Genomic DNA, 52,894 nt, shown 5'->3' on the forward strand with positions numbered 1-52,894 from the left:
CCTGAAATCCTAACACTACCAACTGGAAAAAGGAGTGAGCCTATGGAAACAGGCATCCATAATACCTCCGAGATCGGGCGGCTGCGGAAGGTTCTGCTGCACCGGCCCGGTCAGGAGCTGGAAAACCTCATGCCGGAATATCTGGAACGGCTGTTATTTGACGATATTCCCTATCTGAAGGAGGCCCAAGCCGAGCATGACGCCTTCGCCCAATGCCTCCGGGACGCCGGGGTGGAGGTGGTCTACCTGATCGATCTGGTGGTCAACTCTCTGACTTCACCGGAGGTACGGCAGGAACTGGTAACACAATTCTTAAAGGAGGCCGATCTGCCGGATGAGGCCGCAGGGAAGGCCGTAGCAGAATATCTCTCCGAACTGGATGACCGTGCCATGGTGTCTGCCATGATGGCGGGCATCCGCCGCAGTGACCTGCGAAAGCAGGGGGGCCGTCTCAGCGACCACCTGTCCGGTCTTGAGGAGGGCTATCCCTTTGCCGTAGATCCCATGCCCAACCTCTACTTCACCCGCGACCCCTTCGCCACCATCGGCACCGGCGTATCCATTCACAAAATGCACACCGTTACCCGAAACCGGGAGACCCTGTTCGGCCGGTTCATCTTTGAGCATAACCCCTGGTACCAGAACGCACCTCGCTGGTATGACCGCAGTGCATCTTCCTCTTTGGAGGGCGGCGATATTCTGGTGCTGTCCCCTCAGGTGTTGGCGGTTGGCATCTCCCAGCGGACGGAGGGGGATTCTATCGACCAACTGGCCCAGACGGTGCTCTCACAAAGCAAGACTTTCCAAAAAGTTCTGGCCTTCAACATTCCCAAGAGCCGCTCCTTCATGCATCTGGATACCGTGTTCACCATGGTGGACCGGGACAAGTTCACCGTCCATCCCAACATTCTCAGCGACATCACCGTGTTCGTCATGGAGCTGGGTGAAAACCAGCAGATGCAGATCCGTCAGGAGACCGGGCGGCTGGAGGATATTCTCAAGGAGCACCTGGGGCTTAGTCAGGTGACGCTGATTCCCTGCGGGCAGGGCAGCGTCATCGACGCAGCCCGGGAGCAGTGGAGCGACGGCAGCAACACCCTCGCCATTGCCCCCGGCGAGGTGGTGGTCTACACCCGGAACCACGTCACCAACCGCTCCTTGGAAGAAGCAGGCATCCGCATCCACGCCATTCCCAGCGCCGAGCTGAGCCGGGGCCGGGGCGGCCCCCGGTGCATGAGTATGCCGCTGATCCGGGATGACCCTTAGCGGGTTCTTGCTCCCGCAGGGGGGGCGGTTCCCACCGCAGAATGCACTACTTTTCTTTTGAGATATCAAACGCACCAGATTGGTGCGAAGATGTGCGGCGATGCCGCACCGGATTGAATCCCCATTTTCTTTTCGTCTTGCCGAAAAGATTACCGGGGTTCCCGGCGGAACTGTACCGTTTCGGTACGGAGAAGCCAGGGGGATATTCTCTTTTGAAAAGAGAATATCCCCCCGGCCCCCTAAAGAGAAACGCGGGGGGATTTCGATTTCCCCCCGCGCCCCCTTGAAACGACACAAAGGGGCGGGCTGCGGCCCTAACACCGTCATGGCTATACGATTCCCGGCCCTGATGGGCCGCCAATCGTGCCATTTCCTCGAAAGCACCTCGCTTTATCCGCCCCCGGCGGCGCTTTGGTGCTTTCCCCTTTGGAAACCCCTCTGAGGATGAGGGGGAGCGGCAGCGGGGAGAGGAGCAGAGGGTGTCCTCTTTGCGACCCAACGAATGCCATGCCCGCAAATGCGGGGACGCACTCAGGTCATTTGGGTACTTTCAGCGCAGCCGGCAGAAGACTTCTGATTTTTGTCGGCAGTTCGTACCGGCCGCTCCTTCGTATGGGTGAGTTGACACAAATGTGTCAACTCATCCCTGACATTTTTTCTTTTCCACCGTGCACGGCGCATTTTCTTTTTGATGTCTCAAAAAGAAAATGGGGGGTGCGTCCCTGCGGCGGTTCGCCGCGTCCCTTTGCGGAGCAAAGAGAATGTAAGAAACATTCCAATGGGCAAAGCCCATTTGGGTCTTCAATTCCGCATGGTATCACCATGCTCCCCTGCGCCGCAAAGCGGCGCCGTGCCCTCACAATTTCTAAATCAGTTTATAGTAAATCAAAAGGAGCGATCATCATGGCAGTCAATTTAAAGGGCCGCAGCTTTCTCTCGCTGGCCGATTTTACCCCGGAGGAGCTTCGCTACCTGCTGGATCTGGGCCACGACCTGAAGGCCAAGCGGCGGGCAGGCGTCTGCGCCCCCACCATGCAGGGCAAGCACATTGTCCTGCTGTTTGAAAAGACCTCCACTCGCACCCGCTGTTCCTTTGAGGTAGCGGCCACCCAGGAGGGCGCCCATGTCACCTATCTGGACGCCGGTTCTTCCCAGATGGGCAAAAAGGAATCTCTGGAGGACAGCGCCAAGGTGCTGGGCCGGTTCTTTGACGGCATCGAGTACCGGGGCTACGAGCAGTCCGTGGTGGAGGATCTTGCCAAGTGGTCCGGTGTGCCGGTGTGGAACGGCCTGACGGACGCCGACCATCCCACCCAGATCTTAGCGGATCTGATGACCATTGAGGAGCACTGCAAAAAGCCTTTAAACAAGATCAAGGTGGTGTTCCCCGGCGATGTGCGGAACAACATGTGCTATGCGTGGATGATGGGCGCAGCCAAGTTGGGAATGCACTTTGTAGCCATGGGGCCGGAGGAGCTGGCCAAGCAGATGGATCAGGAGGTGGTGCAGTCCACCTTTGCCGAGGCCCGGAAAAACGGCGGCCTCATCGAGATCACTGACCACGCAGAAGACTTAAAGGGCGCTGACGTGATCTATGGTGATGTGTGGGCTTCCATGGGTGAGGAAGCCCAGATCCCGGAGCGGGTAGGGCTGCTGTCCCCCTTCCGGGTGACGATGGACACCCTGAAGGCCACGGAGAATCCCGACGTGCTGTATCTCCACTGTCTCCCCTCCTTCCACGATTTTGAAACGAAAATGGCGAAGGAATGGCAGGCCAAGGGCGTGGACATCCGGGAGGTCACCGACGAGGTGTTCCGCTCCCGTCACAGCGTGGTTTTCGACGAGGCGGAGAACCGGATGCACTCCATCAAGGCCGTGATGGTGGCTACCATCGGCGCATAAGTCAGTCCGCAAGGAGGAAGTGTTCCCATGGAGCAACGCAAATTCCAGATGCCCACCGCGTATACGATCCTGTTCTGCCTGATTCTTCTGGTGGCACTGTCCACATGGTTCATCCCGGCGGGCAGTTATGACTACGCCGATGGTATCCCCATCTCCGGCAGCTATCACGCCGTCGCCCCCGCGCCGCAGGGCATCGGTGCGGCACTGAAGGCCGCCTTCCGAGGCTTTTATGACGCAGTGGATGTCTGCGTGTTCATCCTGATGGTGGGCGGTTTTCTGGGCGTTGTGATGAAGACCGGGGCCATCGACGCCGGAGTCAGCAACGTGATTTCCCGGCTGCAAGGCCGGGAAAACCTGCTCATTACTATTTTAATGCTGTTTTTCGGTCTGGGCGGCACCACCTACGGCATGTGGGAGGAGACCATGGCCTTCTTCCCTCTGCTGCTGCCTATTTTTCTGGCGGCGGGCTATGACGCGGTGGTGGGCGTGGCGGTGATCCTGCTGGGGGCCGGGGCCGGCGTCATCGCCTCCACGGTGAATCCCTTCGCCACCGGCATCGCCGCAGGCTTCGCCGGGGTCTCTCTGGGAGAGGGCCTTCTCTGGCGGCTCATTCAGTTCGTGATCTTTGAGGGTGCCGCCATCTGGTATGTCTCCGCCTACGCCGCCCGGATAAAGCGGGACCCAAGCCGCTCCGTGGTGGGCATCGGCGCAGGCAGGCTTCACGCAGACGTGGGCCGCGTCCAGCCTCTCACCCGGCGTCACGCCGCCATCCTCCTTATTTTTGCCGCCACCTTCCTCACCATGATCTACGGCGTTATTCCCTTTGATGAAATGGGCCTGCCCCTGCCGGTCTTGGGCTGGTGGTTCCCGGAGCTGTCCGCTCTGTTTTTAGTGGCGGGCATCGTGGTGGGGCTGATGGACCGGCTCAGCGAGGTGGAGTTGGCGGAGACCTTCGTCTCCGGCTGTACGGATCTTTTGGGCGTAGCCTTCATCATCGGCATCAGCCGGGGCATCACCGTACTGATGAATGACGGCCATATCACCGACACCATTCTTCACTGGGGAGAGACGGCCCTCTCCGGCCTTGGCTCCACCTCCTTCGTGTTGCTGGTCTTTTTGATCTACCTGCCGTTGTCCGTGCTGATTCCGTCCTCCTCCGGTCTGGCCACACTGTCCGTGCCGGTGGTGGCTCCGCTGGGACAGTTCGCCGGGGTGGGCGGTGACGTGGTGGTGACGGCCTTCCAGTCCGCCTGCGGTCTTGTGAATCTGGTGACGCCTACCGCCGCCGTGGTGATGGGCGCGCTGGCGCTGGGCCGCATCCCCTACGAAAAATGGCTGAAATTCGTGTGGAAGCTGATACTGCTTTTCCTGCTGCTGACCGGCCTATTGCTGGTGCTTGCAGCCGCGCTGTCCTGATCGGACCGCCGTGCCCTCCGGGGCGCGGCGGTTTTTTCGCATAGCGCCGTACGCCGCCGCATAGATATGGAAATGGACAAACACAGGAGGCGTCGCTATGAAGAAATGTTTTTTTGCCTTGGTCCTGCCGCTGGCCTTGCTGCTCACCGCCTGCGGCAGAGAACCGAGACCCGCCGCTCTCCTTTTAGGACAGGCTGCGGACTTAAACGAATCGGAGACCCTGTTGGTGATCGACGGGCAGAACATCCCCGCGTGGGAATACCTCTATTGGCTGGCACTGGACTGCCGCCAGATGGAGGAACGCTGCGAAGCTGCCGGGGAATCAGTGGACTGGACCGCTCCTCTCTCTGACGGCGGCACACTGGGGGATCTGGTAAAAGCCGATGCGTTGGCGGACACAGCCCTGTACACCGCCGTGGAGACCTGGGCGGCGGCATACGGCTGCACGCTGACGGACGTTGAGCGGAACGCACTTCCGGAACGGCACTACGCCTATCTGACGCCGGAGCAGGAGCGGCATCTGACGGAGGCCGGTGTGCAATATGCCAAATTATACGCCCTCTACGAGACCCCCGGCAGTGCCTTGGCCCCCACGGAAAGCGAGCTGACCCTTTTTGAACAGCAAACTGCTCCGCTGACGGCAGAACGGCTCCTGATCCCTTTCGGCTCTGACCGGGAAGCCGCCCGGCAAAAGGCAGCGGAGCTGTTCGCGCATCTGAACGCCGCCGCGGATCCGGCAGCCGCCTATGATACGCTGCTGGCAGAGACCGGAGGCGCATTATTGGAAGAAACGGATTGGACGCCCTCCCTTCAGGATGCGGCGGCCGCTCTGGAACCGGGACAGTTTTCCGGCATTATCGAGACCGAAAACGGTTTCGTCATCCTCCGGCGTCTGCCTGCGGACCGGGACGCTCTGCGGGAAGCCTACTTCGACAGCCTGCTGCAAAGTGCCGCTGATGCCAGCGAGATTCAGGTCTCTTCCGCCTATGAAACCCTGCGTCCCGCCGCCTTCTGGACCGCACTGAAGCAGGCCTCCGGCTGAGGTCATTTTTTACATTGTTAAATTTTCGTCAATTTAGACGAAAGTCACAACAGTTTTGTCAAAGATTTAACAAAAATTCGTGAAATACAAGATTATCGTTGACGGGGGCCTCAAAAGCGCCTATAATTTCATTTGCAGAGGTGGAAAACGAGTGCGTTTGCCAAAAAATTAACAAGCATCTCTGCCCCTGTTACTATAATCCTGACGGACTTTTCCGTCTAAAAAAACACAAAACGGAGGATCAACATGAAAGAACTTTATGTCGTAAATTGCTGCCGTACCGCTATCGGCTCCTTTGGTGGCTCTCTGAAGAACACCCCCGCCGTGGACATGGGCGCTATCGTTGTCAAGGAAGCCCTGAAGCGCGCTAACGTCGCTCCCGAGAACGTGGACGAGCTGATGTTCGGCTGCATCCTCACTGCCGGCCAGGGCCAGAACCCCGCCCGTCAGGTCTCTGTGAAGGCTGGCATCCCCTATTCCGTTCCCGCTTACACCGTGGGCATGGTCTGCGGCTCCGGCATGAAGTCTGTCATCGAGGGCGCCCGTTCCATCCTGGCCGGTGACTCCGACATCGTGGTCTGCGGCGGCACCGAGAACATGAGCGCTGCTCCTTACACCCTGCCCGACGAGCGCTGGGGCGCCCGTATGAGCGACAAGAAGGTTGTCGACGAGATGATCAAGGACGGCCTGTGGGACGCTTTCAACAACTATCACATGGGCACCACCGCTGAGAACATCAATGATATCTGGGGCATCACCCGCCGCGAGCAGGATGAGTTCGCCGCAGCTTCTCAGCAGAAGGCCTGCGCTGCCCGCGACTCCGGCCGTTTCGATGACGAGATCGTTCCCGTCCCCGTGAAGGTCAAGAAGGAGATCGTGGAGTTCAAGCGTGACGAGTATCCCAAGGAGGGTGTCACCGCTGACAGCATCGCCAAGCTGCGCGGCGCTTTCCCCGTGGGCCCCGAGTCCCCCAATCCTCAGGTTGTGAACACCTTTGAGCCCACCGGCATTCAGGACGCCGAGGATAAGGGCACGCCCCGCGTGACCGCCGCCAACGCCTCCGGTATCAATGACGGTGCTGCCGCCATCGTGCTGGCCTCCGGCGAGGCTGTTGAGAAGTACGGCCTGAAGCCCATGGTCAAGCTGATCGGCTGGGGCCAGGGCGGTGTTGATCCCAAGATCATGGGTGTCGGCCCCGTTGTGGCTTCCCGCGCTGCTATGGCTAAGGCTGGCGTGTCCATCGAGGACATCGATCTGGTCGAGGCTAACGAGGCTTTCGCTGCTCAGTCCATCGCTGTGGCCCGCGAGCTGCACTTTGACATGAGCAAGGTCAACGTCAACGGCGGCGCCATCGCTCTGGGCCATCCCGTTGGTGCTTCCGGCGCTCGTATCATCGTCACCCTGATCCACGAGATGATGAAGCGTGAGGACGCTAAGAAGGGTCTGGCTACCCTCTGCATCGGCGGCGGCATGGGTACTGCTGTCGTGGTGGAGAAGGTCTAAGCTACATTCTGTATCCCAAACCGGGGCCGCGCAAAGCGGCCTCGGTTTTTTTGCGCTGCTCCGCCTCCTTTCTCTTGCATGATCTCCATTCCTTTGTTATAATTAGGAATCATTACTACAAGGAAGAGGTGAGTGAGCTTGAAGCAGCAGCGCAACACCCGTCAGCGGCAGTTGGTGCTGGACGTGGTCCGGGGCCGCCGGGATCATCCCACTGCGGAGCAGATCTACCAGAGCGTCCGGGAGCAGGATGCCCATGTCAGCCGCGGAACCGTCTATCGAAATCTGAACCTGCTGTGCGACAACCGGGAGATCTATCGGGTAGTCATGTCCAACAGCGACCGCTTTGACCTCCGGACCGATCCTCACTATCATATGCACTGTCTGGTCTGTGACAGCGTGGTGGATGTTCCCTACACCTATGACCGCGCCTATGACGAAACGCTGGAACAGGAAACCGGCTACCGTGTCCTGTGTCACCACATGGTGGTAGAGGGCGTTTGCCCTGACTGCCAGCGTTCCGAAACGGGCTCTGTGCAATAATTTCTCTACTCGCTAAAATCCACCGGGTCACGGAGTACTTTCCGTGACCCGCTTTTTCGTTGGACGCCGCTATTCGGGATACAGGCCAGTTCGCTGGCAGTGCATAAAAAAGAGCCGCCCCAAGGGGCGGCCCAAACGGGTGGGATATTGGAAAGCTTCCTCGATTATGGTAGCACGAACTGACTCTATTGTAAATGGGAGCTTTTGTCGAATGCTGCCCCCTTTCGTCGCTTTAAAATTTTTTGTGAATTTTATACATTTGCATCTGGTAAAACGCAGAGGAATGTGATATGATTTGACCATAGAGAGGGCCCCATCCCTCTTCCACGAAAGGAGCGAGCATTATGAAGTATACTTACGCATGCAAGAAAGTTCCCCTGAATGACTCCATTAAGGATTACGCCGAAAAGCGCGTGGAAAAGCTGGAAAAGTATTTCCACCGGGAAGATGCGTCCGCCTTCGTGACATTTACTGTGGAAAAAGACAAGCTGTGCACCGTGGAGATCACCATCCGGGATGGTTCCACTCTCCTCCGGGCGCAGACCACAGAACCGGATGGGGATATGCGCGGTGCCATTGACGCCGCCGTCAGCTATATTGAGCGGCAGATTCTGAAAAACAAGACCCGGCTGGCCAAGCGCCTGCGGTCCGATGCCTTCCCCGCCGTTCCCATGGATGACTTCTCCGTGGCGGAGGAATCGGAGTTCCACATCGTCCGGACCAAGCGCTTCTCCGTGAAGCCCATGAGTCCGGAAGAGGCTATTTTGCAGATGAACCTGCTGGATCACGATTTCTATGTGTTCCGCAACAGCGATGATGACAGTATCTCCATTGTCTACCACCGCAAGAACGGCGGCTACGGTCTGATCGTCACCGACGAGGAAGAATAAAATACAAACAGGGCGCCTCTGGCGCCCTGTTTCAGCGTGCCGAAAAAGTCTTTTCGCCCCGCTGAACAAGTTTTCAGAACTTTTATAAAGTTCTGAAAACTTAGGATTTCAAATGCGCAGAACACTCTTCTTGGGTTTCCTGCACACACTCTTCCTCACCGTTGCGGAATGTTTACCATCCTGCCAACAGCCTCAAACAGGGCGCCAAAAGGCGCCCTGTTTTTCATGTTTACAAGATGCCTGTGAGCCGTTTTGAAACACAGCGGACACGGAATTCAGTCCCGCTTCATAGAATAACCTTACTGGTGCTCCACCTCATACATATGGGCCATGAGGTCCAGCAGCTTGCTGGTGTAGCCCCATTCGTTGTCATACCATGCGATGAGCTTCACAAAATCGTCATCCAGCATGATACCGGCAGTCTCGTCAAAGATGCAGGTCTCGGAAAAGCCCGTCAGGTCGGATGAGACCACCTGATCCGTGGTGCAGGTGATGATGCCCTTCATGCTGTTCTTGGCCGCGTTCCGCATGGCCACGCACACATCGTGGTAGCTGGCGGGATGGATGAGCCGGGCGGTGAGGTCCACCACAGACACATCGTTGGTGGGCACACGGAAGCTCATGCCGGTCATTTTGCCCTTCAGTTCCGGGATCACCTGACCAACAGCCTTGGCAGCACCGGTGCTGGAGGGGATAATGTTGCCCAGCACGCTGCGGCCCGTCCGCCAGTCCCGGCCTGCACGGGAGTCCACGGCCTTCTGCTTGGCGGTGGCGGAGTGGATGGTGGACATAAGGGCCTGCCGGATACCGAAGGTATCGTTGATGACCTTGGTCATGGGGGCCAGACAGTTGGTGGTGCAGGAGGCGTTGGACACCACGTTCATATCCGGGGTGTACTTCAGATGGTTGACGCCCATGACGAAGGTGGGCATGATGTCATCCTTGGAAGGGGCTGAGATGATGACCTTTTTCGCGCCGTTTTGCAGATGGGCGCTGGCCTTTTCCACGGTGTTGAACACGCCGGTGGATTCGATGATATACTCCGCACCGCAGTCATCCCAGGGGATCTGGGAAGCATCGCTCTCGCTGTAGACCCGGATCTTCTTGCCGTTGATGATCAGGTGCCGGTCATCGTGCTCCACCGTATCCCGGAAAGTACGGAACACGGAGTCGTATTTCACCTGATAGACCATGTAATCCAGATCCGCATTCCGCAGGTTGATGCCGCAGATCTGATAACTGCTGCTGCCACGCTCCACCATGATCCGCAGAGCTACGCGGCCAATGCGGCCGAAGCCGTTAATGCCTACCTTGATCGCCATAACAGATCCCTCCTGCCCTTTGGGCGTTGATTTGTTGCTTTCATTATAGGCACATTTTCTAAAAGGCGAAATGGACGATCTGTAAAATTAAATCTGCCTTTTCCAACGGCTCTTAGCCCCTTTGCATAGCACATCGTTTACCACATCGTTTACTTGTGAAAAGTTAAATTATTTCAAATTTCCGACAAAATTCTTGTTTTCTTCCTGAATTTTTGATATGCTGATTGATACCATCCCGCATTGGGAAATGTTTTCCTGGTGTAATTTTCACTCTGCGGCTTATGATAGTTTTGATGCAAAACAGAAAGTGAGGCACTGTTATGGAGCAGCACGAGACCGAGGCAGCTCTGCTGCCGAACATTGCCAACCAGATGCGCAGCCTGCTCAGCAATCTGTACCTGGCGGCTTCTCAGGTCATTCCTCCGGAGCAGCGGGAGCAGGACCCAGCCTTGGACGCCAAGGCCGCCATTTTGGAGCAAAGTTTTTTCCGGCTGCTGCGGCTGGTCAACAGTATGTCCGCCGCAGAGTATCTGTCAGACAGCCAAACGCTGTCTCTGCGGGACGCCGATCTGGTAAAGCTGGTCTCTGAGGTCTGCGAGTCCTCTGCGGATCTGGCAGAACAGTTGGGGATTCAGTTGAAATTTGTCTGCGCCATGGATCGGCGGGTCTGCGCCATTCATCCTGCCGCCGTGGAGCAGATGCTTTATCACCTGCTTTCCAACGCGCTGAAATTTACACCTGCCGGCGGCACCGTCACGGTGGAACTGAAAAAAAGCGGTGAAACTTTGCGGCTGACCGTCAGTGACACCGGCTGCGGCATCCCGCCGGAGCGGATGGCCCATCTGTTCGACGGCTGTTTCCAGCCGGGCCATCCCACTCCTGCGCCCTATGGCTTGGGTCTGGGCCTTCCTCTGTGCCGGGCCATCGCGGAAAAGCACGGTGGGAGCATCACCGTGGAGTCCGCCCCCGGCAAGGGCAGCCGCTTTATGGTCACTCTGCCGGACCGGCAGTTGGGCAGCCAGCTTTCCGACATCCCCTCCGTCTACAATGGCGGCTTCAGCCGTCCGCTGCTGGGACTGGCGGATGCGCTTCCCTCCGATGCGTTTGCCGTGCGGAATCTGGAATAGTAGGCGAACGAAAATCTTACCGTTTTATCGTAACCTCAGAAAAGCGGCGCAAAGCCGCTTCAGCGTGCCGAAAAATTCTTTTCGCCCCGCTGACCTTATTTTCAGAACTTTTGTAAAGTTCTGAAAATGTTTGATTTCAATGGCGCAGGACACCCCTCTTGGGTTTCCCGCGCACACTCTTCCTTACCGTAACGAAAATCTTACCGTTTTATCGTAACCTCAGAAAAGCGGCGCAAAGCCGCTTTTCTTTTTCTACACGATAGCTCTTTTAATACCATTTGGCATATCTATTCGACATAATACGATCTGGAATGTGCATTGACGCATAGGAGGCTTCTATGGCACAGGTATTTTTGGGAATGAGCGGCGGGGTGGACAGCTCTGCCGCCGCGGTCTTGCTGCAAGCGCAGGGATACGCCGTCAGCGGCCTGCATCTGTCCCTGTTAAGCGGTCTGCCTTTACCGGCAGACCGCCTTCCGGATGACGGCTCCGACGCCCGGGCCGTGGCATCCCTGCTGGGGCTTCCCTTCTACGATATGGACCTCTCCCCGGAATTCCGGGCAACGGTCATCGACTATTTCATCCGGGAATACGAGGCGGGCCGCACGCCGAATCCCTGCGTATTCTGCAACCGGCGGATCAAGTTCGGCGCCATGTGGGACGCCGCCCGAAAACTGGGGGCGGACTATCTGGCCACCGGCCACTACGCCAAAATTCGACAGGATCCTGCTACCGGCCGTCACCTGCTCTGCCGGGGGGCGGACCGCTCCAAGGATCAGAGCTACTTTCTCTGCCGTTTGACGCAGGAGCAGCTTTCCCGGACGCTGTTCCCCTTGGGCGATCTGGAAAAACCGGCGGTGCGGGCCTTGGCGGAGGCTCACGGCCTGATCAACGCCCAAAAACGGGACAGTCAGGACATCTGCTTCGTGCCGGACGGGGACTATGTGAGCTTCATTACCCGCTGCGTGGGACACGAGTCCCCCACCGGACCGTTTGTAGACCGGGAGGGCCGCGTCTTAGGCCAGCACAAGGGGTTCATCCGCTACACCAAGGGGCAGCACAAGGGACTGGGTCTTGCCATCGAGCCGCCGCTGTACGTCCTGCGGAAGGACCCGGCGGACCATGCCGTCTATCTGGGTCACAATGAGGACCTGTTCACATCAGAGCTGATTGCCGGGGACTGGAACTGGATCTCCATTCCCGCTTTGACCGCCCCTATGACCGTCACCGTCAAGACCCGCTATTCCCAGCGGGAAGCGGAGGCCGTGGCGGAGCCGCTGTCCGGCGGGCAGGTACGCCTGCGGTTCCGGGAGCCCCAGCGGGCGGTGACGCCGGGACAGTTCGTTGTCCTCTATGACGGAGACGCCGTGGTGGGCGACGGCGTGATTCTGGAATGAGTTTCCATCATGCTTTCCGTTTCTCCGGGCATACTACCCTCAGACCGAAAAAGGAGTGACGGAGTATGAAAGGTTGTGCCGGATTTTGGGTCGGCATGAGCGCCGGTCTGCTGGCTGGCGCCGCAATGGGTATGATGTCGCCCTACGGACGGGACCCCATGAAAACACAGGTGGGGAAAAGCATCCGCAAGCTGGGTATCGCGGTGGACAACGCCGTGGACAACATTGTATCCGATCTGCGCTGAACAAAAGGAACAGGGAGGGCTGTGCCCTCCCTGTTGCTCAGCGTGTCGAAAAATCCTTTTCGCCCCGCTGAGCAGGTTTTCAGAACCTTATAAAAGTTCTGAAAACTAATGATTTTAATGACGCAGGACACCCTTCTTGGGTTTCCCGCGCACACCCTTCCTTACCGTTGCCGAAAATTTTCCGCTTTATCGACAGTCACCGCCCCGCCGCGTTTTTATGCGGCGGGGCTGCGGTATCATTTCTTATCCTTTTCTGTATACAGGCAGCGCATGGCGTTGAGAATGGCCAAAAATGCCACACCTACGTCGGCAAACACGGCCAGCCACATGGGGGCCTTGCCCAGCGCACCCATCACCAGGACGATGGCTTTCACCATCAGGGCAAAGACGATGTTCTCCCGCACGATCCGCACCGTTTTGCGAGCAATGCGGATGGCTGCGGCGATCTTGGTGGGCTGATCGTCCATGAGCACGATGTCGGCAGCTTCGATAGCCGCGTCGCTGCCCAGACCGCCCATGGCAATGCCGATGTCCGCGCGGGTCAGCACCGGCGCATCGTTGATGCCATCACCTACAAAGGCCAGCTTGCCGGTCTCCTGCTTCAGCAGCTCCTCTACCCGCGTCACCTTGTCGGCAGGCAGCAGCTCCGCGTGGTACTCGTCCAATCCCAGAGCGTCCGCCACCGTATGGGCCACTTCCTTGGTGTCGCCGGTGAGCATGACTGTCTTTTTCACACCCATAGCCTTCAGTTGGACGATGGCCTCCTTGGCGTCGGGCTTGGGCTGATCCGCGATCACGATATGTCCGGCGTAGAAGCCGTCGATGGTCACATGGACGATGGTACCGGGCAGCTCGCAGGGCAGCCAGTTGACGCTCTGGCGCTCCATCAGGCGGCTGTTGCCCACGCCGACGCGCTTGCCGTCCACCTCCGCCATGATACCGTGTCCGGCGATCTCCTCCACGTTAGCGACCCGGCTGCGGTCCATTCCGCTTTTGCAGGCCTCCCGCAGAGAGACGGCGATGGGGTGCGTGGAATACTGCTCCGCCAGAGCCGCGTATTCCAGCACCTGATCCGCTTCAAAGCCCGCCTCCGGATGGACGGCGGATACGGCAAAGGTGCCCTTCGTCAGAGTGCCGGTTTTGTCGAACACCACGGTGTCCGCCTTGGCCAGCGCTTCCAGATAGTTGCCGCCCTTGACCAGAATACCGCACTTGGAGGCGCCGCCGATACCGCCGAAAAAGCTCAGAGGTACGGAGATCACCAGTGCGCAGGGGCAGGAGATGACCAGAAAGGTCAACGCCCGGTGGAGCCAATCCGTCCAGACGGTGCCCGCCAGAAATCCGGGGAGAGTGGGCAGCACCGCCAGCAGGACCGTAGGGATCAGGAACAGAGCCAGCGCCGCATACACCACACAGGGGGTATAGTATTTGGCAAACCGGGTGATAAACTGCTCGCTGACGGCTTTCTTTTCGCTGGAATTCTCCACCAGCTCCAGAATTTTGGAAACCGTGGATTCCTCACAGGGCTTTGTCACCGTCACCCGCAGCAACCCCGTCAGGTTCACGCAGCCGCTGATGATGTCATCGCCCACACGGATGCTTCGGGGCAGGGATTCGCCGGTGAGGGCGGCGGTATCCAGTGTGGAACTGCCCTCTAACACCGTACCGTCCAGCGGTACCCGCTCGCCGGGCTTCACCACGATGACGGAGCCGACGGCCACATCCTCCGGATCCACCGTTTCCAAGCCGTTTTCCGTTTCCAGATTGGCGGTGTCCGGACGAATGTCCATCAGGGCGGCAATGGAGGTCCGGGACTTGCCCACGGCATAATCCTGAAACAGCTCACCGGTCTGGTAGAACAGCATGACGAACACAGCCTCGTCAAACTCCCCGGTGGCGTAAGCGCCCACGGTGGCAAGGGCCATCAGGAAGTTTTCGTCAAAGACCTGCCCATTGACAATGCCCAGTGCCGCCTTCCGCAGCACATCATAGCCGATGATGAAATACGGCGCCAGACAGCACAGCCCCCGGACCCAGCCGGTAAGGGGCAGCAGCTTGACAAGAACCAGCAGAGCCGCCGCGATCAGGATGCGGTTCCGCATTTTTCTTTGCTTTTTGGAAAGGGTCATCATCGTATCCTCCTTTTCGGGACCAGGCGAAGCGCCGCCTTACGGCAGTTGCGCTCCGAAACGCGCCAGCGGCGGCGGTTCTTACAGGTGCAGTTCGCAGTCCGGCTCGATCTTCTTTGCGGTAGCCACGACTTTTTGCAGGATCTCGTCAAAACAGGCGTCATCGGCGTCCAACGTCAGCTTCTGGGTCATGAAGCTCACCGTGGCGTTGTTGACGCCGTCGATCTTCTTAATGGCATCCTCCACCTTGGCGGCACAGTTGGCGCAGTCGATTTCGAACTTGTAATGCTTCTTCATAATAGCTTCCTCCTGATTTTATATTTATGAGAACTGAATTGGAAATCAAAAATTACTCCAGAATATGCTCTAATCCCTGATCGATGATGGTTTTCACATGATCATCCGCCAGAGAGTAAAACACCGTTTTGCCATCCCGCCGTGACTTTACCAGCCGGGCATTTTTCAGTGCCTTGAGCTGATGGGATATAGCGGATTGGGTCATTCCCAGCAGCGCCGCGATGTCGCACACGCACATCTCTGCCTCAAAGAGCACATACAGGATGCGGATACGGGTGGAATCACCGAAGATCCGGAACAGTTCTGTCAGATCATACAGGGTATCTTCCCCTGGCATCTCCTTTTGTACTCTCTCTACGATCTCATCGTGGGCATGCATGAATTCACAGCACTCCACGTTGTAGCGATCCTCCATAAGCGGCTCCTTTCATTTGAATGTCTGTTCATGTGTTCATGATAGCACGCATTTCTCGTTTGTCAACCCCGAATTCAAAAAAAGAGTAGAAATCAGAGAAAATATGTGATACACTCAAAAAGTAGTACAATAGAAAGGTATACGAAAACAAAATGGACGAAATTACAATTGAAATGTTTAAGGACAAAGAGCGCAAAAATCTCTTTGCCACTTACAACCATATTGAAATGGTCATGGTAGAGGAAGACCACGCCGTATTCCGGCTGAATATCCAGCCGGAGAGCAAAAACTCCTATGGCATGGTCCACGGCGGCGCTATCTACGCCATGGCAGACAACGCCACCGGCTTTGCCGCCCACACCGATGGCCGCAATTACGTCACGCAGACCAGCGCCCTCCACTTCCTGCGCAACCAGTCTGAGGGTGAGATCCAGGCTGACGCCCGGGTGCGTCACCGGGGCCACTCCACTTGCCTGGTGGCGGTGGACATTCTGGGTGAGGATGAGAAGCTGCTGGCCACCGGCGAGTTCACCTTCTTCTGCGTAGACCCGGAGATCATGGCCCGTAAGGTGAAAAAGGCGTAAAAGACAGTAAATAGCAAAAAGCGGAACGGAGAGCTTCTCCGTTCCTCTTTTTCATTCTTTTTACGCTTGTTTTCTCAATGGTATGGTGAAGGTAAAGCGGGTGGACGCCGCATCGCTCTCCGCCTTCAGTGCGCCCTTATGTTCCCGGGCGATGGTGTCCGCAATAGCCAGTCCCAATCCAAACCCGGATTTTTCCCCCCGGGAGGCGTCCGCCCGGTAAAATCGCTCAAACAGATGGGCCAGATGCTCCGGTGGAATGGGGTCACCGGGATTGGTAACGGTGAGCCGGGCCTGCCGGTCCATCTTTTCCAGCGTCAAGGTGATATGGCCGCCCTCCGCGCCGTATTTCACGGCATTGTCCAGCAGAATGGAGATCAGCCGCCGCAGGCGGTCAGCGTCCCCCACCACGGTAATGTCCGCCGTGATCCGCTCCTCCAAAGGTTTTCCCGCCTCAAAGGCCACCGGCTCAAAGGCCAGCACGCAGTCCGTGGCCACATCGGAGAGGTTCAGCGGCTCCATGGCGGCAGGCCGGACGCCGTTGTCCGCCCGGGCCAAGGTCAGCATCTGCTCCACCAGAGTGCGCATCTGCTCCGCCTCGGTATGGATGTTGCCGCTCCACCGGGCAGGCTTTTCCGCAAGACCTGCCCCCTCCAACAGTTCCGCGTTGGAGAGGATTACCGTCAGCGGCGTCTTCAGCTCGTGGGAGGCATCCGACAAAAACTGCCGCTGCTGCTTCCATGCCTTCTCCACCGGCCGTGTGACCCAGCGGGATGCCGCTGCCGCAATGCCCAGCAGCACCAGCATGGCCCCCAGTGCAATCAGCAGGTAGGAACGGACCAGCCGCCGCAGCACCGCCTGCTCCATGGACATATCCACAAAGGCCAGTTTCCGGTAAAGGCCGTTGTCCATGGAGAGGTAGCGGAGATGGTACTCGTTGACCGTCCCCTCCGCCGCTTCCTGCTCCAGGCATTGGCTGAGAATGTCCCGCAGGGTATCGGTATTCTCCAAATCGGCATAGGTACCGCCGGTGATATAGGCGGTATCCCCCCAGATATTCACTGTGAAATAAGGCAGCAGCACCCGGTCCCCGCCGATCTCAATGGTGGGGTTGGGCACAGCGCCCCGGCCGCTGTCCTCCCGCAAGACCTGATACAGCATTTGGCGGCTGAGGTCCTCAATATTCTGCCGGACGGCGTGATAGGCGGCGCCGAACACCGCCGAGAGCACCAGGGCCACCAGCCCCATGCACACCGCCACGAATTTCCAGCGCAGTTTCCGGATCATGACAAGTGCCTCCCCTTGTCGAAAAGTCTGTGGAAAATGTTGAAAAAGCTGTGGAAAAGTCGAATAGTCAGGTTTCCTGCTCCAACCGGTAGCCCACCATGCGGATGGTACGGATCTTTACCTTCGAGTGGAGGTAGTCCAGCTTTTTCCTCAAAAAGGAAATGTAGACCTCCACATTGTTGTCCTCGGCATCGGATTCATACCCCCACAGCTTGAGGATCAGATTCTCCTTGGTGAGGACCATTTCCCGGCTCCGCATTAGCAGCTCCAGCATATCAAATTCCTTCCGGCTGAGCCGGACAGACCGCTCTCCGCAGCTAAGCTGAAAGGTATCCGTTTCCAGCCGCAGATCGCCGTATTCCAGATTCTGAGAGGCCCGCTGCTCCGGCTGACGCCGGGTCAGCATCCGGACGCAAGCCAGCAGTTCCTTGGGTTCAAAGGGCTTGGTGAGGTAATAGTCCGCACCGCAGTCCAGCCCCTCCACCCGGTCCGCAAGCTCCGAACGGGCCGAGAGCATCAGCACCGGGACGGTTTTCCTCGCCTGCCGCAGCGCCCGCAGGACGGAAAATCCGTCCTTCTTCGGCAGCATCACATCTAAAATCACCAGATCATAGATGTCGGACAAAGCGTTATCCAAACCGCTTTCCCCGTCATGACAGATGTCCGCGGTATAGCGCTCCAGCTCCAGCAGGTCCCGGAGGGTCTCTGCCAGACGGACCTCATCCTCCACTATGAGAACACGCATCGTTCTTCCCTCCCGTCAGGACGCTTCCTCCATTCCCTGATAGGCCAACCGCATCATGGGGTCCAGCAGCTCCAGCTCCATGAGGTAGATGGCCGGCTCGTCCCCGAAGCGGACGTAGCGGCCGGTGCCGCCCATATTCTGCGTTCCGACGTTCATTTCAAAAATGCCCTCAATGCCGGTGGCGGTCTGATAATGCACCGTCAGCGTCACAGGGTCCTGAAAACCGCAGAAGGTCACCGCGTCATCAGAGGGACGGAAGTCCACACATTCCGCCACTTTCAGAGCCGCCAGATCCTCCAGCAGCGCCCGCAGGGACGGGGCATCGGTAATATTGGCCCCGCCGGAACGCCAGGAAACGGCAGTGCTGTCATCCTCCGCATGGGTGGCAGTGAGCACTGTGGAATTCCGGACCTGAGTACTGTTCCCTTCCAGATCCACCTGCTCCACCAGCGGCCCCTGCAGCTGGATGGACGTGATGGTGCTCTCCGTCAATTCCGGCAGCACCGGCAGGCGGCACATCTGGTAGATGGGCGTCTGCATGGCCTGACGCAGCGTTCCCGCCAGAATAAAAACGTGGTCCGGGTCGCTGTTGATAGTCGCGTAATAGCTGGTTCCATCGGTGGTGGCATTCCCCAAGGTAACGGTCAGCACCGCGTCATCCGGAGCTGTGGCCGTCAGGCTCACATCCGGGGCATCCAATCCGTACACCGACAGGTCCTCCGGCATATCCAGCGTCTGCTGGGGCTTGAGGGTCTCCAAAATCGTCAGAATGGACTTGACGTTGGTATCGTCCAGCGGGAAGTCCGGCTCACTGTCCCAGGTCCAGACGCCGTTCTCATTCAGGGAGAAGGACAGCGTTGTGGAACCGTTGCTGTAAGACAGGGCCACATATTCACTCTGGGCTGCCTCCGCGATGTCCGACGGGGAAACGGTGTTCTGATCCTTGGCAGCCTGGGCCGCCCGGTAGCGGATGCTCAACACGACGAGCACCGCAGCGCACAGCACCGCCAGAATGATGCTCAGAATCGTAATCAATCGTTTTTCTTTCCAGCTCATGAAAGCCTCCTTATTGTTGTATCACGCCGGTTTTCGGCGAAATTCCACATTGTGACAGAATATTATACCACGCATCCGCCTGTGGGACAAGCGGAACCTGTGTCATCAGAAACATGGTTTTCCGCAAAAATTTCAAAAATTCAAATCTGCCCTCTTGACAATTCCCCATTTTGTGTTATTGTATTAGTTGCTTAACACAATAACACGAGGAGGTGGCTCATGAACTGGCAGTTTTCCAATGATGCCCCGATCTACGCCCAGCTCATCGGGCAGATCCGGGCCGGCATCGTCTCCGGTGCGTTCTCGCCGGGAGAGCGGCTGCCCTCCGTGCGGGATCTGGCTATGGAGGCGGGCGTCAACCCCAACACCATGCAGCGGGCCTTGACGGAACTGGAGCGGGACGGACTGGTGTACAGCCAGCGGACCTCCGGCCGCTATGTAACGGAGGATCAGACGGCCATTACGGAGGCCCGCCATACACTGGCGGCGGACCGGGTGCGGTCCTTTCTGACCGATATGGAGCGTCTGGGATTTGAAAAGGAAGACTTGCTGTCGCTGCTGCGGCAGGAGTCGGAAAAGGAGTGAACATATGCCGATTTTAGAATGTAACCAGCTCTCCAAGAGCTACGGCAAGGTTCCGGCGCTGGATGGCGTCAGCTTTGCCATTGAGCCGGGCCGGATCGTGGGCCTTTTAGGTCCCAACGGCAGCGGCAAGACCACCCTCATCAAGCTGGCCAATGGCCTGCTGACCCCCAGCAGCGGGGAAATTTTGATCGACGGCAGGACCCCCGGCCGGGAGACCCACGCCATGGTCAGCTATCTGCCGGAGCGCACCGCCATCCCCACCTGGATGAGCGCCGGTCAGCTCATGGATTTTTACGAGGATTTCTACCCGGACTTCCGCCGTCAGGCTGCGGAGGAGATGCTTCACCATCTGAACATCCAGCCCAAGCAGCGGATCAAGCAGATGAGCAAGGGCACCCGGGAAAAGGTTCAGCTCATTATGGTCATGAGCCGGGCCGCCCGGCTGTATCTGCTGGACGAGCCCATCGGCGGCGTGGACCCCGCCACACGGGATTATATTCTCTCCACCATTATTTCCAACTATAACCCCGATGCCGCCGTGGTCATTTCCACCCACCTCATTGCCGACGTGGAAAAGGTACTGGATGAGGTGGTGTTCATCGACCGGGGGCATCTGGTGCTACAGTCCTCCGTGGATCAGATTCGGGAGGAAAAGGGCATGAGCGTGGACGCGCTGTTCCGGGAGGTGTTCAAATGCTGAGAAAGTTGTTGAAGCATGAGTTCCGGGCCACCGGCCGGATCATGCTGCCCCTGTTCGGCATCCTGCTGCTGGTGTCTGTGGGTGCCAATTTCTCCAGCCGGGGTATGCTGAATTCTGACAGCTCCCTCCTGCGCACGCTGGGTACCATCTTCATCATGCTGTTCATCGTGGGGATCTTCGCCGTGGGAATCATCTCTTTTGTGTTGATGATCAACCGGTTTTACAAAAATCTCCTGCAGGACGAGGGCTACGTAATGATGACCCTTCCGGTGTGCGTCCACCAACAGATCTGGAGCAAGCTCATCGTCTCTACCGTCTGGTTCGCCGCCACTGTTGTGGTGATCGGTCTCTCCTGCTGCATCATGGCCTTTGACATCCGTTTTGTGGGTGATCTGTGGCACGGCTTCCTGAATCTGCTGGACTACGCAGTCCGGATAAACCACCTGGATCTGGTGGCCAACGGCGCGGCCTTCGCCGTGGAACTGCTGCTTTTGTGCGTACTGGGCTCCTTCGGCCTGTGTCTGCGCTTTTATTCGGCCATGTCCATCGGCTTCAGTTTTCCCAATCACAAGGGGCTTCTGAGCGTGGCATTCTATATCGCAACGGGCATTGCTCTCCAGATTCTGGGCGGCCTCGGCATGGCACTGGTGAACGATTCCTGGTTCCACCGGCTTCTGCTGGGCTGGGAGCCCAACGTTTCCGTTGTGGCCGGTATGCACCTGGGTATGTGGTTTTTGATCATTCTGGAACTTATTTACTGTGCCGTTTTCTATTTCTTAACAGTTTACTTCTTGCAAAAACACCTGAATCTGGAGTAAACTATGATAGCCGATGCCCCGGCGGTCACACGCCGGGGCAATTTTTATGCAAGGGGGACCTCATGGCCTTTTGGGAAACCGTTCTGAGAAAGTACATTATGACCATGGCCATCGCCGCCGTTCCGGTGGTGGAGCTGCGGGGAGCCATCCCCGCCGGGATCGCCGCCGGGCTGGACCCGTGGCTGGCCTGCGGCGCTGCCATCTTCGGCAACCTGCTGCCAGTGCCCTTTATCATCCTGCTGGTGCGTCAGGTCTTTGACCGGCTGCGGAAGCACGCCTTCTTCGCTCCGAAGATCGATGCCTTGGAGCGCCGTGCCCACCTGAAGGGGCGTCTGGTGCGGAAATACCGTCTGCTGGGGCTGATGCTGTTCGTGGCCATCCCCCTGCCGGGGACCGGAGCCTGGACCGGGGCTCTGATTGCGGCCTTTCTGAACATCCGCCTGCGCCACGCTCTGCCTGCCATCACGCTGGGACTGCTCATTGCCGGAAGTCTCGTGACCCTGATGACGCTGGGGCTGATCCACCTGCTCTGACACGGCTTGCCCCGTTTTCAACTGCAGGATCGCTTTTGATCTGATTCCGCCAAGCAACAGGCCAGGCATTCATTTTGGATGCCTGGCCTGTTGTTTCAGCGTGTTGAAAAAGCCTTTTCTCCCCGCTGAGTAAGTTTTCAGAACTTTTGTAAAGTTCTGAAAACTTGGGAGATTTCAATGGCGCAGGACACCCTTCTTGGGTTTCCCGCGCACACCCTTCCTTACCATTGCGGAGAATTTACCACTTAATCGACAGTCTCCAACAACAGGCCGGGCATCCGAATGGATGCCCGGCCTGTTGTTTCGTTTTAAGATTACTCGTCGGAGAGGACATCCTGCCGGCACGTCCAGTCACGGCGGCTCTCCCGTCGGTGCATGGCCTCTGCCGCTTCGTTCAGCCATGTGCGCATCTGCTGCGGAGTGATACTGCCAACGCAGTAGCCGCCGATCAGAGCCAGCTCCACCGCCTTGTCCAGCGCGGGCAGCTTTTCCAGGCAGCCGTCCTCGCAGGCCAGATACACCTTGCACTCCGGCAGCCTGCGCCGCACCTCGATGGCGATGTCGCAGCGGGCGGAAACGTCCTTGGTATCCTCCGCCGCCGGGGAAAAATCGGTTTCCAGCAGCAAAAGATCCACGTTCTCCGCCTCACACTGCCAGATCACATCCTCGCCGTGGTCGGAGAGGATGCCCAGGGGTCTGCATCCCCCCAGCCGCGCAAGCCAGTCTGCCGCCCGACGGGTCATAGCAGATGTGGTAAAGCATACCGCCGCTCTGGGCGGCGTCGGCTCCGTTCCGCCGCAGGTGGACAGCTCCCGCTTTTGGAAAGTGCTCATCCAGACGCCCCCTTTGCTCCCGTCTCTTTAGACAGCCACGTCCCACATTCGGGACAGTACACCGCAACGTCCGTGACCACCACACCGCAGCCGGGACAGCAGCGATGGCGGGCGCGGTAGAAGTCATAGAGGGTCTCCTTTGGCAGCGCCGTGCCGCAGGAGATACAGTCTGTCCGGTAAGCGCCGTTGCCCCTGCCGCAGGCCGGGCAGATCTTGCGTCCCCGCAGAGTCTCCGGCCCGAAGCCATATTCCAGAAGGGACACCCGGCGCAAGGCCTTTTTGGTTTCCAGGTCATACTCCGTCATTCGGTTCTTCCCTCCTCTTCCTCTGTGCCGCCCACCAGCAGCCGTGCCCCGCAGGCGGGGCAGAAGAAGGCGTCCGGGTCTTTCAGCCTGATGCCGCAGTGGTGGCAGAACACAGGGTATTCGTTCTCCCAGGGGGCGCAGTCCAGACACCGCTCCGCGTTGATGTTGAACATGGCGGAGGATACATACCGGCCGCATTGGGGGCATCGGTCAAAGGCCCACCGCCCCTCCGTCTCCCACGCGATCTCCAGTGCCTCGTCCTCCGCATCCGCCCGAATGGACTTGGTCACGCAGCACAGCTCACCGGAAATGTCGCAGTAGAACCGAAAGACCCGCTTACCGCCGGGACCGGCGATGACCCGGTAGGCGGCCGTTTTCTTCGCCTGAACCATCCGTATTTCCCCCTTCTTTCCCGCTTTTCGCCTTGTAAAAACGCCGTGGGGTGTGCTACAATAAAGTGTATGAACTTGAAGCTGGGCAGCGGCTGCCGCCCCGCTTTGACAAATTTACCTCACTTTTTGTATAGCATGGATCTCTTATTTTGTTAACCCTAATTTCTCCGAATTAGGGGCCTGAAGGCTAAATTTTACCGAAAAGCTTCAAAAATACCGCTGATTTATGAACAGCTTCTCGATTTTGGAGGGTTTCCCATGAAAAAGCGTCTGTTTTCCCTGCTGCTGGTATCCGCCCTTGTGTTTACCCTCTCCGGCTGCGGAGAGAAGTCCCTGCTCCGGGAGAGCGACCCGGTGACGCTGAACTTCTGGCACGTTTACGGCGAGCAGTCCGGCTCGCCTATGGATCTGCTGGTGCAGGAATTCAACCGTACCGTGGGGCAGAAGAAGGCGTCCGGGTACAGGTGACCAATCTCAGCAGTGCCTCCAAGATCGGCGGCTTCCTCAAGGAAGCCCAGAAGGGCGGCAGAGACGCACCGGAAATGCCCGATCTGTTCACCTGCCACATCAGCGACGCCACGGCGCTGGGCTCGGACAATCTGGTAGATTGGAACGCTTGGTTTACGGCGGAGGAGCTCTCTAACTTTGTCCCCGGCTTTCTGGCCGACGGCATGACGGAGGACGGAACCCTGCTTCTCTTCCCTATTTCCAAATCCACCCAGCTTCTGATGTGCAACGGCAGCGGCTTCGCCCGCTTTTCTCAGGCCACCGGCGTCAGTTACGCAGACCTTTCCACATGGGAGAGCTTTTACGATGCTGCCGGAAAGTTCTATGACTGGTCCGGCGGCGAGGCCTTCTGCGCACTGGACTATCCCATCCGTTCTGTAGAATTGAACGCATTGGAGCACGGCAGCGGTGATTTTTACACAAAAAACGGCTGGTATGATACCAATAATGCCGTATTCAAGGAGAGCTGGATGCAGTTCGCCCGCTCTCTGGCTCAGGGCCACGTGGTGGTCTCCGATCTCTATTCCAACACGCAGGTCATGACAGGCGATGTGCTCTCCGGCCTCGGCTCCTTCGCGGCGATTCTCTACTACAACGATACCGTCACCTATCAGGACGGGACACAGGAGCCTATGGATCTCCATGTGCTGCCCATGCCGAAAACGGCCGGGGTGGATGCCCTCATGACGCAGGCGGGCGTGGGGCTGTGTGCCTACAAGACCACCGCTCAGAAGGCAGAGGCCGCCGCGCTGTTTGTCCGCTGGCTGACGGAAAACGAACGAAATCTGGACTTCGTGGCTCAGACCGGCTATATGCCGGTGCGGAACGGCGCCTTTGACGCCATCGAAAATTATGACAAGTTCCCGGAACCGATTGAAAGCTACCGTCAGCTTTACGCAGCCCTGAAAATCATGTAGGAAAGCTACACTCCCTTATCCGAGCCTCGCTTTGAGGGCTACTACGGAAAGGTCAGCCAACTTTATGATGGTCTGCGGAAAATGCAGCAGGAGCTTCCCGGCCGTGCTGCTGCCGGTGAAAGCATTGACGCACTGGCAGGGGAAACCTGGGCGCTGCTGTGTGCTATCCATTGAGAACACTGTCATGCTGAAAGAGGGGGACAGCCCATGTCCGGGTTTTCTTTTTCCAAGCTGAAACAGGCCAAGCCCTCCATGCGACGGCGGCTGTTTCTCTATATGGGCGCACTGGCGGCGCTGCTGCTGGTAACGCTGTTCGCCGTCCTCCTTCTGTTGGGACAGTTGAAAAGCCCACGGGAGGAACTGGTAAAGACACTGACCTTCCGGATGGAGGCCTTTCAGTCGGACATGGAATCCCTGTGGCGGAATGTCTCCGTAATGGGGCTTCATCTCTCCGAGGACATGACCGCCATTCTGGAAAAACAGACAACGGATCTTTCCGACCTAAACGGAGACGCGGATGCTGTGGAGCGGCTGGAGGATGCCATGTTGGAGCCGCTGTGCCAGTATGTCCGTCAGACGGACTGCTCCGGCGCGTTTGTGATGCTGAACACCTCTCCCTTGTCAGCAATACTGAATCCTTCAGCGGCCTGTATGTCCAGCGGAGCAACGCCGCCCACACCACAAGTGGGCTGCTGCTCTACCGCGGCATGGCGGACATCGGACGGCGGCATGATGTGATGCCCCACCGGAAATGGGCGCAGGAGTTTGACCTGTCGGAGTTCCCCGGCTTTGCCGAACATCTGAAAACGGCATCCGTTCCCATTGAGCGTGACTGCCGGACAACCTCACTGCTGACCCTGCCCGACACCTCTGAACGCGCGATCCTTCTGACAGTTCCCATGCTGGGTGTGGATGGTACTGTATACGGTTTGTGCGGCTTTGCAGTAAACCAGACCTACTTCTCCTCTCACCATGTTCAGCCCTCCGGCATCAACCGTCTGGCCTGTATCCTGTCGGACAGTGCGGCGGGGCTGGATATTTCAAAGGGCCTTCTGGCCTATCCCGCAAATGGCTTCTGCTTTGTCCCGGACGAGTTGCTGACGGAAAAACCGCTCCAGGAAGGGCTAACCTCCTACACCGGAGCGGAGCTGTCCTTCGTGGGCCTGTCCCGGCCCTTCATGGCCGCCGACGGGGACGTGGAACCGCATATTCTCACGGTGCTGATCCCCAAAAGCGATTACGCTAACCTCCTGCTGAAGAGCCGGTTGGAGATCGGCGGGCTGCTGATGCTGCTGGTATTTTTCGGTGGAGCCTGCTGTCTGTTTTACACGCGGCGTTATTTCAGGCCCATTCTGGAAGACATTGATCATGTCACCGAGATCGGCGGTGATGAGGGACAGCCCTTTTTTGAAGAACTTCTGCCCCTTTCCACCAAACTCCGTGACCACGAACAGACCATTACCGATCTGGAAACAGAAAAACAGGATCTACAGGGGCAGATGGAGCAGGTGGAGGCCAACGCCAAGCGCTTGGCGCAAAAACGAAAGGACGAAATTGACCCGGAAGAGTATCATGTGTTCCTTTCTTCCTATCAAAAGCTGGGGGCCGAATCTCGGGCTGTGATCGATGCAATGGTTGACGGAGTCAGTGCTCAGGTGCTTGCGGAACAGCTCGGAAAAAAGATGAGCACAGTCTACTCCTACCGTCGGGATATTTACGAAAAGGTGGGTATTCAGGGGGAGAACAAGCTCCAGCAGCTCCGTGTCCGCGTCTCGCTCATGCGGCGGGAGCAAACAGAATACGGCGGTTCCCCCGCCCCCTCTAACGGCGAAAACGCCGGGCAAGCGGTAAATCCCAACTGTTCACGGGCTGAAAGTGTAAACACTTTCAGCCCGTGTTTTTATATATCCTAATTCCCTTTTGTCTTTCTATGCCCTCTGAAACCATCGAAGATACAAGGCTCTGGATCCTTTTAGAATACAAAGTCAAACTGGAACCTTGTTATAAAGGAACCCCGACAGACATCGCAAAGCGATGATCTGTCGGGGTTTTCCCGGATTCAGTTGTGATCTCGATCAAAGACGGACTGCGCCGGGATTTGATCCGTAGACGGAGTCTTAGGCCTGAGGAGCAGCCTCTTCCGCAGCCTTCTTGGCAGCGGCGGCCTTCTCAGCCTGAGCCTTCTTGATGGCCTTATACTTTTCCTTCTCCTCAGCGGTGGCCTTGGGGAGGATGGCGTCACGGGGGCAGACCTTGGTGCAGAGCTTGCAGCCCACGCACTTGTCATAGTCGATGACGGCCACGCCGTTGACCACATGGATGGCGTCCTTCTTGCACTCCTTCTCGCACAGGCCGCAGCCGATGCAGGAGTTGCCGCAGACGCTCATAGCAGCCTTACCCTTATCCAGGTTGGCGCAGGCCACATGGACCTTCTTGCTGGCGGGCACGGAGGTAATCAGGCCGCGGGGGCAGGCCTTCATGCAGGCGCCGCAGTTGGTGCACTTCTCAGGGTCCACAACGGCGGTGCCGTTGGGGCCGATGGACATAGCGCCGAACTGGCAGGCGTTCACGCAGGAGCCGAAGCCCAGGCAGCCGAAGCGGCAGTCCAGAGGACCGGCAGCAATCTTGGTGGCAGAGAGGCAGTCATGCACGCCCACATACTCAAAGCGCTTCTTAGCAGCCTCGCCGCCGTTGCAGCGGACGAAGGCCACCTGACGCTCACCGGTGGGAGCAGCCATGCCCATGATCTCAGCGATGGCAGCAGCATTGTCGGGGCCTGCGGGAGCGCAAGCGGTGACAGGAGCGTTGCCGGCCAGGATGGCAGCAGCACAGCCGCCGCATCCGGGGTAGCCGCAGCCGCCGCAGTTAGCGCCGGCCAGATGGCTGAGGATAGCCTCCTCGCGGGGATCCTTTTTGACCTCAAAGATCTTGGAAGCCACGGACAGGATCAGTCCGAACAGAGCGCCCAGAGCGCCCAGAACTGCGATAGCAGCAATAATATTTCCCATCTTTCCTACCTCCTTACCAAACCTTCAGGCCGGAGAAGCCCATAAAGGCCAGAGCCATCAGGCCGGCGGTGATCAGCGCGATGGGGAAACCGTCCCAGCACTTGGGATAGTCAGCGAACACCAGACGCTCACGGATGCTGGCGAACAGCACGATGGCCAGCAGGAAGCCCAGACCGCCGGTGATGCCGTAGACCACAGACTCAATGAAGTTGTAGCCATTCTGCACGTTCAGCAGCACAACGCCCAGAACTGCGCAGTTGGTGGTGATCAGGGGCAGATACACGCCAAGAGCGGTATACAGAGCGGGCATGGCCTTCTGGAGGAACATCTCGATGAACTGCACCAGAGAAGCGATGACCAGAATGAATGCCACGGTCTGCATGTAAGCCAGATCCAGGGGGATCAGGATGTACTTGTTCACCACAAAGCACACAGCGGAGGCCAGACCCATAACGAAGGTAACGGCCACGCCCATGCCCACTGCGGTATCCACCTTCTTGGAAACGCCCAGGAAGGGGCAGCAGCCCAGGAACTGGGAGAAGATGAAGTTGTTTGCCAGGATTGCGCCCAGCGTGATCGAAAGCAGCTTAAAGATTTCCATTATTTGCTCTCCTCCTTATCCTTCTTGGGACGAGCCAGAGCCCACTGCATGGCAGCGATCAGAGCAGCCAGCACCAGGAAGCCGCCCACAGGCAGGGTCAGCATACCGATACCGTAATCAGCGGGGAAGATCTGGATGCCCACATGCTGACCAGCCTCGTTCACAGCGCCCAGGACGCCGCCGCCGAAGGTGCCGCCGCCCAGGAACTCACGGATGATGCACATAGCCAGCAGGACCCAGGTGTAGCCGATGCCCTGGAAGATGCCGTCAAAGAAAGAGGCAACCATGCCGTTCTTGTAGGAGAAAGCCTCCGCACGGCCCAGGATGATGCAGTTCACCACGATCAAGGGGATGAACACGCCCAGAGAGTTGGCCAGATCCGGCAGGAATGCCTGAATAGACAGGTCCACGCAGGTCACGAAGCCGGCGATCACCACGATGAACATTGCGATACGGATCTTATCAGGGATGATCTTCCGCATAGCGGAGATAATGACGTTGGACAGGGTCAGGATGATGGTAACCGCCACACCCATGCCGATGCCGTTGAAGAAAGAGGTGGTGATGGCCATGGTAGAGCACATGCCCAGCACCTGAACCAGAACGGGGTTCTGCGTCAGCATACCGTCCTTGAATTGTTTACCAAGATTCATACTTCAGTGTCCTCCTCTCTTAACCGATGACGCCGGCAGCAGCCAAAGCGGCATTGACGCCGGTGGTCACACCCTTGGTGGACACGGTAGCGCCGGTGATGGCGTCCACGTTGGAGCCAACGGACAGAACACCGTCAGCGGCGGACTTGCCGATAAACTGATCCAGAACGCGGGTGCCGTTGGTCAGAGGCTCGTTGCTCATGACCTTGGAGCCGATACCGGAGGTCTCAGAGTTGGTGACAATGGAAACACCGGTGACAGCACCGTCCATGTCGATACCCACCATCATGGAGATGGTGCCCTGAGAGCCGGAAGCCTCCACGTTGATAGCGTAGCCCACAGGCTGACCGCCGGACTGAGCCTGATAGACGGCTGCCAGAGTACCGCCCTGAGCGGTGGCAGCGGCGGTCATATCGTCGGTCAGCTCCATAGCGTCGGAGAAATCGTCGGCCTCAATGACCTTCTGCATAGCGGCCACGGTCTTTTCCCAGGTGATCGCGGCGATCTTATCCTTGGTGATGCTGTTGACCCAGCCCAGCAGGCCAGCCACGACCATGCAGGTAAGCAGCAGGGTCACAGTCAGCTTGATGATGTACTTGGGGTCCATATTGACCTTTTCCTTGGTCTTCACTTCATTGCTCATTTCGCGGCTGCCTCCTTCTTGTCGGATTTCACCACGCCGAAACGAACGGGCTTGGTGTACTTGTCGATCAATGCGGTGCAGCAGTTCATGACCATGATGGAGTAGCAAACGCCCTCATTGTAAGAACCGAAGTACCGGATGAACACGGTGAACAGGCCGCAGCCGATACCGTAGATCAGCTGGCCCTTCTTGGTGACAGGGGAGGTGGCATAGTCGGTAGCCATGAAGAAAGCGCCCAGGAACAGGCCGCCGCCGAAGATGCTGTAAAGCATATACTCAGCGCCGCCGGCCTTGGGGAACAGCACGGTCAGAACAGCCACGGTGGCGATGTAAGCCACGGGAGTCTGCCAGTTGATGACCTTGCGCCAGATCAGGTACAGACCGCCGATGAGCAGCATCAGGGCAGAAACCTCACCCATGGAGCCGCCCACCTTGCCCAGGAACATATCACCCACGGAGGCGATCTGCTTCAGGCCCTCCAGATCACCGGTCTTCAGATAGGCCAGCGGGGTCGCGGCGGAAACCACGTCCACAGGCATACCGCCGCCGATGGCGGCCTTGGTGCCGGCAGGCAGCCAGGTGGTCATGGCGCCGGCATAGCTGGCCAGCAGAGCGGCACGGCCTGCCAGAGCAGGGTTCAGGAAGTTCTTGCCGATGCCGCCAAAGAGCTGCTTGACCACAATGATGGCAAAGAAGTCACCGATGAGGATCATCCACAGCGGGGTGGTGGCGGGGCAGACGAAAGCCAGCAGCATACCGGTGACCACAGCGGAGAGGTCATCGATGGACTGGGGCTTGTGCATGAGTTTGCGGTACAGTCCCTCAAAGACAACGCAGCCAATGACGGACACGGCGGTGAGGAGCAGAGCCTCCACGCCGAAGTAAATGATGGCCCAGATCAGAGCGGGACACATGGCAATGATGACGTCCAGCATGATGGACCGGGTGGTCTCACTGCCGCGGATGTGAGGGTTGGAAGTGGCAATGAGCTTCAAATTCTTGTAATCGGTCATCTCTTATGCCTCCTTCTTCGCTTCCGCAGCCTTCTTGGCCTCAGCGGCGGCCCGATCGGCAGCCATCTTGTTCTTGACGAGCTGCTTGCCGGTCTTGAACATGTGGGTCAGGTGCATACGGGCGGGGCAGGCGTAAGCGCAGGCGCCGCACTCCATGCAGTCCATGATGTGGGCCTCGTTCAGCTCATCCACCATGCCCTTCTCGGCATACTGATACATAAAGAGAGGCTCCAGGTGCACCGGGCAGGCGGCAACGCACTTACCGCAGCGGATGCACTGGGGATGCTCAACGGTCTGCTCCTCCTTCTCGCAGAAAGCGAGGATGGCGCCGGTGCCCTTGGCCACGGGAATATCCGCGGTATACTGGGCCATGCCCATCATGGGGCCGCCGGCGATGAGCTTGTAAGTACCGTCCTTCACGCCGCCGCAAGCGTCCAGCAGCAGAGACACGGGGGTACCGATGGGGCACTCGATGTTCTTGGGGTCCACGATGCCGGAGCCGGACACGGTGACCACCTTGTTCACCACGGGCATACCGGTGGTGATGGCCTTGAAGATGCAGATGGTGGTGTTGATGTTGAACACCGCGCAGCCCACATCAGCGGGCAGGCCGCCGGGAGGCACCTGACGGCCGGTGATGGCCTGGATCAGCTGCTTCTCACCGCCCTGGGGGTAACGGCAGCGCAGAGGCTCCACCACAACGGGGGCCTTCTTCTCAGCGATGACCTTGTTCATGGCGTCGATGCCGTTCTGCTTGTTGTCCTCAACGCCGATGATGACCTTGTCCACGCCGAACATCTTGGCCAGATAGGTAGCGCCGCCGATGATCTCCTCGGGACGCTCCAGCATGGCCCGATGGTCGCCGGTGATGTAAGGCTCGCACTCAGCGCCGTTGATGAGCACGTCCTTCACCTTGCCGATGCCGCCGGAGATCTTAACATGCGTGGGGAAGGTCGCGCCGCCCATACCCACGATACCGGCATTCTTCACGATCTCGACCATTTCCTCCACCGTCAGAGCGTCGGGATCGGCAGGAGCCTTCACCTCTTCGCTGACCGTGTTCTGGAAATCGTTTTCGATCACAACGGACACCATGTCGCCGCCCATAGAGAAGGGCCGGGGCTCGATGGCCTTCACCGTACCGGAAACGCTGGCATGAATCGGGGCGCCCAGCCCCTTGAATTCGCCGATTTTCTGACCCACCTTTACCTGGTCGCCTACTTTTACGATCGGGGTGCAGGGTGCGCCAAAGTGCATCGACATGGGGATGACCACGGTAGCCGGGGGTGCCAGCTGCTCGATGGCCTTTTCATTGGTTGCGGCCTTCATATCATGGGGATGAACGCCGCCAAAGAAAGCTTGTGCCATTGTCTTCACCTCATTCTTACTCCATTGATAGGTGTCAAAGCATACCCCGCCCCGCCATCGGGCAATGGCATGGCAGGCCATGCTTCGGCACACTATCACATACTGCGCTTTATTCTACACCACCCGTTGAAAAATGTCCAGACTATGAATTCGTTTTTTTGCAGAAAATTTATCAATTTCTTTGTATTCCTCCACTTTTTCCCTGTTTTTGCACAAGCCCACCCTTTCTTTTTGGTCAACCTGCATATTTTCCTGCCGACAACTCCCGCAGTCGCTGTACCCTCTCTGCCTCTCTTGTCTTTTTTTCAGAGGTATGCTATGATGAAGCATATCTTTCAGAAAGTATCGCCGCAGTTTGGCCTGTCTGCCGGAGCGGCGAATGGAGGTCCCTTTTTATGACGAAACCCATTGACCGCGCCGAAATGAAAGCCCAGACCCGGAAACTCTTGCAGACAGCTCAGGTATCCCCCAAGGGTATGACGGCCCTGTACTGCGCCTGTCTGTTTCTGCTCAGCCTGCTGGAGGCCCTGATTCCCGGGCCGGAGCTGGTATCCACCTTCCTCTCCATCCTCACAACGCTGGCCGGGTGGATCTTAGCCGCCGGCTTTGCCTTCTACTGCATGGACATCCGCCGCCGGGAACGTTCGGAATACGCGGTGCTGTTCGACGGCTTTTCCTTCACCGGCAAGATCATCGCTCTGAATATCGTCATCAACCTGTTTGTGTTCCTGTGGTCTATGCTGTTTGTGTTCCCCGGCTTCATCGCCCATTACCGTTACAGCTTCGCCCTCTATAATCTCTATGAAAATCCGGATATGGATATTATGGAGGCACTGAATTTAAGCAAGCGGCAAACGCAGGGGTATAAAATGGAGCTGTTCAAGCTGGATCTCAGCTATATGGGATGGATCCTGCTGAGTATGCTTCCCAGTCTCTTTTTCACGAGTCAGGCGATTTTGACCCTTGGGTTCAGCGGTATGGACCCCTATGCGGCCCTCGCCGCTCCCATGCCTCTGTGGCAGATCCTGACGGCCTCCGCCTTTGTCTATGCGCTGTCCATCTTCTACCTGCCCAACTACCAGTGCGTCCAGCTTGCCTATTTCGATGCTGCCAAGGAAGATATGCCGGAGTTCCGCTCCCGGCGGACAGATTTCTCCGACGGCCCGGGCAGTTTCTGAGTTTTCTTTCTAATCATTCCGCCCCGGCTGGGTCACCCTTGCCGGGGCGTTTTTCCCATCCCATTCTGGAGGTGCCGCTATGCTGACTTACCCCATGGAGGAGCGGGGTTCTCTCCCCCTCTATGAATACCTGTGCCGCCGGATCCGGGCGGACATTCTCAGCGGTGCTCTGCCCGCCGGGACGCGGCTTCCCTCCAAGCGGGCGCTGGCGGAGCATCTGCGGGTCTCCGTTGTTACCGTGGAGGGCGCGTACAGCCAGTTGGAAGCGGAGGGCTATTTACAGGCTCAACCCAAGCGGGGCTTTTTTGTCTCCGCCGTGGAGCAGGCCCCACCGCCTGCTGTCCGCTCGGTTTTGATGCCGGAGACCACCACTGTTTCCTGGCGGCTGGATCTGGCCCGCAATCAGGTGGACACTGCCCGGTTCCCCGTCTCCACTTGGGCCCGCCTCACCCGGCAGGTCCTCTCGGAAGCACCGGAGGCTCTGTTGTCCCCGGTCCCCCATCAGGGCTTGGCTGCCCTGCGGCAGGCCATTGCCGACGATCTCCGGGACTTCAAAGGTATGGCAGTCTCTCCGGAACAGATCGTCATCGGCGCCGGTGCGGAATACCTTTACTTATTGCTGGCCCAACTGCTGGGCCGGGACACGGTGTTCGCCGTGGAGGACCCCGGCTATCCCAAGATCCGTCAGGTCTATGACGCCTGCGGAGCCGCCTGCGTCCCCATCCCGCTGGATAATCAGGGCGTAGAACTGGCGGCGCTGATGAGATCCAAGGCGCGGGCACTGCACATCTCCCCCAACCACCAGTACCCCACCGGACTGGTGACCCCCATCGCCCGGCGGCAAGCCCTTCTGCGATGGGCGGAGGATACCGGTTCCACCATCATCGAGGATGACTATGACAGCGAGTTCCGCTACACTGGTCGTCCCATCCCCACCCTGCAAAGCATCGATGACCGGGGCCGGGTCATTTACCTGAACACCTTTTCCCAGACCATTTCCCCCTCTATGCGTCTTGGCTTTCTGGTGCTACCGCCCCGGCTGCTGGAACGCTACCGGCAGGAGCTGGGCTTCTATGCCTGTACGGTCCCTGCGCTGGAGCAGCACGTTCTGGCCCGTTTCATCGCCGGGGGCCACTACGAGCGTCACCTCTCCCGGATGCGGAAGGAATATCGGGACCGCCGCTCCGCCACCATCAGCGCCTTCCGGGCTTCGCCGCTGGCCAGCCATGTCACCTTTTCCGAGGAGGGGGCCGGTCTGCACTTTCTGCTGCGGCTGGATACCAACCGCTCCGATGAAGAATTGCGCCGCCTGACGGCGGAGGCCGGCATCCGACTGAGCTTTCTCTCAGAGTATGCCGCCGTACCGGACCCCCGCTTCGCCCACACGCTGGTCATCAACTACGCCGGTCTGTCCCAGTCCGATCTGGAGGAGGCCCTCCAGCTGCTGACGGATGTCCTGCTGCCGCTGCTGGCATAAAATATATCATTTTCTTCCAAGAGAGGTTTGTTCCTATGAAGTCCGTCAACCGTGCCAAGCTGGATCTCATCATTGCCGTCACCGCCTTCGGCACCATCGGCATTTTTGTCCGCTATATCAACCTGCCCTCCTCTGTCATCGCCTTTGTCCGCGGCGCGGTGGGCGCAGTGTTCCTGCTGCTTCTGCTGTATTTCCGCCGGACACCCTTTCGGTGGGCAAGCGTCCAGCCGCATTGGAAGCTGCTGGCTCTTTCCGGCGCGATCATCAGCTTCAACTGGATCACGCTGTTTGAAGCCTACCGTTACACCACCGTGGCCACCGCTACCCTGTGCTACTACATGGCGCCGGTGTTCGTGACGCTGGCCTCCCCCTTTCTCTTCCATGAAAAACTGACGCCCCGAAAGCTTCTCTGTGTGCTGGCCGCCCTGTGCGGCATGGTGTTTGTCTCCGGAGTCCCCCAGTCCGGCCTGCCGGAAGCCGGGGAAGCCACCGGTATCCTGCTGGCCCTTCTTTCCGCCGTGCTTTATGCCAGCGATGTGTCCATCAACAAGTTTCTGGATCAGGTCCCCGCCTGTGAGCGGACTCTGGTACAGCTGGCGGTGGCAGCACTGGTGATGATCCCCTATATCCTGCTGACGGAGGATGTAGCCGCTATGACTCTGACACCTCTGGGCGCCGTACTGCTGCTGATCGTAGGTGTTTTCCACACCGGCTGGTGCTATTCCCTGTTCTTCGGCTCCATGACCTATCTCCCCGCCCAGACGGTGGTGCTGTTCAGCTACATCGACCCCATCGTAGCCATCTTCCTCTCCGCTCTGCTGCTGAAGGAGCCTCTGGGTTGGAGCGGCATCCTTGGCGCCGTTCTGGTGCTGGGCTCCACCCTTATCAGCGAACTGCCCGTCCGGGCCGCTGCGGAAACCAAATAAACTGTCAGACGGCAGTCTGCCCGCCGGAGGGACCATGTACGATCTGCATTCCATCTTGATCCAACTGAAAAAAGAGGACACACCGCTCCATGGTGTCATGGTGCGGTGTGTCCGTTGTTTTTATCAGTGGCTGGACCCCACCCTGTGGGAAGGTTCAGCGCTGTTTGAGCTGTGGGCGCAGGAATTGGAGCTGATCTACGGTGATCTGCGCCAGCGGCTCTCTCCCAATGCAAAAACCGACGCCGGGTCCTTGGGTGATCGGTTTGGTTTTGACACACCGCCGGAATTGCCCCGGCTCCTGCAAAGCATCCAGACCTTTTACAGTGTGCTCATCAAGCTCATCGCCTGGAACACCCTCCGGGGCGCGACTCCCGAACCGCCTCTGACGGAGCTTCTCTCCGGCAGGGCCTTTGTTAACCGGGGTATCCGCAATTTCTGTGGGGATGACTGGTATATCTGGCCGCTGGACATCTGGGACCCGGCGCTGGAAACCCAGTGTGAGGAATTGCGGGCCTGTCTGGAGTCCTTTGACACCTGTCCGGAAGGCAGCACCCTTTCCCCGGACAGTCTCAGCCGCATCTACGAAACCGTGGTCCCCCCGGCCCTCCGCCATGCCCTTGGGGAATACTACACCCCCGGCTGGCTGGCGGAACGGACCCTGCAAAATGCCGTCAGCGCCAGCGGACAGCAGGCCGGAGATTTGCGCTTTCTGGACCCCGCCTGCGGCTCCGGTGTTTTTTTGATCCAGGCTCTCCGCATGATCCGGGCGGATACGCCCCAAGGTCCTCCCTTATCCGATCAGGTGGCAGGCTTCGACCTCCACCCATTGGCAGTCCTGACGGCGAAGGTCAATTATCTGGCCGTCATAGCCTGCCAGCCACTGCCGGAAGCGGGTCTGTTTCTTCCCATTTACCGCTATGATGCTCTGAATATTCCCATCCTCCGGGGGGATACACTGGTGATCGACACCGGCTGTGGTCTGGCATGTGATGTTCCCCTGTCCCTCTGCCGTCAGGCAGTGAAAATGCACCCCGATCCGGAGGAATTTCTTTCCATGCCGGAAGCACGCGGTCTACTCACCTCTCTGCCCCCGAATGGGCGGCTTCTTTTGGCCGGTATTTTGCTGAACCGTATCTGGGCGTTCTTCCATCAAAAGGCAGATATAGTCATGGGAAATCCCCCATGGGTGAACTGGGAGTACCTGTTCCCCCGGTATCGGGCCGGGTCCCAGCATTTGTGGGAGGAATACGGCCTGTTGCAGGTGAAAGGCCCCCGGCTCGGTTTTTCCAAGGAGGATGTGTCTACCCTGTTCACCTGCGCCGCATTGGACCGCTTTCTCGTCCCCAGTGGACACCTCAGCTTTATCTTGCGGCAGGCCACCTTCCGCTCCGCCCAGAACGGCGCCGGATTCCGGCGGTTCCATCTGGACGGCCCCGGTCTGGATTTCCGGGTGCTTGAGGTGGAGGACCTTGGCCGTATCCGACCCTTTGACGGGATCTGCACCCCTGTTGCGCTGGTACTCATCCAGCGGGACGCCCGCCACGTTTTCCCTGTCCCCTACCGGCACTGGCAGGCAAAGCCCGGCTTCCGGCGGGCGGTCCGGTCACCGGACGCGACGATTGCCTCCGTTCTTCCCTTTGTGCGGATGGAGAACATGACCGCCGCTCCCGCCCACCGGGAGGATCCCGGCTCCGTGTGGGTCAGCGCTCCCAATGGACTTGCTCCAGTACTGGACGCTCTTTTAGGCAGCAATCCCTATCAGGCCCGGACCGGCGTATTCACCGGCGGGGCCAACGCCGTCTATCAGCTTCAGATTCTGGAACGGACAGGCAATGCCCTGCGGGTCACCAATCTGGCGGAAAAGGCCCGCCGCAAGGCCCCCGCCGTTACGGCGGAGCTGGAGCCAACCTGCGTCTATCCCCTCATTCAGGGCAGTGACCTCTCCCAGTGGAGCGTCCGCAGCCGCGCCTGGCTGCTGTGCCCCCACACGGCTGAAACCAAAATCTATCCCCTCGCGGAAGCGGATTTGCGACAGGATCTGCCGCTGACCTACGCCTACCTGACCCGGTTCCGGGATCTTCTGGAAACCCGGAAAGGCTTCGCCGGGTGGGAACGGGCCATCCAAGGGCGTTACTTCTATGCGCTGCTGCGGGTGGGACCCTATACGTTTTCCCGCTACAAGGTAGCGTGGCGCTACATCGCCCGCTCCTTCATCACGGCGGTCATCGCACCGATGCAGGACCCCTATCTGGGAGAAACGCTGCCCCTGCCCAACGAAAAGGTGGTCTATGTGGGCACTGACTGCCGGGAGGAGGCCTATTATCTCTGCGGAATTCTCAGCTCCGCTCCGGTGCGCTGCTGCGTCACCTGCTACATGAACCCCACCAGTATTTCCGCTCATGTGCTGGACAAGCTGCATATTCCGGCCTTTGACCCCGCGGACAGCCGTCATCTGTCCATCGCCGCTCTCTGCGAGGAGGGCCACCGAACCTCAGACCCCCGCTGTCAGGACGCCGTCCGGCAGCAGCTTGACCGGGCGGTAGCCGCGCTTTACGGCCTCACTTCCGCGGATCTGGACACCGTCCGGTCCATGCTGGAAAAGATTTGAAAAAACTCACCCCGGAGTACTGTGTACTCCGGGGTGGGTTCTATCTGACAGTTTATTCCGTTACTGAAGGGCAGCCTTCAGGGCGTCCACCCGGTCGGTCTTTTCCCAGGATACGCCCAGATCCTCGCGGCCCATGTGGCCGTAGGCCGCCAGCTGGCGATAGATGGGCTTTCTCAGGTCCAGATCCCGGATGATGGCGGTGGGCCGCAGGTCAAAGACCTTCTTCACAGCCTCTTCCAGCTTCTCATCCCCCACCGTACCGGTACCGAAGGTATCCACCAGTACGCTGACGGGCTGGGCCACGCCGATGGCGTAGGCCAGCTGCACCTGACACTTCCGGGCCAGTCCTGCCGCCACGATGTTCTTGGCCACCCAGCGGGCGGCGTAAGCAGCGGAGCGGTCCACCTTGGTGGGGTCCTTGCCGGAGAAGCAGCCACCGCCGTGAGGGGCGCTGCCGCCATAGGTATCCACGATGATCTTCCGGCCGGTGAGACCGCTGTCACCCTGAGGGCCGCCGATGACGAACCGGCCGGTGGGGTTCACATAGATCTTCGTATTCTCGTCCAGCAGTTCTGCGGGAATGGTGGGCTTGATGACCATATCGATCATATCCTTGCGGATCTGCTCCAGCGTCACCTCGGGGCTGTGCTGGGTGGAGAGCACCACGGTATCCACACGGATGGGCTTCTCGCCGTTATACTCCACAGTGACCTGAGTCTTGCCGTCAGGCCGCAGATAGTTCACAAGTCCGGTCTTGCGGACCTCGGTAAGCTTCCGGGCCATTTTATGAGACAGAGAAATAGGCAGGGGCATCAGCTCCGGGGTCTCGTCGCAGGCGTAGCCGAACATCATGCCCTGATCGCCGGCGCCGTTATCCAGCTCGGCCTCGCCGGTTTCCTTGGCCTCCAGAGACTTGTCCACGCCCAGAGCGATGTCGCTGGACTGCTCGTCGATGTTGGAAATGATGCCGCAGGTATCGCAGTCAAAGCCGTACTTGGCACGGTCATAACCGATGTCCCGGATAACTTCCCGGGCGATCTTGGGAATATCCACGTAGCAGCTGGTGGTGATCTCGCCCATGATGTGCACCAGGCCGGTGGAAGCGGTGGTCTCGCAGGCCACGCGGCCGTTGGGATCCTTGGCCAGAATGGCGTCCAGCACCGCGTCAGAGATCTGGTCGCAGATCTTGTCGGGGTGGCCCTCAGTCACGGATTCAGAGGTAAATAAGTAGGTTCTTGCCATGTTCTTTCTCCTTTGCTGTCCCTCGCCGGATGACAAAAAACGCGCGCTCCCGACATGGAAGCGCGTGAAAAGATCGTTTTCCGCTCCTCATCTGTCGTTTCCGTCGGAATTGGCACCTTGTGAAAACAGGTTGCCGTGGCTTCATCGGGCCGTTCCCTCCGCCACTCTTGATAAGGGACTTTGAAATTGTACTTCTATCTTAACAGGTATTTCCGGGATGTCAAGAGACTTCGGCAAATTTCCCGAAAATTTCTCCGTTTTTTTGTAGGAAACATCTTGACAAGCAAAATCACATCGTGTATAATCCCCAACATCAAAGGCAATGGCGTCTTGGAGAGTGATCTTCAAGACGCCATTTTTGTTCGTTATACGGAGGGGCAACGGTGTCTCGGAATGTGATTCCGGGGGATCGGTGCCCCCTTTTTCATGAGGGAAAGGAGTTTACACATGCGTACAGTTTCTGACTATTTCGGCAGTCTGGTATTTGATGACCGGGTCATGCGGGCCAAGCTGCCCTCCGATGTTTATGCTTCTCTGAAGAGGACCATTGATGAGGGTGCTTCTCTGGACACCCATGTGGCAGACGCGGTGGCTACCGCCATGCGGGACTGGGCTGTGGAACACGGCGCCACCCATTTTACCCACTGGTTTCAGCCCCTGACCGGCGTCACCGCGGAAAAGCATGACAGCTTCATTGCTCCGTCTCCCGACGGCGGCGTCATCATGGAATTTTCCGGTAAAGAGCTGATTCAGGGAGAGCCTGATGCCTCCTCCTTCCCCTCCGGCGGCCTGCGGGCCACCTTTGAGGCTCGCGGCTATACCGCCTGGGACCCCACCTCCTATGCTTTCATCAAAGGCCATACTCTGTGTATCCCAACGGCGTTCTGCTCTTACAGCGGGGAAGCTCTGGATAAGAAAACACCGCTGCTGCGATCCATGCAGGCGCTGAACAAGCAGGCTCTTCGGGTCCTGAAGCTCTTCGGCAATGAGGACGTCAAGTGCGTCCGTCCCTGCGTAGGACCTGAACAGGAGTATTTTCTGATCGACAAGGCCATGTACGAAAAGCGGAAGGATCTGGTCTTCTGCGGCCGGACCTTATTCGGCGCCAAGCCTCCCAAGGGACAGGAGCTGGATGACCACTATTTCGGTGCTATCAAGCCCCGGGTGGAAGCCTACATGGAGGATCTGAACACGGAGCTGTGGAAGCTGGGTATTCTGGCCAAAACGGAGCACAATGAGGTAGCGCCCTCTCAGCACGAGCTGGCTCCCATTTTCTCCGTGGCAAACATCGCCACGGATCACAACCAGTTGACCATGGAGATCATGCAGAAGGTTGCCTCCCGTCACGGTCTGGTGTGCCTGCTGGCAGAAAAGCCCTTTGCTGGCGTCAACGGCAGCGGCAAGCACAACAACTGGTCTCTGGCTACGGACACCGGCGTGAATCTGTTCAAACCCGGTGAGACGCCCTATGAAAATGCCCAGTTTTTGCTGTTCCTCTGCGCCGCCGTTCAGGCCGTAGACAATTATCAGGATCTGCTGCGGCTGTCTGTGGCCACTGCCGGCAACGATCATCGTTTGGGAGCCAACGAAGCGCCTCCTGCTGTAATCTCTATCTTTTTGGGCGACGAGCTTACCGCTGTTCTGGATGCCATTGAGACGGACACCCCTTACAGCGGCACCGAGAAAACCGTTTTGAAGCTGGGCGTTCATGTGCTGCCTAAATTCACCCGGGACACCACAGACCGCAACCGGACCTCCCCCTTTGCCTTCACTGGCAACAAATTCGAGTTCCGTATGGTTGGCTCTTCTGATTCTATCGCCTGTGCCAACATCATGCTCAACGCAGCAATGGCGGAAACGCTGAAGGAGTTTGCCGACCGGCTGGAGGGTGTGTCTGATTTTGAGTCCGCGCTCCATGACCTGATCAAGGAGACCATCAAGGCCCACAAGCGGATCATTTTCAACGGCAACGGCTATGATGACGCCTGGATCAAGGAGGCCACAGAAAAACGGGGACTGCTGAATCTCCGCACCACACCGGATGCTCTGGCCACCGTGCTGGAAAAGAAAAACGTGGAAATGCTCACATCTCTGAAGATCTTTTCCGAAGCGGAGATCCGTTCCCGGTATGAGATCTGTCTGGAAAACTACTGCAAGACCGTCAATATCGAGGGGCTTACCATGGTAGATATGGTCCGAAAGGAAATTCTGCCTGCTGTTGAGGCCTATCTGGGCGATCTGTCCGGCACCGTGGCCGCCAAAACTGCGGCGGTTCCCGGGCTGGCCTGTAAATATGAAAAGGATCTGATCTCCAAACTCTCCAAGCTGGCGGACGAGATCAGTGACGCCGCTTCCTCTCTGGATACCACCCTGATCCGGTTGAAAGCAATCCCCGATGTAACGGACGCAGCCTATGTGATCCGGGATGTGGTCCTGCAAAAAATGGCAGAGCTGCGAGTGGTCTGCGACGAGGCAGAGTCCATCACTGCCGACAAATATTGGCCCTTCCCCACCTACGGAGATCTCCTCTTTGGCGTGCGGTAAGTCCAGTTCTTATTTTTGCTTTTCTCTTTTTTCTTCTTTTTCTTCTTTTTTCTGAACAAGCCCCCGAAAGCTTTTCCGGGGCTTGTTCTACATAAAATGGCGTTACAGCTATTTAATTAACCTATAAAAAGCCCCATTGTCATGGTCTCGAGTTCCATGACAATGGGGCTTTTATCAGTGCTTACGCCGTGAGCCGGTCTGAATTAGACGAGCTCGATGATAGCGGTCTCAGCAGCATCGCCGCGGCGGATGCCGGTGCGGATGATGCGGGTATAGCCGCCGTTGCGCTCCGCATACTTGGGAGCGATCTCCTTGAAGATCTTCTTGCAGACATCTTCGCGGGTGATGAAAGACATCGCCTGACGGTAAGCGGCCAGATCGGCCTTCTTACCCAGGGTGATCATCTTTTCAGCCATGGGCTTGATTTCCTTGGCACGGGTGATGGTGGTCTCCATCTTGCCGTTATCCAGGAAATCAGTGACCTGCTGACGCAGCATAGCCATGCGCTGGTCGCTGGTCTTGCCAAGTTTCCGAGTTCCGGGCATTTCGGTTCTCCTCCTTGTAAGGATTTTGGTGCGCCGGGGTGTTCCCGGCGGAAAATTTAGTTGTTTTCCTCGTCAGCCAGGTGCAGGCCCATCATCGCCAGCTTGTTGATGACCTCTTCCAGGGACTTGCGGCCCAGATTGCGGACCTTCATCATCTCGTCCTCGGTCTTGGAGATCAAGTCCTCGACGGTGTTGATGTTGGCGCGCTTGAGGCAGTTAAAGCTGCGGACAGAGAGGTCCAGCTCCTCGATGGTCATTTCCAGTACCTTGTCACGCTGGGCCTCCGCCTTCTCCACCACCGTAGGCTTGCTGCCAACGCTTTCGGAGAGGTCGGTGAACAGAGTGAAGTGGTCGCACAGGATCTTGGCGCCCAGAGAAACAGCGTCCCGGGCAGAAATGGTCCCGTCGGTCCAGACTTCCAGCGTCAGCTTGTCGAAGTCGCTGGAGGTACCCACACGGGTAGGCTCCACAGTGTAGTTGACCTTCTTGACAGGGGTATAGATGGAATCCACGGCAATGGTGCCGATGACGTTTTGCGTGGGCTTATTCCGGTCGGCGGGCACATAGCCCCGACCATGGGAGAGGGTGATCTCCATGTTCAGCGTGGCACCGCTGTCCAGCGTCGCAATGTGCAGATCCGGATTCAGGATCTCCACCTCACCGTCGGCCTTAATGTCGCCGGCGGTAACTGTGCAGGGACCCACCGCCTCGATATAGACGGTCTTGCCGGAATCACCATGGAGCTTGGTCAGCAAGCTCTTGATGTTCAGAACGATCTCCGTCACATCCTCCTTGACGCCGGGGATGGTGGAAAACTCGTGCTGCACACCGTCGATCTTGATGGTCGTCGGCGCAGTGCCGGGCAGAGAGGAAAGCAGAATGCGGCGCAGGGCGTTGCCGAGGGTGGTGCCATAGCCGCGCTCCAGAGGCTCTACCACGTACTTGCCATAAGTGATGTCAGCCGGGGTCTCGATGCACTCGATCTGGGGCTTCTCAATTTCGATCATGCGGTTACCCTCCTTCATCTTGTCATTGCGGTCACGCGGTCAAGCCGCGTGCCGCTTGCAGTTCGTACCATTCTTCGAGGGTATCCTCCCAATTACTTGGAGTACAACTCGACGATGAGGTGCTCTTCCACGGGAGTATCGATCTCCTCGCGGGTGGGAAGGTGAGCAACCGTACCCTGGAGAGTGCCCTTGGTGCGCTCCAGCCAGGCAGGCAGCAGGGTCATGGGGGCATTCTCACCAGTGAGGCGCTTGAACAGCTCGGAAGAACGGCTGCTCTCGGCCACTTCGATGACATCGCCAGCCTTCACCAGGTAGGAAGGAATGTTGACCTTCTTGCCGTTGACGGTGAAGTGGGCGTGGCTCACCAGCTGACGGGCCTGACGGCGGGTAGCGGCGAGACCCATACGATACACAACGTTGTCCAGACGGCGCTCAACCAGGATCAGTAGGTTATCGCCGGTCTTACCGGAAGCGGCAGCAGCGCTCTCATAGTAAGCGTGGAACTGCTTTTCCAGAACACCGTAGATGAACTTGACCTTCTGCTTCTCAGCCAGCTGGAGGCCGTATTCGCTCTTCTTCTTACGCATCTGGCCGCCGGGATTACGATTGGTGGTCTTCTTAGCGTAACCCATCTCAGCAGGAGAGATGCCCAGAGCCTTGCAGCGCTTGGCGATGGGCTGCATATTCTTTGCCATATTGCTTGTTACCTCCTCTTTCGATTACACGCGGCGGCGCTTCGGGGGACGGCAGCCATTGTGGGGGATGGGGGTGACGTCCTTGATCATGGTCACTTCCAGACCCACGGCCTGCAGCGCGCGGATAGCGGCTTCACGGCCCTGGCCGGGACCCTTGACGAAGACCTCAACGGTCTTCAGGCCATGCTCCATAGCGGCGCGGGCAGCCGTCTCGGCTGCGGTCTGAGCCGCGAAGGGAGTGGACTTCTTGCTGCCGCGGAAACCCAGTCCGCCGGAGGAAGCCCAGGAAATAGCATTGCCCTGGGTATCGGTAACGGTTACCATGGTGTTGTTGAAAGAAGAACGGATATGGACCTGGCCGCGCTCAATGTTCTTCTTCTCCCGCCGACGGCGGATGACTTTCTTTGCCTGTGCCATTGCTGTTCTCCTTTCTTACTTCTTCTTATTTGCGATGGTCTTCTTGGGGCCCTTGCGGGTGCGGGCGTTGGTCTTGCTGCGCTGGCCGCGGACAGGCAGGCCCTTGCGATGACGCATGCCGCGGTAGCAGCCGATCTCGCTGAGGCGCTTGATGTCCAGAGCGGTCTGACGGCGCAGATCGCCCTCGACGATATAGTTGTCGATCACGTCACGGAGCTTCTGCTCCTCGGCGTCAGTCAGATCCTTCACGCGGGTGTCAGGGTTGACCCCGGCCTTTTCCAGGATGTCCTTCGCGCTCTTGCGGCCAATGCCATAGATATAGGTCAGGCCGATTTCAATGCGCTTATCCTTGGGCAGGTCAATACCGGCAATACGTGCCATACTTTTTAACCTCCAATCAATCTTAGCCCTGGCGCTGCTTGTGCTTGGGGTTCTCGCAAATCACCATAACACGGCCTTTGCGGCGAATAACCTTGCACTTCTCGCACATGGGCTTCACGGACGGTCTTACCTTCATAAGTTTGTAACCTTCCTTTCAGCGTTTTGTGTCTTAGATTTCGCCGGACGCGGCTTATTTGCTGCGCCAGGTGATCCGGCCACGGGTCAGGTCATAGGGAGACATCTCCACGGTGACCTTATCGCCGGGCAAGATCCTGATGAAATTCATTCTGAGTTTTCCGGAGATGTGTGCCAGAATCATGTGGCCATTTCCAATGTCCACCTGGAAAGTCGTGTTGGGCAGGGACTCTACCACAACGCCTTCCACTTCGATCATGTCGGATTTTGCCAAACGTTATCCCTCCTGGTCCGGTTGGACTTCCCCGCGGTAGGCCGCGAGTGTCCTGCGAAGCTCACTGTTGGTGATCTTCTCGCTGCGTTTGATCTTATCCGCCAGACGGCTGTCATCCTCCGCCACAAACAGCACGTGTTTGCGTTTTTTGCGTTTCGGTGACTCCGCCTTGCGGCCTTTTCCGTCTGCCAGCAGAAGGTACTCCCCCTCCACCGCGAGAACGATGAAGAGTTTTCCCTGATCTCTGCCGGCATCGGAACGAACAATATCTGATTTTGCGATCTCCATATACGTCTTTCCTCAGATGGCGGGAGCCGTCAGGATCTCAGGCTCCCCGTCGGTGATCAGAAGCGTATTCTCATAGTGGGCCGCCAACTTGCCGTCCGCAGTCCGGACGGTCCAACCGTCTGGCATCTGGCGGATGGCGGCAGTGCCGGCGTTCACCATGGGTTCAACCGCGATGGTCATGCCCCGAAGAAGCCGGGGTCCGCGGCCTGGATGACCGTAGTTGGGAATCTCAGGTGACTCGTGCATCTCCGTGCCGATGCCGTGACCGACATATTCACGGACGATGGAGCAGCCGTGACTCTCCACATAACCTTGGATCGCTGCGGAAATATCATACAGCCGGCAGCCTTCCTTGGCAAACTTGATGCCCTCGAAGAAGCTCTGTCTGGTCACATCGATCAGATTCTGAGCCTCCGGAGAGACCTTGCCGCAGGGGAAGGTGGCTGCGCAGTCCCCATGATATCCTCCGATATAGGCGCCTACATCAATGCTGACGATGTCACCCTCCTGCAGCACCCGGGGACCCGGGATACCGTGGATGATCTCATCGTTGACACTGGCGCAGACACTGCCGGGGAATGCCCGGACTCCCGGCGGGCCGGGAAAATGGAGGAATGAGGGAACGGCACCCTGCTTGCGGATGAAATGCTCCACTGCCCTGTCGATCTCCTGGGTTGTTACGCCGGGCTTTACCATTTCCCCTGCCAAAGCACGGGCAGCCGCGGTAATTTTTCCCGCTCGGCGCATCAGTTCGATCTCATGTGCGGATTTGAGCGTAATCATAAGCTCATCTCCTCAGGGCGTTGAGGATGGCCTTGGTTGTGGCCTCCACAGAGGGTTGATTTTCCACCGATCTCAGGAGACCCCTCTCAGCGTAGAAATCCTTGAGAGGTTCCGTCTCCTTATGATAGACCTCAAGGCGGTGCTTGACCGTCTCAGGTTCATCATCGTGACGCTGAATCAGCTTGCCGCCGCAGCTGTCGCACACGCCGGGCACCTTGGGAGGCACAGCCACCAGATGGTAGCTGGCTCCGCAGTGCTCGCAGACGCGGCGGCCGCTCATGCGCTCCATGATCGCCTCATCGGGGATCTCGATGGAGATTACGTCGTCAAACCGGATCCCGGCCTTCTCCAGAGACTCAGCCTGAGCGATGGTGCGGGGCACGCCGTCCAGGATATAGCCGTTCTTGCAGTCATCCTCGTCCAGCCGGTCATGGATGATGCCGATGATGACCTCATCGGGGACCAGCTTGCCGGCCTTCATGTAGGCTTCCGCCTGCTTGCCGGTAGGGGTGCCGTTTTTCACGGCGGCCCGGAGGATGTTGCCAGTGGAGATGGTGGGGATATTCAGCACTTTGCACAGGCGCTCAGCCTGTGTGCCCTTGCCGGCACCGGGGGCGCCTAACAGGATCATTTTCATGACAGCACGCCTTCCTTTTTATTCCAGGAAGCCCTTGTACTGACGCATCAGCATCTGATTCTCCAGTGCCTTCACGGTCTCAAGCGCAACACCCACCACGATGATGACGGAGGTGCCGCCGATGGCCAGAGAAGAGTTGCCAATGATCTTGCCCACGATCAGGGGGCAGATGGCAACGATACCCAGATAGATGGCACCGAACATGGTGATCCGGTTCAGGACCTTCTGAATGAACTGCACGGTGGGCTGGCCGGGACGGAAGCCCGGAATGAAGCCGCCCTGCTTCTTCAGGTTGTTGGCGATCTCCACGGGGTTGAACTGGATGCTGGAGTAGAAATAGCTGAAGCCAATGATCATGATGAAGTACACCACCATGTAGATGACGGACTTCGTATCAATGGCATTGTAGATGCTGTAGGACACAGTACCTTCCTTGGGCATACCGATGAAGGTCCAGATGGTGATGGGCAGAGAAGCAATGCTCTGGGCGAAGATGATAGGCAGAACGCCGGACATGTTCACCTTCATGGGCAGGGTGCTGCTCTGGCCGCCATACATCTTACGGCCCACCTGACGCTTGGCATACTGCACGGGAATGCGGCGCTCAGCGTCATTGATAAAGACAATGAATGCGATCAGGGCCAGCATACCGATGACCAGCAGCGCAATGCTCCAGGGAGCCAGCGCGCCGTTCAGGTAAGCCTGCGCCTGTGCCTCGGTGTAACCGGCAGAGGTCAGGGTCTCCGCAGTCAGAGTGCCTGCGTTGATGGCGGACCATCTCTGGATGCCGTCCTTCATGCCGGAAACCATAGAGGGGATCCGGGCCAGAATACCGGCGAACAGAATGATGGAGATACCGTTGCCTACACCGAACTCGGTGACCTGCTCGCCCATCCACATCACGAAGGAGGAACCTGCGATCAGAGTCACGATGATGACCAGTGCCACCCAGATGCCGTCCTGCTCCAGGAGGTTGTAATTCTTCATCATGAAGTAATAGCCAACGGCCTGGAGAATGGCGATCGCCACGGTAGCGTAGCGGGTGATGGACTGGATCTTCTTCTTACCTTCCTCGCCGCCGTCACGGGCCAGCCGCTCCAGAGCGGGGATGGCCACAGTCAGCAACTGGATGATAATAGAACTGTTGATATAAGGCTGGATGCTCAAGGCAAACACGGTGGCGGTGGCAAAAGCGCCGCCGCTCATCACGTTGTAAAGGCCCAGCAGGCCGGTGCCCCAGACCTGCATCTGCAGGGCCAGAGCGTCCCGGTTGATATAGGGCACCATGATGGCGTTGCCGAGACGGAAAATCAGCAGGATCAGGAGAGTAAAAACGATCTTTTTCCGCAGCTCAGGGATGCCCCATGCTTTGCGAATGGTTTGGATCATTTTACTTCACCTCTGCCTTTCCGCCCGCTGCCTCGATAGCCTCCTTGGCAGAAGCGGAGAAAGCAGAAGCCTCGACAGTGACCTTCTTGGTAACCTTGCCGTTGCCCAGGACCTTGAAGCCATACTCGCATTTGGACAGGATGCCCTTGGCCAGCAGAGCCTCGACGTTGACGACGTCGCCGTCCTCAAACGCGTTCAGGGCACTCAGGTTGATGATCTCCAGCGGGGTTGCGAAAATGTTGTTGAAGCCGCGCTTGGGCAGACGGCGTGCCAGAGGCATCTGGCCGCCCTCGAAGCCAATACGGACCTTGCCGCCGGAACGGGCCTTCTGACCCTTGTGGCCGCGGCCGCCGGTCTTGCCATTGCCGCTGCCGGCGCCCCGGCCCTTGCGGTAAGCCTTACGGACGGAGCCCTCAGCGGGAGACAGTTCGCTCAATTTCATGATTCCGTCCTCCTTTACTTCTCTTCGGTGACCTGCAGCAGGTAGCCGATCTTGGCGATCTTGCCGCGGGTGGAATCGTTATCGGGCTGCACGGTGACGTCACCGATCTTACGCAGGCCCAGGGAATGTGCGGTGGCAACCTGCTTCTCCAGGCGGCCGTTCAGGCTCTTAGCGAGCTTGATCGTAATATTTTTAGCCATTTCTCAGCGCCTCCTTAACCCACGATCTCTTCGACGCTCTTGCCGCGGATACGGGCGACATCCTCAGGACCACGCATGCTCTTGAGGCCCTGGAAGGTGGCGGCGACGACGTTGTTGGGGTTGTTGGAACGCAGGCACTTGGAACGGATATCCCTGATGCCTGCGGCCTCGACGACGGCACGCACAGCGCCGCCGGCGATGATACCAGTACCGGGAGCAGCGGGCTTCATCAGCACGCGGCCGGCGCCAGCCTCGCCAACAGTCTCATGAGGAATGGTGCTGCCGGACATGGTCACAGTGATCATGTTCTTCTTAGCGGCTTCCAGGCCCTTACGGATGGCCTCGGGGACCTCAGCGGCCTTGCCCAGACCATAGCCGACCTTGCCCTTGCCGTCGCCCACGACCATCAGCGCGGAGAACTTCATGACACGGCCGCCCTTGACGGTCTTGGAAACACGGTTGAGGTAAACGAGCTTTTCGATATACTCGCTCTGTTCTCTTTCAAATCTTGCCATTTCTCGTTTCCTCCTCCCTTAGAATTTCAGGCCGCCTTCACGGGCGCCCTCAGCCAGAGCCTGCACACGGCCGTGATAGAGATAGCCGCCGCGGTCAAACACGACGTTCTCAATGCCCTTGGCCAGAGCGCGCTCAGCGATCAGCTTGCCAACAGCGGAAGCAGCGGTCACATTGCCGCCGTAACCTTCGATGGCCTTGTCCAGAGAGGAAGCGGAAGCCAGAGTCACGCCGTTCACATCGTCGATGATCTGGGCATAGATGTTGGCCTCGCTGCGGAAAACGTTGAGACGGGGGCACACGGGAGTGCCGGAGATCTTAGCGCGAACACGCTTATGACGCTTCATGCGCTGCTTATTGGTATTAGGTCTAGTAATCATTTCGGCACACCTCCTTACTTCTTGGCGCCGGTCTTACCAACCTTACGGCGGATGACCTCGTCAGTATACTTGATGCCCTTGCCCTTATAAGGCTCGGGAGGACGCTTTTCGCGGACCTCGGCAGCAAACTGGCCGACAGCCTGCTTGTCGCATCCATGAATGATGATTTTATTGGGACCCGGAACCTCAACAGTGATGCCCGGAATCTCAGGAACGATCACCTGGTGGGAGAAACCCAGGTTCATGACCAGGTTCGTACCCTCCTTGGCAACACGGTAACCGACGCCGTTGACGTCCAGCTCCTTCTTGAAGCCCTCGGTAACACCGACGACCATGTTGTGGAGCAGGGTGCGGGTCAGGCCGTGAACGCTGCGATGCAGCTTATCGTCGGAAGGACGTTCCACGGTGATCGTCGTACCTTCCTGTTTAATGATCATCTCAGGCCGCAGGCTCTGAGTCAGTTCGCCCTTAGGTCCCTTGACGGTGACCACATTGCCCTCAGCAACGTTCACGGTAACACCGGCGGGAACGGTAATGGGCATTCTACCAATTCGAGACATTGTTCGATACCCTCCTTACCAGACGAATGCCAGGACTTCGCCGCCAACGTGAGCTGCACGAGCAGCCTTGTCGGTCATGACGCCCTTGGACGTAGAGATGATGGCGATACCCAGGCCGCGGAGCACGCGGGGCAGCTCATCGGCGCCCACGTAAACACGGAGACCGGGCTTGGACACACGGCGGAGACCGGTGATGACCTTCTCCTTGCCGGCGTTGTACTTCAGCGTGATGTGAATCATGCCCTGCAGGCCGTCATCCTCCACGGTGAAGCTCTTGATGTAGCCCTCATCCAGCAGGATCTGAGCAATGCTCTTCTTCATGTTGGACGCGGGGACATCCACGGTTTCATGCTTGGCGTTGTTTGCGTTGCGGACGCGGGTCAGCATATCCGCAACAGGATCGGTGATATGCATGGATTGTTCCTCCTATTTATAGAGTTGCGGTCTGTGACCGCTTCGGCAGCGAGGTATCATGGCCAATGGAGCAGTCCGCTCGCGCGTGGTGCACAATTGGTCATGACCTTTCGCCATCCGTATTAACAAGGTCCCATATCAAAGACCTTTGTTAAAGAAAATAAGTGCCAGGCTCCAAAAACACTTCTGAACATGGCGTAATGGGTGCATTTCCTCAGAAATGCCCCATTTTTCAGCATACCAGACAAATTTTAATTCGTCAAGTCTTTTTGCTGCGCCATTTTCAATTTTTTTAGAAAGAAGCCTTACGCACGCCGGGGATCTCGCCCTTGTAAGCCAGCTCACGGAAACAGATACGGCAGACACCGTAGTTCCGGAGATAGGCGTGGGGACGGCCGCACAGCTTGCAGCGGTTGTACTTGCGGGTGGAGAACTTGGCAGGACGGGCCTGCTTGATCTTCATAGAAGTCTTTGCCATTACTGTCTTCCTCCTTAGCGGGCGAAGGGAGCGCCAACCTGCTGCAGCAGGGCGCGGCCTTCTTCATCGGTCTTAGCGGTGGTGACAATGATGATGTCCATGCCGCGGATCTTGTCGATCTTATCGTACTCGATCTCGGGGAAGATCAGCTGCTCCTTGATGCCCATGGCATAGTTGCCGCGGCCATCGAAAGCGTTGGGGTTGATGCCCTGGAAGTCACGGACACGGGGCAGAGCCACGTTGAACAGACGATCCAGGAATTCCCACATCTTGTCGCCGCGGAGGGTGACCTTGGCGCCGATGGGCATCTCCTCACGGAGCTTGAAGTTTGCAATGGACTTGCGAGCACGGGTGACAACAGCCTTCTGGCCGGTGATCTTACCCAGATCGCCCACAACATTGTCCAGCACCTTCGCGTTTTCACGAGCCTCGCCGCAGCCCACGTTGATAACGACCTTGTCGATCTTGGGGATCTGCATAACGGACTTGTAACCGAACTGCTTCATCAGAGCGGGAGCAACTTCGGCTTTATACTGTTCCTTCAATCTTGCCATTTGTTATCTCGCTCCTTTCTTACAGTTCCGCACCGCAGTGCTTGCACACGCGGATCTTCTTGTCGCCCTCGATCTTGTGAGCAATGCGGGTACCCTTGTTGCACTTGGGGCAGACGACCTGCACCTTGCAGGCGGCGATGGCAGCCTCGCGCTTGACGATGCCGCCCTCCTCGCCCTGACGGCGGGGCTTGACGTGGCAGGTCACCATGTTGATGCCCTCAGCCACGATCTTGGTGCTCTTGGGCACAGTGCCCAGCACCTTGCCCTGCTTGCCCTTGTCCTTGCCGGACAGGACGACGATGGTATCGCCCTTCTTAATGTTCATAGCCATTGTTCGAGCCCTCCATCAAATCACTTCGGGAGCCAAGGACAGGATCTTCATGTAATCCTTGTCGCGCAGCTCACGAGCCACAGGCCCAAAGATACGGGTACCTCTGGGGTTCTTGTCGTCCTTGATCAGGACGGCGGCGTTGTCATCGAAGCGGACATAGGTACCGTCATTCCGGCGGACACCCTTGGCGCTGCGAACGATGACAGCCTTGACCACCTCGCCCTTCTTGACGGTGCCGCCGGGCTGGGCCTTACGGACAGACGCCACGATGACGTCGCCGATGTTGCCGAACTTCCGGGTGGAACCGCCCAGGACGCGGATGCACTTGATTTCCTTGGCGCCGGTATTATCGGCAACCTTCAGATAACTTTCCTGCTGAATCATACTGGCACCTCCTTACTTGGCCTTCTCGATGATCTCGACCACGCGCCAACGCTTGTCCTTGGACAGGGGGCGGGTC

General features: G+C 58.1%; 63 protein-coding genes and 1 riboswitch (1 of these 64 only partly in view). Of the genes, 24 read left to right on the forward strand and 39 right to left on the reverse strand.

All coding sequences use genetic code 11. From position 1 onward, the window contains the following. Window positions 1-42: 42 nt before the first annotated feature. The 7 genes from arcA (at window position 43) to hpf (ending at window position 8,559) form a co-directional block, all read left to right on the forward strand. Window positions 43-1,266 carry an arginine deiminase gene (arcA, locus tag H8Z83_RS08730; RefSeq protein ID WP_187014655.1) on the forward strand — a complete coding sequence of 408 codons (1,224 nt, stop codon included), beginning with the start codon at window positions 43-45 and terminating at the stop codon, window positions 1,264-1,266. A 903-nt stretch (window positions 1,267-2,169) separates the two neighbouring features. Then, window positions 2,170-3,168 (forward strand): ornithine carbamoyltransferase, encoded by a 999-nt coding sequence (argF, locus tag H8Z83_RS08735; protein WP_187014656.1) that lies wholly within the window; start codon window positions 2,170-2,172, stop codon window positions 3,166-3,168. Between the two features lie 27 nt (window positions 3,169-3,195). Continuing rightward, entirely contained in the window at window positions 3,196-4,584 is a 1,389-nt protein-coding gene (locus tag H8Z83_RS08740) for a YfcC family protein (protein ID WP_187014657.1), read from the forward strand. Window positions 4,585-4,681: 97 nt separating this feature from the next. After that, the gene (locus tag H8Z83_RS08745; protein WP_187014658.1) at window positions 4,682-5,626 is read left to right on the forward strand and encodes a peptidylprolyl isomerase; all 945 of its coding nucleotides are present in this window, start codon (window positions 4,682-4,684) and stop codon (window positions 5,624-5,626) included. A 246-nt stretch (window positions 5,627-5,872) separates the two neighbouring features. After that, entirely contained in the window at window positions 5,873-7,129 is a 1,257-nt protein-coding gene (locus H8Z83_RS08750; RefSeq protein WP_187014659.1) for an acetyl-CoA C-acetyltransferase, read from the forward strand. 132 nt (window positions 7,130-7,261) lie between these two features. Further along, entirely contained in the window at window positions 7,262-7,669 is a 408-nt protein-coding gene (locus tag H8Z83_RS08755) for a Fur family transcriptional regulator (protein ID WP_366464004.1), read from the forward strand. A gap of 344 nt (window positions 7,670-8,013) precedes the next feature. Beyond that, complete coding sequence (gene hpf / locus H8Z83_RS08760) at window positions 8,014-8,559, forward strand: ribosome hibernation-promoting factor, HPF/YfiA family (protein ID WP_187014660.1); 546 nt, start codon at window positions 8,014-8,016, stop codon at window positions 8,557-8,559. A gap of 299 nt (window positions 8,560-8,858) precedes the next feature. Here the strand turns inward: hpf and gap are convergent, their stop codons facing one another. Then, complete coding sequence (gene gap / locus H8Z83_RS08765; RefSeq protein ID WP_187014661.1) at window positions 8,859-9,881, reverse strand: type I glyceraldehyde-3-phosphate dehydrogenase; 1,023 nt, start codon at window positions 9,879-9,881, stop codon at window positions 8,859-8,861. Window positions 9,882-10,201: 320 nt separating this feature from the next. Between gap and H8Z83_RS08770 the strand changes: the two genes are divergently transcribed. The 3 genes from H8Z83_RS08770 to H8Z83_RS08780 all read left to right on the forward strand — a co-directional run bounded on the left by H8Z83_RS08770 (window position 10,202) and on the right by H8Z83_RS08780 (window position 12,650). Further along, window positions 10,202-11,008 (forward strand): sensor histidine kinase, encoded by an 807-nt coding sequence (locus tag H8Z83_RS08770; protein WP_187014662.1) that lies wholly within the window; start codon window positions 10,202-10,204, stop codon window positions 11,006-11,008. A gap of 338 nt (window positions 11,009-11,346) precedes the next feature. Next, window positions 11,347-12,405: a tRNA 2-thiouridine(34) synthase MnmA gene (gene mnmA, locus H8Z83_RS08775; RefSeq protein ID WP_187014663.1), complete on the forward strand. Its 1,059-nt coding sequence runs from the start codon at window positions 11,347-11,349 to the stop codon at window positions 12,403-12,405. A 65-nt stretch (window positions 12,406-12,470) separates the two neighbouring features. Next, window positions 12,471-12,650: a hypothetical protein gene (locus tag H8Z83_RS08780; protein WP_187014664.1), complete on the forward strand. Its 180-nt coding sequence runs from the start codon at window positions 12,471-12,473 to the stop codon at window positions 12,648-12,650. 236 nt (window positions 12,651-12,886) lie between these two features. Here the strand turns inward: H8Z83_RS08780 and H8Z83_RS08785 are convergent, their stop codons facing one another. The 3 genes from H8Z83_RS08785 to H8Z83_RS08795 all read right to left on the reverse strand — a co-directional run bounded on the left by H8Z83_RS08785 (window position 12,887) and on the right by H8Z83_RS08795 (window position 15,491). Beyond that, on the reverse strand, window positions 12,887-14,782 hold the full coding sequence (locus H8Z83_RS08785; protein WP_187014665.1) for a heavy metal translocating P-type ATPase: 1,896 nt from the start codon (window positions 14,780-14,782) through the stop codon (window positions 12,887-12,889). A 78-nt stretch (window positions 14,783-14,860) separates the two neighbouring features. Continuing rightward, window positions 14,861-15,076: a cation transporter gene (locus H8Z83_RS08790; protein ID WP_187014666.1), complete on the reverse strand. Its 216-nt coding sequence runs from the start codon at window positions 15,074-15,076 to the stop codon at window positions 14,861-14,863. Window positions 15,077-15,128: 52 nt separating this feature from the next. Further along, window positions 15,129-15,491 carry an ArsR/SmtB family transcription factor gene (locus H8Z83_RS08795; RefSeq protein WP_187014667.1) on the reverse strand — a complete coding sequence of 121 codons (363 nt, stop codon included), beginning with the start codon at window positions 15,489-15,491 and terminating at the stop codon, window positions 15,129-15,131. A gap of 152 nt (window positions 15,492-15,643) precedes the next feature. On the opposite strand from H8Z83_RS08795, the gene H8Z83_RS08800 reads away from it, so the two are divergent. Further along, on the forward strand, window positions 15,644-16,075 hold the full coding sequence (locus tag H8Z83_RS08800) for a PaaI family thioesterase (RefSeq protein ID WP_187014668.1): 432 nt from the start codon (window positions 15,644-15,646) through the stop codon (window positions 16,073-16,075). Between the two features lie 60 nt (window positions 16,076-16,135). Here H8Z83_RS08800 and H8Z83_RS08805 read toward each other — a convergent pair whose 3' ends face one another. The 3 genes from H8Z83_RS08805 to H8Z83_RS08815 form a co-directional block, all read right to left on the reverse strand. Beyond that, on the reverse strand, window positions 16,136-17,359 hold the full coding sequence (locus H8Z83_RS08805; RefSeq protein WP_187014669.1) for a sensor histidine kinase: 1,224 nt from the start codon (window positions 17,357-17,359) through the stop codon (window positions 16,136-16,138). Window positions 17,360-17,426: 67 nt separating this feature from the next. Further along, window positions 17,427-18,104: a response regulator transcription factor gene (locus H8Z83_RS08810; protein ID WP_187014670.1), complete on the reverse strand. Its 678-nt coding sequence runs from the start codon at window positions 18,102-18,104 to the stop codon at window positions 17,427-17,429. A 15-nt stretch (window positions 18,105-18,119) separates the two neighbouring features. Continuing rightward, the gene (locus H8Z83_RS08815; RefSeq protein ID WP_187014671.1) at window positions 18,120-19,160 is read right to left on the reverse strand and encodes a DUF4340 domain-containing protein; all 1,041 of its coding nucleotides are present in this window, start codon (window positions 19,158-19,160) and stop codon (window positions 18,120-18,122) included. 219 nt (window positions 19,161-19,379) lie between these two features. Here H8Z83_RS08815 and H8Z83_RS08820 point away from each other — a divergent pair, with 219 nt between their 5' ends. The 4 genes from H8Z83_RS08820 (at window position 19,380) to H8Z83_RS08835 (ending at window position 21,796) form a co-directional block, all read left to right on the forward strand. Next, on the forward strand, window positions 19,380-19,745 hold the full coding sequence (locus H8Z83_RS08820) for a GntR family transcriptional regulator (protein ID WP_187014672.1): 366 nt from the start codon (window positions 19,380-19,382) through the stop codon (window positions 19,743-19,745). Between the two features lie 4 nt (window positions 19,746-19,749). Next, window positions 19,750-20,445, forward strand: a complete 696-nt coding sequence (locus H8Z83_RS08825) for an ABC transporter ATP-binding protein (RefSeq protein WP_187014673.1) — start codon at window positions 19,750-19,752, stop codon at window positions 20,443-20,445. Then, window positions 20,439-21,263, forward strand: coding sequence for a hypothetical protein (locus H8Z83_RS08830; protein WP_187014674.1), 825 nt, complete (start codon window positions 20,439-20,441; stop codon window positions 21,261-21,263). Before H8Z83_RS08825 ends, H8Z83_RS08830 begins: the two co-directional genes overlap by 7 nt. 62 nt (window positions 21,264-21,325) lie before the next feature. Then, entirely contained in the window at window positions 21,326-21,796 is a 471-nt protein-coding gene (locus tag H8Z83_RS08835) for a COG2426 family protein (RefSeq protein ID WP_187014675.1), read from the forward strand. 314 nt (window positions 21,797-22,110) lie between these two features. On the opposite strand, the gene H8Z83_RS08840 is transcribed toward H8Z83_RS08835, so the two are convergent. From H8Z83_RS08840 to H8Z83_RS08850, 3 genes are read right to left on the reverse strand one after another with little or no spacing between them, the layout of a single operon-like run. After that, complete coding sequence (locus tag H8Z83_RS08840) at window positions 22,111-22,629, reverse strand: hypothetical protein (protein WP_187014676.1); 519 nt, start codon at window positions 22,627-22,629, stop codon at window positions 22,111-22,113. After that, entirely contained in the window at window positions 22,626-22,934 is a 309-nt protein-coding gene (locus tag H8Z83_RS08845; RefSeq protein WP_187014677.1) for a double zinc ribbon domain-containing protein, read from the reverse strand. The genes H8Z83_RS08840 and H8Z83_RS08845 overlap by 4 nt, the downstream gene beginning before the upstream one ends. Then, window positions 22,931-23,326, reverse strand: a complete 396-nt coding sequence (locus tag H8Z83_RS08850; protein WP_187014678.1) for a hypothetical protein — start codon at window positions 23,324-23,326, stop codon at window positions 22,931-22,933. Before H8Z83_RS08850 ends, H8Z83_RS08845 begins: the two co-directional genes overlap by 4 nt. A gap of 258 nt (window positions 23,327-23,584) precedes the next feature. Between H8Z83_RS08850 and H8Z83_RS19555 the strand changes: the two genes are divergently transcribed. The 4 genes from H8Z83_RS19555 (at window position 23,585) to H8Z83_RS08865 (ending at window position 26,663) form a co-directional block, all read left to right on the forward strand. After that, entirely contained in the window at window positions 23,585-23,794 is a 210-nt protein-coding gene (locus H8Z83_RS19555) for a hypothetical protein (RefSeq protein WP_243184854.1), read from the forward strand. After that, window positions 23,791-24,750: an extracellular solute-binding protein gene (locus tag H8Z83_RS08855; protein WP_366464012.1), complete on the forward strand. Its 960-nt coding sequence runs from the start codon at window positions 23,791-23,793 to the stop codon at window positions 24,748-24,750. The genes H8Z83_RS19555 and H8Z83_RS08855 overlap by 4 nt, the downstream gene beginning before the upstream one ends. A 207-nt stretch (window positions 24,751-24,957) precedes the next feature. Further along, entirely contained in the window at window positions 24,958-25,488 is a 531-nt protein-coding gene (locus H8Z83_RS08860; RefSeq protein ID WP_187014679.1) for a hypothetical protein, read from the forward strand. After that, window positions 25,488-26,663 (forward strand): hypothetical protein, encoded by a 1,176-nt coding sequence (locus H8Z83_RS08865; RefSeq protein ID WP_187014680.1) that lies wholly within the window; start codon window positions 25,488-25,490, stop codon window positions 26,661-26,663. The genes H8Z83_RS08860 and H8Z83_RS08865 overlap by 1 nt, the downstream gene beginning before the upstream one ends. Before the next feature lie 204 nt (window positions 26,664-26,867). On the opposite strand, the gene H8Z83_RS08870 is transcribed toward H8Z83_RS08865, so the two are convergent. Genes H8Z83_RS08870 through rsxC form a run of 6 tightly spaced genes read right to left on the reverse strand, consistent with a single transcriptional unit; the run spans window position 26,868 to window position 32,036 of the window. Next, a complete protein-coding gene (locus tag H8Z83_RS08870) occupies window positions 26,868-27,758 on the reverse strand; it encodes an RnfABCDGE type electron transport complex subunit B (RefSeq protein ID WP_187014681.1) in 891 nt (296 codons plus the stop codon). 13 nt (window positions 27,759-27,771) lie between these two features. Further along, window positions 27,772-28,359, reverse strand: coding sequence for an electron transport complex subunit RsxA (rsxA, locus tag H8Z83_RS08875; RefSeq protein WP_187014682.1), 588 nt, complete (start codon window positions 28,357-28,359; stop codon window positions 27,772-27,774). After that, window positions 28,359-29,012: an electron transport complex subunit RsxE gene (gene rsxE, locus H8Z83_RS08880; protein ID WP_187014683.1), complete on the reverse strand. Its 654-nt coding sequence runs from the start codon at window positions 29,010-29,012 to the stop codon at window positions 28,359-28,361. The genes rsxA and rsxE overlap by 1 nt, the downstream gene beginning before the upstream one ends. Before the next feature lie 19 nt (window positions 29,013-29,031). Further along, a complete protein-coding gene (locus H8Z83_RS08885; RefSeq protein ID WP_187014684.1) occupies window positions 29,032-29,655 on the reverse strand; it encodes an RnfABCDGE type electron transport complex subunit G in 624 nt (207 codons plus the stop codon). Then, window positions 29,652-30,668, reverse strand: a complete 1,017-nt coding sequence (locus tag H8Z83_RS08890) for an RnfABCDGE type electron transport complex subunit D (RefSeq protein ID WP_187014685.1) — start codon at window positions 30,666-30,668, stop codon at window positions 29,652-29,654. Before H8Z83_RS08890 ends, H8Z83_RS08885 begins: the two co-directional genes overlap by 4 nt. A 3-nt stretch (window positions 30,669-30,671) precedes the next feature. Continuing rightward, on the reverse strand, window positions 30,672-32,036 hold the full coding sequence (gene rsxC, locus H8Z83_RS08895; protein WP_187014686.1) for an electron transport complex subunit RsxC: 1,365 nt from the start codon (window positions 32,034-32,036) through the stop codon (window positions 30,672-30,674). Between the two features lie 395 nt (window positions 32,037-32,431). Between rsxC and H8Z83_RS08900 the strand changes: the two genes are divergently transcribed. The 4 genes from H8Z83_RS08900 (at window position 32,432) to H8Z83_RS08915 (ending at window position 38,225) form a co-directional block, all read left to right on the forward strand. Further along, entirely contained in the window at window positions 32,432-33,214 is a 783-nt protein-coding gene (locus H8Z83_RS08900) for a DUF975 family protein (protein WP_187014687.1), read from the forward strand. A 79-nt stretch (window positions 33,215-33,293) separates the two neighbouring features. Continuing rightward, on the forward strand, window positions 33,294-34,691 hold the full coding sequence (pdxR, locus tag H8Z83_RS08905) for a MocR-like pyridoxine biosynthesis transcription factor PdxR (protein WP_187014688.1): 1,398 nt from the start codon (window positions 33,294-33,296) through the stop codon (window positions 34,689-34,691). 35 nt (window positions 34,692-34,726) lie between these two features. Then, entirely contained in the window at window positions 34,727-35,617 is an 891-nt protein-coding gene (locus tag H8Z83_RS08910) for a DMT family transporter (RefSeq protein ID WP_187014689.1), read from the forward strand. A gap of 34 nt (window positions 35,618-35,651) precedes the next feature. After that, window positions 35,652-38,225, forward strand: a complete 2,574-nt coding sequence (locus tag H8Z83_RS08915; RefSeq protein WP_187014690.1) for an N-6 DNA methylase — start codon at window positions 35,652-35,654, stop codon at window positions 38,223-38,225. Window positions 38,226-38,285: 60 nt separating this feature from the next. Here the strand turns inward: H8Z83_RS08915 and metK are convergent, their stop codons facing one another. Further along, a complete protein-coding gene (metK, locus tag H8Z83_RS08920) occupies window positions 38,286-39,467 on the reverse strand; it encodes a methionine adenosyltransferase (RefSeq protein WP_187014691.1) in 1,182 nt (393 codons plus the stop codon). A gap of 84 nt (window positions 39,468-39,551) precedes the next feature. Then, window positions 39,552-39,644, reverse strand: a riboswitch (SAM riboswitch). Between the two features lie 270 nt (window positions 39,645-39,914). On the opposite strand from metK, the gene H8Z83_RS08925 reads away from it, so the two are divergent. After that, a complete protein-coding gene (locus H8Z83_RS08925) occupies window positions 39,915-42,011 on the forward strand; it encodes a glutamine synthetase III family protein (protein ID WP_187014692.1) in 2,097 nt (698 codons plus the stop codon). Window positions 42,012-42,214: 203 nt separating this feature from the next. On the opposite strand, the gene rplQ is transcribed toward H8Z83_RS08925, so the two are convergent. From rplQ to rpsQ, 22 genes are all read right to left on the reverse strand, one after another. Beyond that, window positions 42,215-42,556, reverse strand: coding sequence for a 50S ribosomal protein L17 (rplQ, locus tag H8Z83_RS08930; protein ID WP_187014693.1), 342 nt, complete (start codon window positions 42,554-42,556; stop codon window positions 42,215-42,217). A 56-nt stretch (window positions 42,557-42,612) separates the two neighbouring features. Beyond that, a complete protein-coding gene (locus H8Z83_RS08935) occupies window positions 42,613-43,563 on the reverse strand; it encodes a DNA-directed RNA polymerase subunit alpha (RefSeq protein WP_187014694.1) in 951 nt (316 codons plus the stop codon). A gap of 92 nt (window positions 43,564-43,655) precedes the next feature. Further along, on the reverse strand, window positions 43,656-44,258 hold the full coding sequence (gene rpsD / locus H8Z83_RS08940) for a 30S ribosomal protein S4 (protein ID WP_187014695.1): 603 nt from the start codon (window positions 44,256-44,258) through the stop codon (window positions 43,656-43,658). Between the two features lie 24 nt (window positions 44,259-44,282). Next, entirely contained in the window at window positions 44,283-44,675 is a 393-nt protein-coding gene (gene rpsK, locus H8Z83_RS08945; protein ID WP_187014696.1) for a 30S ribosomal protein S11, read from the reverse strand. Window positions 44,676-44,690: 15 nt separating this feature from the next. Next, window positions 44,691-45,056 carry a 30S ribosomal protein S13 gene (rpsM, locus tag H8Z83_RS08950; protein WP_187014697.1) on the reverse strand — a complete coding sequence of 122 codons (366 nt, stop codon included), beginning with the start codon at window positions 45,054-45,056 and terminating at the stop codon, window positions 44,691-44,693. 22 nt (window positions 45,057-45,078) lie between these two features. Continuing rightward, window positions 45,079-45,192, reverse strand: a complete 114-nt coding sequence (gene rpmJ, locus H8Z83_RS08955; protein ID WP_014116882.1) for a 50S ribosomal protein L36 — start codon at window positions 45,190-45,192, stop codon at window positions 45,079-45,081. Window positions 45,193-45,246: 54 nt separating this feature from the next. After that, window positions 45,247-45,465, reverse strand: a complete 219-nt coding sequence (gene infA, locus H8Z83_RS08960) for a translation initiation factor IF-1 (RefSeq protein WP_187014698.1) — start codon at window positions 45,463-45,465, stop codon at window positions 45,247-45,249. Window positions 45,466-45,468: 3 nt separating this feature from the next. Then, a complete protein-coding gene (locus tag H8Z83_RS08965; protein WP_187014699.1) occupies window positions 45,469-45,753 on the reverse strand; it encodes a KOW domain-containing RNA-binding protein in 285 nt (94 codons plus the stop codon). A gap of 12 nt (window positions 45,754-45,765) precedes the next feature. Next, complete coding sequence (map, locus tag H8Z83_RS08970; protein WP_187014700.1) at window positions 45,766-46,536, reverse strand: type I methionyl aminopeptidase; 771 nt, start codon at window positions 46,534-46,536, stop codon at window positions 45,766-45,768. 4 nt (window positions 46,537-46,540) lie between these two features. Then, the gene (locus H8Z83_RS08975) at window positions 46,541-47,173 is read right to left on the reverse strand and encodes an adenylate kinase (RefSeq protein WP_187014701.1); all 633 of its coding nucleotides are present in this window, start codon (window positions 47,171-47,173) and stop codon (window positions 46,541-46,543) included. An 18-nt stretch (window positions 47,174-47,191) separates the two neighbouring features. Beyond that, complete coding sequence (gene secY / locus H8Z83_RS08980) at window positions 47,192-48,562, reverse strand: preprotein translocase subunit SecY (RefSeq protein ID WP_187014702.1); 1,371 nt, start codon at window positions 48,560-48,562, stop codon at window positions 47,192-47,194. Between the two features lies 1 nt (window position 48,563). After that, window positions 48,564-49,004, reverse strand: coding sequence for a 50S ribosomal protein L15 (rplO, locus tag H8Z83_RS08985; protein WP_187014703.1), 441 nt, complete (start codon window positions 49,002-49,004; stop codon window positions 48,564-48,566). A gap of 14 nt (window positions 49,005-49,018) precedes the next feature. Beyond that, window positions 49,019-49,204 (reverse strand): 50S ribosomal protein L30, encoded by a 186-nt coding sequence (rpmD, locus tag H8Z83_RS08990; protein WP_187014704.1) that lies wholly within the window; start codon window positions 49,202-49,204, stop codon window positions 49,019-49,021. A 14-nt stretch (window positions 49,205-49,218) separates the two neighbouring features. Then, complete coding sequence (rpsE, locus tag H8Z83_RS08995; protein ID WP_187014705.1) at window positions 49,219-49,719, reverse strand: 30S ribosomal protein S5; 501 nt, start codon at window positions 49,717-49,719, stop codon at window positions 49,219-49,221. Window positions 49,720-49,737: 18 nt separating this feature from the next. Beyond that, complete coding sequence (gene rplR / locus H8Z83_RS09000; RefSeq protein WP_187014706.1) at window positions 49,738-50,097, reverse strand: 50S ribosomal protein L18; 360 nt, start codon at window positions 50,095-50,097, stop codon at window positions 49,738-49,740. Between the two features lie 14 nt (window positions 50,098-50,111). Next, a complete protein-coding gene (gene rplF, locus H8Z83_RS09005) occupies window positions 50,112-50,657 on the reverse strand; it encodes a 50S ribosomal protein L6 (protein WP_187014707.1) in 546 nt (181 codons plus the stop codon). 15 nt (window positions 50,658-50,672) lie between these two features. After that, window positions 50,673-51,071, reverse strand: a complete 399-nt coding sequence (gene rpsH / locus H8Z83_RS09010; RefSeq protein WP_187014708.1) for a 30S ribosomal protein S8 — start codon at window positions 51,069-51,071, stop codon at window positions 50,673-50,675. A gap of 292 nt (window positions 51,072-51,363) precedes the next feature. After that, complete coding sequence (locus tag H8Z83_RS09015; protein WP_187014709.1) at window positions 51,364-51,549, reverse strand: type Z 30S ribosomal protein S14; 186 nt, start codon at window positions 51,547-51,549, stop codon at window positions 51,364-51,366. A 14-nt stretch (window positions 51,550-51,563) separates the two neighbouring features. Further along, complete coding sequence (rplE, locus tag H8Z83_RS09020) at window positions 51,564-52,103, reverse strand: 50S ribosomal protein L5 (protein ID WP_187014710.1); 540 nt, start codon at window positions 52,101-52,103, stop codon at window positions 51,564-51,566. Window positions 52,104-52,122: 19 nt separating this feature from the next. After that, complete coding sequence (gene rplX / locus H8Z83_RS09025; protein WP_187014711.1) at window positions 52,123-52,434, reverse strand: 50S ribosomal protein L24; 312 nt, start codon at window positions 52,432-52,434, stop codon at window positions 52,123-52,125. A 15-nt stretch (window positions 52,435-52,449) separates the two neighbouring features. Continuing rightward, window positions 52,450-52,818, reverse strand: coding sequence for a 50S ribosomal protein L14 (gene rplN / locus H8Z83_RS09030; RefSeq protein ID WP_187014712.1), 369 nt, complete (start codon window positions 52,816-52,818; stop codon window positions 52,450-52,452). Between the two features lie 12 nt (window positions 52,819-52,830). Continuing rightward, window positions 52,831-52,894 carry the 3' portion of a 30S ribosomal protein S17 gene (gene rpsQ / locus H8Z83_RS09035; RefSeq protein WP_187014713.1) on the reverse strand. It continues 200 nt past the right edge of the window, so only the last 64 of its 264 coding nucleotides appear in the window; its start codon lies off the right edge, out of view; its stop codon occupies window positions 52,831-52,833.

Source organism: Dysosmobacter segnis (genome assembly GCF_014297285.1).
Classification (GTDB): Bacteria; Bacillota; Clostridia; order Oscillospirales; family Oscillospiraceae; genus Oscillibacter; species Oscillibacter segnis.

What these genes read in the sequence shown, in the direction of transcription:
- H8Z83_RS09015 (WP_187014709.1), bottom strand. Translation starts at nt 51,549, where the DNA reads ATGGCAAAGACTTCTATGAAGATCAAGCAGGCCCGTCCTGCCAAGTTC.
- rplQ (WP_187014693.1), bottom strand. Translation starts at nt 42,556, where the DNA reads ATGCCCGGAACTCGGAAACTTGGCAAGACCAGCGACCAGCGCATGGCT.
- H8Z83_RS08935 (WP_187014694.1), bottom strand. Translation starts at nt 43,563, where the DNA reads ATGATCGAAATTGAGAAGCCCCAGATCGAGTGCATCGAGACCCCGGCT.
- H8Z83_RS08820 (WP_187014672.1), top strand. Translation starts at nt 19,380, where the DNA reads ATGAACTGGCAGTTTTCCAATGATGCCCCGATCTACGCCCAGCTCATC.
- H8Z83_RS08915 (WP_187014690.1), top strand. Translation starts at nt 35,652, where the DNA reads ATGTACGATCTGCATTCCATCTTGATCCAACTGAAAAAAGAGGACACA.
- H8Z83_RS08925 (WP_187014692.1), top strand. Translation starts at nt 39,915, where the DNA reads ATGCGTACAGTTTCTGACTATTTCGGCAGTCTGGTATTTGATGACCGG.
- secY (WP_187014702.1), bottom strand. Translation starts at nt 48,562, where the DNA reads ATGATCCAAACCATTCGCAAAGCATGGGGCATCCCTGAGCTGCGGAAA.
- H8Z83_RS08825 (WP_187014673.1), top strand. Translation starts at nt 19,750, where the DNA reads ATGCCGATTTTAGAATGTAACCAGCTCTCCAAGAGCTACGGCAAGGTT.
- rpsD (WP_187014695.1), bottom strand. Translation starts at nt 44,258, where the DNA reads ATGGCAAAGAATATGCAGCCCATCGCCAAGCGCTGCAAGGCTCTGGGC.
- H8Z83_RS08885 (WP_187014684.1), bottom strand. Translation starts at nt 29,655, where the DNA reads ATGAGCAATGAAGTGAAGACCAAGGAAAAGGTCAATATGGACCCCAAG.
- mnmA (WP_187014663.1), top strand. Translation starts at nt 11,347, where the DNA reads ATGGCACAGGTATTTTTGGGAATGAGCGGCGGGGTGGACAGCTCTGCC.
- H8Z83_RS08780 (WP_187014664.1), top strand. Translation starts at nt 12,471, where the DNA reads ATGAAAGGTTGTGCCGGATTTTGGGTCGGCATGAGCGCCGGTCTGCTG.
- gap (WP_187014661.1), bottom strand. Translation starts at nt 9,881, where the DNA reads ATGGCGATCAAGGTAGGCATTAACGGCTTCGGCCGCATTGGCCGCGTA.
- rplF (WP_187014707.1), bottom strand. Translation starts at nt 50,657, where the DNA reads ATGTCTCGAATTGGTAGAATGCCCATTACCGTTCCCGCCGGTGTTACC.
- rplO (WP_187014703.1), bottom strand. Translation starts at nt 49,004, where the DNA reads ATGAAATTGAGCGAACTGTCTCCCGCTGAGGGCTCCGTCCGTAAGGCT.
- rplX (WP_187014711.1), bottom strand. Translation starts at nt 52,434, where the DNA reads ATGGCTATGAACATTAAGAAGGGCGATACCATCGTCGTCCTGTCCGGC.
- H8Z83_RS08770 (WP_187014662.1), top strand. Translation starts at nt 10,202, where the DNA reads ATGGAGCAGCACGAGACCGAGGCAGCTCTGCTGCCGAACATTGCCAAC.
- rsxA (WP_187014682.1), bottom strand. Translation starts at nt 28,359, where the DNA reads ATGGAAATCTTTAAGCTGCTTTCGATCACGCTGGGCGCAATCCTGGCA.
- H8Z83_RS08835 (WP_187014675.1), top strand. Translation starts at nt 21,326, where the DNA reads ATGGCCTTTTGGGAAACCGTTCTGAGAAAGTACATTATGACCATGGCC.
- H8Z83_RS08975 (WP_187014701.1), bottom strand. Translation starts at nt 47,173, where the DNA reads ATGAAAATGATCCTGTTAGGCGCCCCCGGTGCCGGCAAGGGCACACAG.
- rpsE (WP_187014705.1), bottom strand. Translation starts at nt 49,719, where the DNA reads ATGGCAAGATTTGAAAGAGAACAGAGCGAGTATATCGAAAAGCTCGTT.
- rpsK (WP_187014696.1), bottom strand. Translation starts at nt 44,675, where the DNA reads ATGGCACAGGCAAAGAAAGTCATCCGCCGTCGGCGGGAGAAGAAGAAC.
- H8Z83_RS08815 (WP_187014671.1), bottom strand. Translation starts at nt 19,160, where the DNA reads ATGAGCTGGAAAGAAAAACGATTGATTACGATTCTGAGCATCATTCTG.
- rsxE (WP_187014683.1), bottom strand. Translation starts at nt 29,012, where the DNA reads ATGAATCTTGGTAAACAATTCAAGGACGGTATGCTGACGCAGAACCCC.
- H8Z83_RS08840 (WP_187014676.1), bottom strand. Translation starts at nt 22,629, where the DNA reads ATGAGCACTTTCCAAAAGCGGGAGCTGTCCACCTGCGGCGGAACGGAG.
- rsxC (WP_187014686.1), bottom strand. Translation starts at nt 32,036, where the DNA reads ATGGCACAAGCTTTCTTTGGCGGCGTTCATCCCCATGATATGAAGGCC.
- H8Z83_RS08845 (WP_187014677.1), bottom strand. Translation starts at nt 22,934, where the DNA reads ATGACGGAGTATGACCTGGAAACCAAAAAGGCCTTGCGCCGGGTGTCC.
- rpsM (WP_187014697.1), bottom strand. Translation starts at nt 45,056, where the DNA reads ATGGCACGTATTGCCGGTATTGACCTGCCCAAGGATAAGCGCATTGAA.
- H8Z83_RS08830 (WP_187014674.1), top strand. Translation starts at nt 20,439, where the DNA reads ATGCTGAGAAAGTTGTTGAAGCATGAGTTCCGGGCCACCGGCCGGATC.
- H8Z83_RS19555 (WP_243184854.1), top strand. Translation starts at nt 23,585, where the DNA reads ATGAAAAAGCGTCTGTTTTCCCTGCTGCTGGTATCCGCCCTTGTGTTT.
- metK (WP_187014691.1), bottom strand. Translation starts at nt 39,467, where the DNA reads ATGGCAAGAACCTACTTATTTACCTCTGAATCCGTGACTGAGGGCCAC.
- argF (WP_187014656.1), top strand. Translation starts at nt 2,170, where the DNA reads ATGGCAGTCAATTTAAAGGGCCGCAGCTTTCTCTCGCTGGCCGATTTT.
- rpsH (WP_187014708.1), bottom strand. Translation starts at nt 51,071, where the DNA reads ATGCATATCACCGATCCTGTTGCGGATATGCTGACCCGCGTCCGCAAC.
- hpf (WP_187014660.1), top strand. Translation starts at nt 8,014, where the DNA reads ATGAAGTATACTTACGCATGCAAGAAAGTTCCCCTGAATGACTCCATT.
- pdxR (WP_187014688.1), top strand. Translation starts at nt 33,294, where the DNA reads ATGCTGACTTACCCCATGGAGGAGCGGGGTTCTCTCCCCCTCTATGAA.
- rplE (WP_187014710.1), bottom strand. Translation starts at nt 52,103, where the DNA reads ATGGCAAGATTGAAGGAACAGTATAAAGCCGAAGTTGCTCCCGCTCTG.
- H8Z83_RS08750 (WP_187014659.1), top strand. Translation starts at nt 5,873, where the DNA reads ATGAAAGAACTTTATGTCGTAAATTGCTGCCGTACCGCTATCGGCTCC.
- H8Z83_RS08805 (WP_187014669.1), bottom strand. Translation starts at nt 17,359, where the DNA reads ATGATCCGGAAACTGCGCTGGAAATTCGTGGCGGTGTGCATGGGGCTG.
- H8Z83_RS08965 (WP_187014699.1), bottom strand. Translation starts at nt 45,753, where the DNA reads ATGGAGATCGCAAAATCAGATATTGTTCGTTCCGATGCCGGCAGAGAT.
- H8Z83_RS08790 (WP_187014666.1), bottom strand. Translation starts at nt 15,076, where the DNA reads ATGAAGAAGCATTACAAGTTCGAAATCGACTGCGCCAACTGTGCCGCC.
- H8Z83_RS08860 (WP_187014679.1), top strand. Translation starts at nt 24,958, where the DNA reads ATGTCCGGGTTTTCTTTTTCCAAGCTGAAACAGGCCAAGCCCTCCATG.
- arcA (WP_187014655.1), top strand. Translation starts at nt 43, where the DNA reads ATGGAAACAGGCATCCATAATACCTCCGAGATCGGGCGGCTGCGGAAG.
- H8Z83_RS08745 (WP_187014658.1), top strand. Translation starts at nt 4,682, where the DNA reads ATGAAGAAATGTTTTTTTGCCTTGGTCCTGCCGCTGGCCTTGCTGCTC.
- H8Z83_RS08785 (WP_187014665.1), bottom strand. Translation starts at nt 14,782, where the DNA reads ATGATGACCCTTTCCAAAAAGCAAAGAAAAATGCGGAACCGCATCCTG.
- rplN (WP_187014712.1), bottom strand. Translation starts at nt 52,818, where the DNA reads ATGATTCAGCAGGAAAGTTATCTGAAGGTTGCCGATAATACCGGCGCC.
- rplR (WP_187014706.1), bottom strand. Translation starts at nt 50,097, where the DNA reads ATGATTACTAGACCTAATACCAATAAGCAGCGCATGAAGCGTCATAAG.
- H8Z83_RS08890 (WP_187014685.1), bottom strand. Translation starts at nt 30,668, where the DNA reads ATGACCGATTACAAGAATTTGAAGCTCATTGCCACTTCCAACCCTCAC.
- H8Z83_RS08800 (WP_187014668.1), top strand. Translation starts at nt 15,644, where the DNA reads ATGGACGAAATTACAATTGAAATGTTTAAGGACAAAGAGCGCAAAAAT.
- H8Z83_RS08850 (WP_187014678.1), bottom strand. Translation starts at nt 23,326, where the DNA reads ATGGTTCAGGCGAAGAAAACGGCCGCCTACCGGGTCATCGCCGGTCCC.
- rpmJ (WP_014116882.1), bottom strand. Translation starts at nt 45,192, where the DNA reads ATGAAGGTAAGACCGTCCGTGAAGCCCATGTGCGAGAAGTGCAAGGTT.
- H8Z83_RS08740 (WP_187014657.1), top strand. Translation starts at nt 3,196, where the DNA reads ATGGAGCAACGCAAATTCCAGATGCCCACCGCGTATACGATCCTGTTC.
- map (WP_187014700.1), bottom strand. Translation starts at nt 46,536, where the DNA reads ATGATTACGCTCAAATCCGCACATGAGATCGAACTGATGCGCCGAGCG.
- H8Z83_RS08870 (WP_187014681.1), bottom strand. Translation starts at nt 27,758, where the DNA reads ATGGGAAATATTATTGCTGCTATCGCAGTTCTGGGCGCTCTGGGCGCT.
- H8Z83_RS08810 (WP_187014670.1), bottom strand. Translation starts at nt 18,104, where the DNA reads ATGCGTGTTCTCATAGTGGAGGATGAGGTCCGTCTGGCAGAGACCCTC.
- H8Z83_RS08795 (WP_187014667.1), bottom strand. Translation starts at nt 15,491, where the DNA reads ATGGAGGATCGCTACAACGTGGAGTGCTGTGAATTCATGCATGCCCAC.
- rpmD (WP_187014704.1), bottom strand. Translation starts at nt 49,204, where the DNA reads ATGGCTAAAAATATTACGATCAAGCTCGCTAAGAGCCTGAACGGCCGC.
- H8Z83_RS08900 (WP_187014687.1), top strand. Translation starts at nt 32,432, where the DNA reads ATGACGAAACCCATTGACCGCGCCGAAATGAAAGCCCAGACCCGGAAA.
- H8Z83_RS08865 (WP_187014680.1), top strand. Translation starts at nt 25,488, where the DNA reads ATGCCCCACCGGAAATGGGCGCAGGAGTTTGACCTGTCGGAGTTCCCC.
- H8Z83_RS08910 (WP_187014689.1), top strand. Translation starts at nt 34,727, where the DNA reads ATGAAGTCCGTCAACCGTGCCAAGCTGGATCTCATCATTGCCGTCACC.